Origin of the sequence: Capillibacterium thermochitinicola (assembly GCF_013664685.1) — a bacterium.
In the GTDB taxonomy this organism is placed as follows: domain Bacteria; phylum Bacillota; class UBA4882; order UBA10575; family UBA10575; genus Capillibacterium; species Capillibacterium thermochitinicola.
Map to the genome: position 1 here is coordinate 1 of NZ_JAAKDE010000001.1, position 57,671 is coordinate 57,671.

The 57,671-nt window shown below is 51.7% G+C and carries 54 protein-coding genes and 2 tRNA genes (1 of these 56 running past the window's edge); 50 read left to right on the forward strand and 6 right to left on the reverse strand.

The window, feature by feature from the left end; genetic code table 11:
- The 4 genes from G5B42_RS00005 to tagD form a co-directional block, all read left to right on the forward strand.
- On the forward strand, positions 1 to 414 hold a 414-nt coding region (locus tag G5B42_RS00005; protein ID WP_181338395.1), incomplete at its 5' end, for a transposase.
- Positions 415 to 457: 43 nt separating this feature from the next.
- Entirely contained in the window at positions 458 to 1,642 is a 1,185-nt protein-coding gene (gene wecB, locus G5B42_RS00010; RefSeq protein ID WP_181338396.1) for a non-hydrolyzing UDP-N-acetylglucosamine 2-epimerase, read from the forward strand.
- Entirely contained in the window at positions 1,642 to 2,610 is a 969-nt protein-coding gene (locus G5B42_RS00015) for a Wzz/FepE/Etk N-terminal domain-containing protein (protein ID WP_181338397.1), read from the forward strand. Before wecB ends, G5B42_RS00015 begins: the two co-directional genes overlap by 1 nt.
- A gap of 64 nt (positions 2,611 to 2,674) precedes the next feature.
- Positions 2,675 to 3,076: a glycerol-3-phosphate cytidylyltransferase gene (tagD, locus tag G5B42_RS00020; protein ID WP_181338398.1), complete on the forward strand. Its 402-nt coding sequence runs from the start codon at positions 2,675 to 2,677 to the stop codon at positions 3,074 to 3,076.
- Positions 3,077 to 3,162: 86 nt separating this feature from the next.
- On the opposite strand, the gene G5B42_RS00025 is transcribed toward tagD, so the two are convergent.
- A complete protein-coding gene (locus G5B42_RS00025; protein ID WP_181338399.1) occupies positions 3,163 to 4,434 on the reverse strand; it encodes a hypothetical protein in 1,272 nt (423 codons plus the stop codon).
- A gap of 214 nt (positions 4,435 to 4,648) precedes the next feature.
- Here G5B42_RS00025 and G5B42_RS00030 point away from each other — a divergent pair, with 214 nt between their 5' ends.
- The 17 genes from G5B42_RS00030 (at position 4,649) to G5B42_RS00105 (ending at position 19,466) form a co-directional block, all read left to right on the forward strand.
- Positions 4,649 to 5,116, forward strand: a complete 468-nt coding sequence (locus G5B42_RS00030) for a dTDP-4-dehydrorhamnose 3,5-epimerase family protein (RefSeq protein WP_181338400.1) — start codon at positions 4,649 to 4,651, stop codon at positions 5,114 to 5,116.
- On the forward strand, positions 5,109 to 6,155 hold the full coding sequence (rfbB, locus tag G5B42_RS00035; RefSeq protein ID WP_187350901.1) for a dTDP-glucose 4,6-dehydratase: 1,047 nt from the start codon (positions 5,109 to 5,111) through the stop codon (positions 6,153 to 6,155). Before G5B42_RS00030 ends, rfbB begins: the two co-directional genes overlap by 8 nt.
- A gap of 130 nt (positions 6,156 to 6,285) precedes the next feature.
- Positions 6,286 to 7,080 (forward strand): RNA polymerase sporulation sigma factor SigG, encoded by a 795-nt coding sequence (gene sigG / locus G5B42_RS00040; RefSeq protein ID WP_181338401.1) that lies wholly within the window; start codon positions 6,286 to 6,288, stop codon positions 7,078 to 7,080.
- A 5-nt stretch (positions 7,081 to 7,085) separates the two neighbouring features.
- On the forward strand, positions 7,086 to 7,724 hold the full coding sequence (spoIIR, locus tag G5B42_RS00045) for a stage II sporulation protein R (RefSeq protein WP_181338402.1): 639 nt from the start codon (positions 7,086 to 7,088) through the stop codon (positions 7,722 to 7,724).
- A 132-nt stretch (positions 7,725 to 7,856) separates the two neighbouring features.
- A complete protein-coding gene (locus G5B42_RS00050) occupies positions 7,857 to 8,561 on the forward strand; it encodes a winged helix-turn-helix domain-containing protein (protein ID WP_181338403.1) in 705 nt (234 codons plus the stop codon).
- Positions 8,562 to 8,563: 2 nt separating this feature from the next.
- Positions 8,564 to 9,892 carry a two-component system histidine kinase PnpS gene (pnpS, locus tag G5B42_RS00055; RefSeq protein ID WP_181338404.1) on the forward strand — a complete coding sequence of 443 codons (1,329 nt, stop codon included), beginning with the start codon at positions 8,564 to 8,566 and terminating at the stop codon, positions 9,890 to 9,892.
- A gap of 11 nt (positions 9,893 to 9,903) precedes the next feature.
- A complete protein-coding gene (locus G5B42_RS00060) occupies positions 9,904 to 10,680 on the forward strand; it encodes a pseudouridine synthase (RefSeq protein ID WP_181338405.1) in 777 nt (258 codons plus the stop codon).
- A gap of 24 nt (positions 10,681 to 10,704) precedes the next feature.
- Positions 10,705 to 11,754: a rod shape-determining protein gene (gene mreB / locus G5B42_RS00065; protein WP_187350902.1), complete on the forward strand. Its 1,050-nt coding sequence runs from the start codon at positions 10,705 to 10,707 to the stop codon at positions 11,752 to 11,754.
- A gap of 131 nt (positions 11,755 to 11,885) precedes the next feature.
- Positions 11,886 to 12,668 carry a DUF881 domain-containing protein gene (locus G5B42_RS00070; protein WP_181338406.1) on the forward strand — a complete coding sequence of 261 codons (783 nt, stop codon included), beginning with the start codon at positions 11,886 to 11,888 and terminating at the stop codon, positions 12,666 to 12,668.
- The gene (locus tag G5B42_RS00075) at positions 12,669 to 13,025 is read left to right on the forward strand and encodes a small basic family protein (RefSeq protein ID WP_231133090.1); all 357 of its coding nucleotides are present in this window, start codon (positions 12,669 to 12,671) and stop codon (positions 13,023 to 13,025) included. It begins immediately after the preceding gene.
- A 122-nt stretch (positions 13,026 to 13,147) separates the two neighbouring features.
- Entirely contained in the window at positions 13,148 to 13,951 is an 804-nt protein-coding gene (locus tag G5B42_RS00080) for a hypothetical protein (RefSeq protein ID WP_181338407.1), read from the forward strand.
- Between the two features lie 17 nt (positions 13,952 to 13,968).
- Complete coding sequence (locus G5B42_RS00085) at positions 13,969 to 14,133, forward strand: hypothetical protein (protein ID WP_181338408.1); 165 nt, start codon at positions 13,969 to 13,971, stop codon at positions 14,131 to 14,133.
- Between the two features lie 407 nt (positions 14,134 to 14,540).
- Positions 14,541 to 14,617: transfer RNA gene (locus G5B42_RS00090), tRNA-Arg, on the forward strand.
- Positions 14,618 to 14,772: 155 nt separating this feature from the next.
- Positions 14,773 to 15,921 carry a tyrosine-type recombinase/integrase gene (locus tag G5B42_RS00095; RefSeq protein ID WP_181338409.1) on the forward strand — a complete coding sequence of 383 codons (1,149 nt, stop codon included), beginning with the start codon at positions 14,773 to 14,775 and terminating at the stop codon, positions 15,919 to 15,921.
- Positions 15,922 to 16,458: 537 nt separating this feature from the next.
- A complete protein-coding gene (locus G5B42_RS00100; RefSeq protein WP_181338410.1) occupies positions 16,459 to 16,854 on the forward strand; it encodes a hypothetical protein in 396 nt (131 codons plus the stop codon).
- Between the two features lie 236 nt (positions 16,855 to 17,090).
- Positions 17,091 to 17,225: a hypothetical protein gene (locus G5B42_RS12030; protein ID WP_269206116.1), complete on the forward strand. Its 135-nt coding sequence runs from the start codon at positions 17,091 to 17,093 to the stop codon at positions 17,223 to 17,225.
- A gap of 405 nt (positions 17,226 to 17,630) precedes the next feature.
- The gene (locus tag G5B42_RS00105; protein WP_181338411.1) at positions 17,631 to 19,466 is read left to right on the forward strand and encodes a hypothetical protein; all 1,836 of its coding nucleotides are present in this window, start codon (positions 17,631 to 17,633) and stop codon (positions 19,464 to 19,466) included.
- A gap of 517 nt (positions 19,467 to 19,983) precedes the next feature.
- Here the strand turns inward: G5B42_RS00105 and G5B42_RS00110 are convergent.
- Positions 19,984 to 20,865: a tyrosine-type recombinase/integrase gene (locus tag G5B42_RS00110; protein WP_181338412.1), complete on the reverse strand. Its 882-nt coding sequence runs from the start codon at positions 20,863 to 20,865 to the stop codon at positions 19,984 to 19,986.
- An 815-nt stretch (positions 20,866 to 21,680) separates the two neighbouring features.
- Between G5B42_RS00110 and G5B42_RS00115 the strand changes: the two genes are divergently transcribed.
- Positions 21,681 to 21,757, forward strand: a tRNA-Arg gene (locus tag G5B42_RS00115).
- A gap of 200 nt (positions 21,758 to 21,957) precedes the next feature.
- Here G5B42_RS00115 and ymfI read toward each other — a convergent pair.
- Complete coding sequence (gene ymfI / locus G5B42_RS00120) at positions 21,958 to 22,698, reverse strand: elongation factor P 5-aminopentanone reductase (RefSeq protein ID WP_331273988.1); 741 nt, start codon at positions 22,696 to 22,698, stop codon at positions 21,958 to 21,960.
- A gap of 326 nt (positions 22,699 to 23,024) precedes the next feature.
- Here ymfI and G5B42_RS00125 point away from each other — a divergent pair, with 326 nt between their 5' ends.
- Positions 23,025 to 23,885 carry an NAD(P)/FAD-dependent oxidoreductase gene (locus tag G5B42_RS00125; protein WP_181338414.1) on the forward strand — a complete coding sequence of 287 codons (861 nt, stop codon included), beginning with the start codon at positions 23,025 to 23,027 and terminating at the stop codon, positions 23,883 to 23,885.
- A gap of 201 nt (positions 23,886 to 24,086) precedes the next feature.
- Positions 24,087 to 24,893 carry a TlyA family RNA methyltransferase gene (locus G5B42_RS00130; protein WP_181338415.1) on the forward strand — a complete coding sequence of 269 codons (807 nt, stop codon included), beginning with the start codon at positions 24,087 to 24,089 and terminating at the stop codon, positions 24,891 to 24,893.
- Between the two features lie 141 nt (positions 24,894 to 25,034).
- On the opposite strand, the gene G5B42_RS00135 is transcribed toward G5B42_RS00130, so the two are convergent.
- A complete protein-coding gene (locus G5B42_RS00135) occupies positions 25,035 to 26,198 on the reverse strand; it encodes a GNAT family N-acetyltransferase (RefSeq protein ID WP_181338416.1) in 1,164 nt (387 codons plus the stop codon).
- Positions 26,199 to 26,502: 304 nt separating this feature from the next.
- Here G5B42_RS00135 and G5B42_RS00140 point away from each other — a divergent pair, with 304 nt between their 5' ends.
- From G5B42_RS00140 to G5B42_RS00210, 15 genes are all read left to right on the forward strand, one after another.
- Entirely contained in the window at positions 26,503 to 26,868 is a 366-nt protein-coding gene (locus G5B42_RS00140; RefSeq protein ID WP_181338417.1) for an OadG family transporter subunit, read from the forward strand.
- A 69-nt stretch (positions 26,869 to 26,937) separates the two neighbouring features.
- Complete coding sequence (locus tag G5B42_RS00145; RefSeq protein ID WP_181338418.1) at positions 26,938 to 27,330, forward strand: biotin/lipoyl-containing protein; 393 nt, start codon at positions 26,938 to 26,940, stop codon at positions 27,328 to 27,330.
- Positions 27,331 to 27,345: 15 nt separating this feature from the next.
- Entirely contained in the window at positions 27,346 to 28,488 is a 1,143-nt protein-coding gene (locus tag G5B42_RS00150) for a sodium ion-translocating decarboxylase subunit beta (protein WP_181338419.1), read from the forward strand.
- 81 nt (positions 28,489 to 28,569) lie between these two features.
- On the forward strand, positions 28,570 to 29,913 hold the full coding sequence (locus G5B42_RS00155; RefSeq protein WP_181338420.1) for a pyruvate/oxaloacetate carboxyltransferase: 1,344 nt from the start codon (positions 28,570 to 28,572) through the stop codon (positions 29,911 to 29,913).
- A gap of 189 nt (positions 29,914 to 30,102) precedes the next feature.
- Entirely contained in the window at positions 30,103 to 32,739 is a 2,637-nt protein-coding gene (alaS, locus tag G5B42_RS00160) for an alanine--tRNA ligase (RefSeq protein ID WP_181338421.1), read from the forward strand.
- Positions 32,740 to 32,910: 171 nt separating this feature from the next.
- The gene (locus G5B42_RS11685; protein WP_407926889.1) at positions 32,911 to 33,231 is read left to right on the forward strand and encodes a spore coat protein; all 321 of its coding nucleotides are present in this window, start codon (positions 32,911 to 32,913) and stop codon (positions 33,229 to 33,231) included.
- Positions 33,232 to 33,327: 96 nt separating this feature from the next.
- Positions 33,328 to 34,026 carry a hypothetical protein gene (locus tag G5B42_RS00170; protein WP_181338422.1) on the forward strand — a complete coding sequence of 233 codons (699 nt, stop codon included), beginning with the start codon at positions 33,328 to 33,330 and terminating at the stop codon, positions 34,024 to 34,026.
- An 11-nt stretch (positions 34,027 to 34,037) separates the two neighbouring features.
- Complete coding sequence (locus G5B42_RS00175) at positions 34,038 to 34,649, forward strand: GerMN domain-containing protein (RefSeq protein ID WP_181338423.1); 612 nt, start codon at positions 34,038 to 34,040, stop codon at positions 34,647 to 34,649.
- Positions 34,650 to 34,735: 86 nt separating this feature from the next.
- On the forward strand, positions 34,736 to 35,947 hold the full coding sequence (locus G5B42_RS00180; RefSeq protein WP_181338424.1) for a D-alanyl-D-alanine carboxypeptidase family protein: 1,212 nt from the start codon (positions 34,736 to 34,738) through the stop codon (positions 35,945 to 35,947).
- 1 nt (position 35,948) lies between these two features.
- Positions 35,949 to 37,043 carry a YkvI family membrane protein gene (locus G5B42_RS00185; RefSeq protein WP_181338425.1) on the forward strand — a complete coding sequence of 365 codons (1,095 nt, stop codon included), beginning with the start codon at positions 35,949 to 35,951 and terminating at the stop codon, positions 37,041 to 37,043.
- A 48-nt stretch (positions 37,044 to 37,091) separates the two neighbouring features.
- Positions 37,092 to 38,990, forward strand: coding sequence for a SpoIIE family protein phosphatase (locus G5B42_RS00190; protein ID WP_181338426.1), 1,899 nt, complete (start codon positions 37,092 to 37,094; stop codon positions 38,988 to 38,990).
- Positions 38,991 to 39,171: 181 nt separating this feature from the next.
- On the forward strand, positions 39,172 to 40,617 hold the full coding sequence (gene tilS, locus G5B42_RS00195; RefSeq protein ID WP_181338427.1) for a tRNA lysidine(34) synthetase TilS: 1,446 nt from the start codon (positions 39,172 to 39,174) through the stop codon (positions 40,615 to 40,617).
- A gap of 38 nt (positions 40,618 to 40,655) precedes the next feature.
- The gene (ftsH, locus tag G5B42_RS00200; protein ID WP_181338428.1) at positions 40,656 to 42,668 is read left to right on the forward strand and encodes an ATP-dependent zinc metalloprotease FtsH; all 2,013 of its coding nucleotides are present in this window, start codon (positions 40,656 to 40,658) and stop codon (positions 42,666 to 42,668) included.
- Between the two features lie 41 nt (positions 42,669 to 42,709).
- Entirely contained in the window at positions 42,710 to 43,603 is an 894-nt protein-coding gene (locus G5B42_RS00205; protein ID WP_181338429.1) for an LCP family protein, read from the forward strand.
- 110 nt (positions 43,604 to 43,713) lie between these two features.
- On the forward strand, positions 43,714 to 44,466 hold the full coding sequence (locus G5B42_RS00210) for a 2-phosphosulfolactate phosphatase (RefSeq protein WP_181338430.1): 753 nt from the start codon (positions 43,714 to 43,716) through the stop codon (positions 44,464 to 44,466).
- An 81-nt stretch (positions 44,467 to 44,547) separates the two neighbouring features.
- Here G5B42_RS00210 and G5B42_RS00215 read toward each other — a convergent pair whose 3' ends face one another.
- Positions 44,548 to 46,182: a sensor domain-containing diguanylate cyclase gene (locus tag G5B42_RS00215; RefSeq protein ID WP_181338431.1), complete on the reverse strand. Its 1,635-nt coding sequence runs from the start codon at positions 46,180 to 46,182 to the stop codon at positions 44,548 to 44,550.
- A 268-nt stretch (positions 46,183 to 46,450) separates the two neighbouring features.
- Here G5B42_RS00215 and G5B42_RS00220 point away from each other — a divergent pair, with 268 nt between their 5' ends.
- The 8 genes from G5B42_RS00220 (at position 46,451) to G5B42_RS00255 (ending at position 53,590) form a co-directional block, all read left to right on the forward strand.
- Complete coding sequence (locus G5B42_RS00220) at positions 46,451 to 47,875, forward strand: serine/threonine-protein kinase (protein ID WP_181338432.1); 1,425 nt, start codon at positions 46,451 to 46,453, stop codon at positions 47,873 to 47,875.
- A 37-nt stretch (positions 47,876 to 47,912) separates the two neighbouring features.
- On the forward strand, positions 47,913 to 48,473 hold the full coding sequence (gene hpt / locus G5B42_RS00225; RefSeq protein WP_181338433.1) for a hypoxanthine phosphoribosyltransferase: 561 nt from the start codon (positions 47,913 to 47,915) through the stop codon (positions 48,471 to 48,473).
- A gap of 78 nt (positions 48,474 to 48,551) precedes the next feature.
- Positions 48,552 to 48,887: a carbohydrate-binding protein gene (locus tag G5B42_RS00230; RefSeq protein ID WP_331273990.1), complete on the forward strand. Its 336-nt coding sequence runs from the start codon at positions 48,552 to 48,554 to the stop codon at positions 48,885 to 48,887.
- 130 nt (positions 48,888 to 49,017) lie between these two features.
- Complete coding sequence (locus G5B42_RS00235; protein WP_181338434.1) at positions 49,018 to 49,377, forward strand: response regulator; 360 nt, start codon at positions 49,018 to 49,020, stop codon at positions 49,375 to 49,377.
- A gap of 147 nt (positions 49,378 to 49,524) precedes the next feature.
- On the forward strand, positions 49,525 to 50,196 hold the full coding sequence (locus G5B42_RS00240) for a hypothetical protein (protein ID WP_181338435.1): 672 nt from the start codon (positions 49,525 to 49,527) through the stop codon (positions 50,194 to 50,196).
- Positions 50,197 to 50,412: 216 nt separating this feature from the next.
- Positions 50,413 to 51,738, forward strand: a complete 1,326-nt coding sequence (locus tag G5B42_RS00245) for a replication-associated recombination protein A (RefSeq protein ID WP_181338436.1) — start codon at positions 50,413 to 50,415, stop codon at positions 51,736 to 51,738.
- Positions 51,739 to 51,876: 138 nt separating this feature from the next.
- Complete coding sequence (locus G5B42_RS00250) at positions 51,877 to 52,146, forward strand: Veg family protein (RefSeq protein ID WP_231133092.1); 270 nt, start codon at positions 51,877 to 51,879, stop codon at positions 52,144 to 52,146.
- A 193-nt stretch (positions 52,147 to 52,339) separates the two neighbouring features.
- A complete protein-coding gene (locus G5B42_RS00255; RefSeq protein WP_181338437.1) occupies positions 52,340 to 53,590 on the forward strand; it encodes a SpoIID/LytB domain-containing protein in 1,251 nt (416 codons plus the stop codon).
- Between the two features lie 9 nt (positions 53,591 to 53,599).
- On the opposite strand, the gene splB is transcribed toward G5B42_RS00255, so the two are convergent.
- Complete coding sequence (gene splB / locus G5B42_RS00260; RefSeq protein ID WP_181338438.1) at positions 53,600 to 54,625, reverse strand: spore photoproduct lyase; 1,026 nt, start codon at positions 54,623 to 54,625, stop codon at positions 53,600 to 53,602.
- A gap of 215 nt (positions 54,626 to 54,840) precedes the next feature.
- Here splB and murB point away from each other — a divergent pair, with 215 nt between their 5' ends.
- The 3 genes from murB to pdxR all read left to right on the forward strand — a co-directional run.
- Positions 54,841 to 55,725 (forward strand): UDP-N-acetylmuramate dehydrogenase, encoded by an 885-nt coding sequence (gene murB, locus G5B42_RS00265; RefSeq protein ID WP_181338544.1) that lies wholly within the window; start codon positions 54,841 to 54,843, stop codon positions 55,723 to 55,725.
- Between the two features lie 57 nt (positions 55,726 to 55,782).
- The gene (locus G5B42_RS00270; protein ID WP_181338439.1) at positions 55,783 to 56,811 is read left to right on the forward strand and encodes a TolB-like translocation protein; all 1,029 of its coding nucleotides are present in this window, start codon (positions 55,783 to 55,785) and stop codon (positions 56,809 to 56,811) included.
- Between the two features lie 111 nt (positions 56,812 to 56,922).
- Positions 56,923 to 57,671, forward strand: the 5' portion of a protein-coding gene (gene pdxR / locus G5B42_RS00275; RefSeq protein WP_181338440.1) for a MocR-like pyridoxine biosynthesis transcription factor PdxR. Its footprint extends 715 nt past the window's final position; only the first 749 of its 1,464 coding nucleotides appear in the window; its start codon is at positions 56,923 to 56,925; the stop codon falls past the right edge of the window.

The following is a 57,671-nucleotide window of genomic DNA, read 5'->3' on the forward strand; positions in this document are numbered from 1 at the left end:
GAAGCTATTGAAACCTTTCGTTGGCGTACAGGGCACTATCCCAGAGTCGTTCATGCTGATGCCATCTTTCGAACCCGGGCTAATCTTGAATATTGCAAACAAAGAGGCATTCGGTTAAGTGGACCGCGGCTGGGACGCCCTAAGATCAAGCAACTAAAAGCCCAGAAAAGACTGGAACGAATGGATAGTCGAATCCGTAACGCTATTGAAGGTAGATTTGGTGTAGGAAAACGCCGGTATGGGTTGGGCCGTATTATGGCTAGGCTTCAGGTAACCAGCGAAACTGTGATCCATCTACAATTCTTGGTAATGAACTTAGAACGAAAGCTCCGGCTTCTTTTTACCCATTTTTGGCGGTCGCCTTTTCGGTTGTCAAAGTTCTTCTTTTCTGTTCCTGCTTGCGTTTTTCAGTAAGCCCTAATTAAGTTCGCAGTTTCTAAAATGAGGGTGCTAGGTTATGGAAAAAATAAAAGTATTAAGTATCTTTGGAACGAGGCCGGAAGCAATAAAAATGGCGCCACTGGTCAAGGAAATGGAAAAAGAAGATAAGATTGAGAGTTATGTTTGTATTACTGCTCAGCATAGGGAAATGCTGGACCAGGTTCTAGAGATCTTTGAGATAAAACCGGATTATGACTTAAATATTATGGAACAAAGGCAAGATTTAGTTACCATCATCACCAAGGCTTTGGAAGGTTTGTACCAAGTGATCAATGGATTAAAACCTGATTTGGTGCTGGTTCATGGCGATACTTCGACGACTTTTGCCGGGGCTTTGGCGGCCTTTTATAATAAAATACCGGTCGGACATGTAGAGGCAGGACTGCGTACGTACGATAAATATTCTCCATATCCGGAGGAGATTAATAGAGTTCTTACCGGTAAGATAGCTGAAATCCACTTTGCCCCGACGCTTCGAAATAAAGAAAACCTCATCAAAGAAAATGTAAAAGAAGGTATTTATGTAACTGGGAATACAGTAATCGACGCCTTAAAGTATACGGTTGACACAAATTATGTTTTTAAAGATCCGCAGCTGAAGGAGATTGATTTTGGTAATGGAAAACATATCTTACTGACTGCTCATCGAAGGGAGAATTTAGGAGAGCGCCTCGGGAATATTTGTAGAGCAGTAAAAAGGCTGGTCGAGAATTTTGAAGATCTGGTTGTTATTTACCCTGTACATTTGAATCCGGCGGTTAGGGAAACAGTGAATTCCATTCTCGGAGGAATAAAGCGGGTGCTTTTAATTGACCCCATTGATGTGCAGGATATGCACAATCTGATGTATAAAAGTTATTTGGTTATGACCGATTCCGGAGGATTACAGGAGGAAGCCCCGTCTTTAGGCAAGCCTGTCCTAGTACTACGGACCGAAACGGAAAGACCGGAGGCCGTAGAGGCTGGGACGGTAAAATTGGCCGGAGTCAACGAGGATGATATTTATAATATGGCTTATCAACTTTTGACTGATAAAAATACGTATGAAACCATGGCGCAAGCGGTAAATCCGTATGGCGATGGTAATGCTTCAAGAAGAATAGTGCAGGCAATTTTGCATAAATTTGGCTTTGGGGCTCGGCCGGAAGATTTTCGAGTAGAAACTCACCAAAAAATGGGAATAATTAAGAAAGGGAAGTGATGAAAAACATGAGTCAGATAGTTCAACCCCAATTTCACTATGAGTATGAAGATGAAATTAGTTTGATGGATATCTTGCTTATTTTAAAGGAATCTTGGAAGTTAATTGCCGTTATCTTTCTGATTACGGTTATTGTTGCTGGTAGTGTTACATATTTCTTTATCCCGAAGAAATACCGGTGTTATACCTTATTCACCCTCGAGGCCGAAGGAATGTTTGCTACTAATTTTGGCCAAGTTCAAATGGTCAGAGATGTGATTCTTTCAAATCATTTTTTAAAAGGCATTTTGGAAAAGGCGGGAATGGAGACGGACCAAGGAAAAATTGATGAATTGCGGAGTGCATTAACGATCAGCGCTACAGAGGCGAAAAACATCCGGATGCAAATCATCTGGGATGATCCCGAAACATCTTATGAACTTCTAAGTCTGGTTAAAAATACATACCATGATCAAGTTGCAGAACGGATTAAGGTTTATACCATGAACAGGCTAAGGGTCGCGGAGGGAAATTTCAATCGAAATAAAGAAGTGTTTGAGCAGATAAATAAGGCGCTGGCTGATTTCCAAAAGCGAAATAACCTGGTTACCCTTCCCCAAAATTTAGCCATTTCGGATCAATATTATCTTGATTACAAAGGACAATTGACAGTTTCCCCCGAAAGTATAGCCGAATATGAAAAACTGGTGGCTGAACATGCTGCGGCGAAAGTTAATTATACCAAGGCATACGGGATTTTGGATGATATTCGCCGGGAAGTTGAAATCGAGCGAAATTTTACATTTGTCACAATTGAACCGCCGGTCTTCCCGGAACACAAGTATTCTCCTTCCGTAGCCAAGAACACGGCTATTGCCGGAGTTTTGGGGCTCTTTGCCGGTGTCATGTTCGCCTTTTTCCGGGAATATATTAAGCAATACCAAAAGCGTGAACTGGTTGAAAGCACTAGCCACCTTGTCGATAAATAAACGGTCAGGCATCAACGAAAGATGTCGAGGATATTTTAAATAATTTGAGCGGGAGCAAATTTTCATGAAAAGAGTGATCACCTACGGAACTTTTGATCTATTACATTATGGACATATAAATCTATTGAAGAGGGCCAAAGAATTGGGCGATTATTTGGTTGTGGCATTATCAACCGATGAATTTAACTGGAAGGAAAAACATAAAAAGTCATACTTTACTTATGAACAAAGAAAGCAGTTATTGGAGGCCATTCGCTATGTAGACCTGGTTATCCCTGAGGAATCATGGGAACAGAAAATCTCGGATATTCAGAAGTACAATATTGATGTTTTTGTAATTGGTGATGATTGGGAGGGTAAATTTGATTATCTGAAAGAATATTGCGAAGTTATCTATTTGCCAAGAACCCCGGAGATATCAACAACGCAAATAAAAATGGATATATTGCGGGAACAAAAGAGTTAAATCACCTTTTAACCTTTAAACTGTGCAGTCCGGTAAACAAAAAAGAGTCTTTTCCAATGTTGGAAGAAGACTCTTTATTTTTCCCACTACCAGCTGATTTGTGCCGTGAAGGTAATCTCCGGCCGGAGGGCCACGGCCCCCGGTTGATGGTCGTTATTGGTGATCCGGGCTAAACTCATGGTCAGTGTGACCTGGTCGGCAAGGCCCATCCGTTTGGTGGCGGTGAGGGCAAGTTGGTCCGTGGTCTCGACGGTACCGGTCAAAAAGACTTCGGCCTGACCGGGCTGGCCGGACCACTGGTCGCCGATGCGGCCTTCCCCCTGGCGTTTGCGGTTGTATGCTAAGGCGAAGGTCCAGATCTCATTGCCGGTAGTGACCAGTTCCAGATTGAGCAAGTCGCTGTCGGGACCCAAGGGGCCGCCCAGGAGGTGTCCTTTATAGGTATAGGTGAAAAAGGGATCTTCGGTCGTGTAGGTGTACTGGTTGATGCGGGTGTATTCGGTGTAAAACTTCAGCCCATTAATCCCGAGCGGGCGGTTCCATTCGCCCCCCGCTTGGTAGCCGACCTTCCAGGGTTTGTGGTTGCCGGTTTGAGCGTCCCCCTTCGTAAAGGCCGTACCATCCAGCCAAGCGGGCAGGGGGCGCTCGTCGATCAGGTAACCACCGTAAAGCTTAAAGTTTGGCCCCAGATGGAGAGTCAAATCGACTTCGGCCCTGATTTTCAGGGCTTTTTCGCCGGCCGCTGCGTCAAGATAGTGGTCGTCGAACAGTTGATAGACGGCGACTGGGACCAGGGGGATGGGCAGGTAATAATAGTCCGGCACCCCCTTCTTGACGAGGGCGGTTTCGCCAAAACCAAAGGTAAAAGGACCCAAATCATAGGTGGCCCTTTGGCCCAGTAAAATACGGAATTCATCGTGCAATGGGACCCAGGCATAGAGTTTTTTGTAGGTCAACCGTTTGGTGGAAAAAGCATAGGCAATCTGGTCGAGGCCTTCGGCGGTCAGCCCATCCCCCAAGGGGGCAAGGAGCGGAAAGGCGTAGCGCCCCGGCCCGAAGGAGTTCAATTGGCGCCCTATGGTCAGGTGAAGACTTCCGATCCCAAGGTCAAGACCGCCTTCTTTCAATCCAAAGCTGGTTTCGTTCTGTTCCAGTTCCAGTTGGGTATAGAGCCAGGGGTGGAAAAAGAGGGTTACCGGGCCAAGTTGAAACTGGTTGTTGCTCAATATGGTAAGGCCTTCGTTATTGAGCTGAAAAACGAGGTCATTGGCCTGGCTGACTTCGGAAATGCTCAATAATAAAAAAAGGGCCAGTAGAAAAACGGAAAAATTATGAATACGAAGGAAGCGGCGACGCATAAAAAAATCCCTCCGTAGAATAGTGCTGAAGTGACTTTTGTGTTCAATAGTACATTGTAAAAACTGGGGAAGAAAAATTAAAAAACAAGTTTATGCTGGACTTTATTATAATTCTTGATGGAGGCGTAAACTCCTCCCGCTGTTAATGGAAATTTGTCTTTTGTTCTGATGGACACTCCCTTAGGCATAGCATTGAACAGGGGGGTGTGTTTTTGTGATTGAAGGGGTGGTCGTCAAAGAGTTAAAGGTAATTCCGGATGAAAGAGGCCGGTTGATGGAGATATTACGCTGTGATGACCCAATTTTCCGGGGGTTTGGGCAGGTCTACATCACCACTGCCTACCCAGGAGTGGTTAAAGCCTGGCATTACCACAAGAAGCAATACGATAATTTTGCGGTTCTTACGGGAATGATGAAAGTAGCCTTGTTTGACGACCGGGAAGACTCGCCAACCCGGGGAAAAGTGGAAGAGTTTTTTCTAGGGGTGCATAATCCCAAGCTGCTCCAGATCCCGCCTGGAGTCTACCACGGGTTTAAGTGTATCAGTGAACATGAGGCGTTGGTCTTAAACTGTCCGACCGAACCCTATAATTATGCCGAACCGGATGAGTACCGGCTGCCGCCGCATGCGCCGACGACGCGGATGAAAATTCCCTACGACTGGGGACGAAAAGATGGATAAGCCGGTGCGTATTTTGGTGACGGGCGGGGCCGGTTTTATCGGTAGTAATTTTATCCGTCATTACCTCCACCGTTACCCGGAGACGAACCTGATCAACGTGGATCTATTGACCTATGCCGGTAATTTGGCCAATACGGAAGGGTTTACAGCGTACCCCGGTTACCGGTTCCTCCACGCTGATATCAATGACCGGGATAAGTTGGAACCCTACTTTGCGGCGGGGCTCGATGCAGTAATTAACTTTGCGGCCGAATCCCATGTCGACCGGAGTATTGATGCGCCGCAGGTCTTTGCCCGGACCAATATCAACGGGACCCTTAATCTTTTATGTTTGGCCCGGCATTATGAGGTAAAGCGTTTTCTCCAGATCTCAACCGATGAGGTTTATGGTGCTCTGGGTCCGGAGGGATTATTTACCGAGGAGTCGCCTTTGGCTCCGAACAGTCCCTATGCGGCCAGCAAAGCTGGGGCTGATTTACTGGCGATGGCTTTCTATAAAACGTATGGCCTACCGGTTATAATTACCCGGTGTTCCAATAACTACGGGCCTTACCAGTTTCCGGAGAAACTGATCCCGTTGACGATCATCAACGCGGTCCGGGGGGAACCGGTTCCCATCTACGGCGATGGGCAACAAGTACGGGACTGGATCCATGTGGCCGACCATTGCCAAGCTCTCGAGCGGGTCCTACTGGCGGGACAGCCGGGTACGGTTTATAACATTGGTGCCCGGTGTGAACGGACCAATCTGGAAGTGGTGCGGCTCATTCTTAAACTCCTCGGGAAACCGGAGGATCTGATCCGGTTTGTTGCCGACCGGCCGGGACATGACCGGCGCTATGGTGTTGCGGTTGGTAAGATCCGGTCGGAGCTGGGGTGGGAAGCCCGGATCGGTTTTGAAGATGGTTTGGCGCAGACCGTCAAATGGTATCTAAAGCAGCAGGCATGGTGGGAAGCGATTCTTTCCGGCGAGTATAAGGACTATTACCAGCGTAATTATGGTTTTCGCCTGGCCGGAAAGGAGGACAGGGACCGGTAAAGGCCGGTCTTTTTTTATTGGCGTCAATTACCTTTTTTTTCTAATAAACCGGGGATACGAAGTATATCCGGCAAAAATAATGGCAATAATCCTAGTAAGGAACGGCCGAAAGCTTGTGGAGGGAGAGCAAATGATCCCAAACAAGGTTGAGATTTGTGGGGTTAACACTTCGAAACTTCCGGTTTTGACCAACTCGAAGATGCGAGAACTGTTGAGTAAGATTAAGTCCGGCGAGAAACAAGCCCGCGAGGAAATGATCCAGGGCAACCTCCGCCTGGTACTAAGTGTGATCCAACGGTTTAATAATCGGGGAGAGAATGTGGACGATCTTTTTCAAGTCGGTTGTATCGGCTTAATGAAGGCAATTGATAATTTTGATCTGTCACAAAATGTTAAGTTTTCCACTTACGCAGTACCAATGATCATCGGTGAGATCCGCCGGTACTTGCGGGATAATAATCCGATCCGGGTCAGCCGTTCACTGCGGGACATTGCCTATAAAGCGCTCCAGGTCAGGGATGCGCTGACCAGTAAAAACGGGCAAGAGCCGACGATCGCCGAGATCGCGTCTGTTTTGAACATCGACCGGGAGGAGATCGTATTTGCGCTGGATGCGATCCAGGAACCGATCTCTTTGTTCGAACCCATCTACCATGACGGGGGCGACCCCATCTTTGTGATGGACCAGATCAGTGACGACAAGGATCTGGACAACCAGTGGCTGGAAGGGATCTCGATTCGTGAAGCCATGTCCCGCTTAAACGACCGGGAGAAGGAGATCCTGAAGATGCGCTTCTTTGATGGACGGACCCAGATGGAAGTTGCTGAGGAAATTGGGATCTCCCAGGCTCAGGTTTCCCGTTTGGAGAAAACGGCATTAAAAAACATCCGGCGGTACATCGGTGAGGAACGGACAAAGGAGTGAATGGGATGAAGGCACGAATCATAACCGTCTTTATACTTTGCTTAATTGGTGGTCTGCTTTTAAGTTTGACGGGAAGTCCGCCGTGGGTGACCGACGAGACGGTTGTCGCCTTCAGTCCGGAGAATCTGATCCGCCTCCATGTCCTGGCCAACAGCGACCAACCGGCGGACCAAGAGGTTAAACTATTAGTTCGGGACCGGATCCTAAAGGAAACGGCGGTGCTTTTGGCGGAAGCGGAGGACCGGGCCACGGCCTTGTCTATCTTGAAAAAAAACCAGGAAGTGCTGGTCCAAGCGGCCGAAGAGGAACTGGCCAGGCACGGTTTTTCCTACCCGGTGACAGTGATGATCGGAACTTTTGGTTTTCCCGCCCGGCAGTATGAGTTCGGAGTGTTACCGCCGGGGGAATACCAGGCCCTGCGGGTAGTTTTGGGTAAGGGGGAAGGCCGGAACTGGTGGTGTGTGCTCTTTCCTCCCGTTTGCCACCTGGTGATGGCCGAGGAAAAACCGGCCGACACCGGGGAAACCATTCGTCTCCGCTGGAAAGCCTTGGAGGAGTTACAGGCGAACAAGGATGAACTGCTGAAAAAAGCATGGGCGGAGTGGGGCAAGTGGTTCCAACTGGCCACGACGGCGATTCAATAAGGGGGAACACCCCTTTTTTTATTGCCTATGGCCAGGCGGCCCAGGTGCAATAAAGGTTGACAGTAAAAGTTAGGTGTTATAAACTGGACTTAAGCATATCTTGTATTTTTTATTGAAGCGGAGGGAAGTAGCGTGTCAAAAGAACGTGTTCTGATCATTGAAGATGAGCCGAATATTATTGAATTAGTTGCCTATAATCTGGAAAAGGAAGGCTGGCTGGTTTCAAAGGCCCAGACTGGAGAAGAGGGTTGGGAAAAGATTCAAGCTGAACATCCCGATATTATTCTGCTCGATCTGATGTTGCCGGGGATTGACGGGATGGAGATCTGTCGTCGGACCCGTCAGAATAAATTAACCCGCGATATTCCGATCATCATCTTGACCGCAAAAGCGGAAGAAGCCGATCGTGTTTTGGGGTTGGAGTCGGGGGCTGATGATTATGTAACCAAGCCTTTCTCGCCGCGGGAGTTGATCGCACGGATCCGGGCGGTCTTACGGCGGGCCGACAAGAACTTCTCGGAAGTAGAAGAGAAGGAAATGTTGGTTCTCGGGCCGATCAAGATGGATCTTCGGCAACATAAAGTGTTGGTCCATGATAACGAGATCGAGCTTACGCCGAAAGAATTCGATCTGCTCCATTTGTTGTTGTCACACCCGGGACGAGCTTTCTCCCGCGAGTATCTTTTGGAGAACCTTTGGGGTTATGAATTTTTTGGTGACACCAGAACGGTGGATGTGCACGTACGCCGTTTGCGCCAGAAGATCGAGGATAATCCGGCGCAACCGTACTGGCTGGAGACGGTCCGCGGTGTTGGCTATCGGATCCGGGAGGAGTAAGCATGCGCCGCTTACGTCTCCAATTTATTGTCAGCATAAGCTTGCTCTTCCTGCCCGCCATGATGGTGCTGATGGGTTTTGACCGCCCCGGTGTTTCCACCTTTGCCTTATTGTGGTTTGTGATCGGCGGATATTGGTTTGTGCGTTCCTTTCTGAATCCGCTGGAAAAACTATGGAAGACCATGCGGGCACTGGATCCCGAGGTCCAGTATGCGACCTACCAGAAGTTTCTCAAGAAGACTTATCACCATCTGAACGAGCAGGAACAAAGGATTGCCCGGGAGAAGAAGGGGCGGGAAGAGATGGAGTCCCTCCTCTTCAGCATGGTGGAAGGGGTGGTGGCCACCGACTCCAGTGGCCGGATCTCCTTCTTGAATCCGGCGGCGGAAAAGATCTTCCAGATTGAACACGGTTCAGCATTGGGTAAGTACCCGCGGGAGGTCTGGCGCGAATTCGAACTGGTGGAAATGTTCCACCAGGTTTTTGTTACTGGGCAACCCCAGAGCCGTGAGTTTCAGATGGATACGCCCCAGAAAACCTACGTAAAAGTGGAGATCATCCCGATCCGTTGGGGTGAGGAAGAAGAAGGCCAGGGTGTTCTGGCGATTGTCCGTGACTTTACGCGGATGCGCCGTCTGGAGACAATGCGGACTGATTTTGTGGCCAACGTCTCCCATGAACTGCGGACGCCGCTGACATCAATCAAAGGGTTTATCGAAACCCTCCTGGACGGGGGCCTGGAGAGTAAAGAGACGACGAAGCGGTTCCTGACCATCATGTACCAGGAGACGGACCGCTTTAGTCGTTTGATCTCCGACCTGCTTGATCTTTCGCGGATTGAATCGGGCCAGACGGAATTGAACCGGAGTAAACTTTACCTTGCTCCCTTGGTGGAGGAGGTCCGGCTGACGCTTCAGGACCGGTTGGCGGAGAAGAATATCACCCTATCGGTGGAATTGGGACCGACCGCCGTTTGGGCCGACGAAGATCTGATCCGGGAGGTATTGGTTAATCTGATTGATAACGCCATCAAGTATTCCCCGCCGGGTGGGCATATTAGGGTCATGGAGATCAACCGCGGCGATGAACAGGAATTCATCGTCTGTGACACCGGGATTGGGATTCCGAAGGACAGTATCCCCCGGATCTTTGAGCGCTTTTACCGGGTGGACAAGGCCCGTTCCCGCGAGATGGGCGGAACCGGACTGGGCTTGTCCATCGTGAAGCATATCATCGAACGGCATGACGGTAAGGTTTGGGTCGAGAGCGAACTGGGGAAAGGCAGCTGTTTCCATTTTACGCTCACCAAGTACCAGGAAGGCAAGGAGTAAGGGGTGAACCGATGGAACGACTCCAAAAGTATCTGGCCCGTTGTGGCGTGGCTTCCCGCCGGAAAGCCGAGGAGATGATCGTCAGCGGTCTGGTGGCGGTCAACGGGCAAGTGGTCAGGGAATTGGGGGTCAAGGTGGATCCGGAACGGGACCGGGTTACGGTGGCCGGGCGGCCGGTCCGCCCGGACGAGGAGCGGATTTATCTTATGTTAAACAAACCACCGGGGTATATTACCGGCAACCGGGATCCGCGGGGCCGGAAGACGGTCCTCGCGCTCTTGCCGGAGGGGTTTCCCCGGGTGTTTCCAGTTGGCCGGTTGGATTATAACACCACCGGCCTTTTACTTTTGACCAACGATGGTGCGCTGGCCTATGCGCTGACCCACCCGAAGTACGAGATCCAAAAGGTTTATCGGGCTTTGGTCCGGGGCGTGCCCGATGCCCGCGCCTTAAACATGCTCCGCCAAGGAGTGGTCCTGGAAGACGGGCCGACCCTTCCGGCCAGCGTGGATATAATCAAGGTCAAAGCGGGGAATGCTATCCTTAAAATCGGTTTGCGTGAGGGACGGAACCGGCAAGTCCGTCGCATGTGCGCGGCCGTGGGACACCCCGTTTTAAAGCTGGAACGGCTCGCCATTGGCCCGTTGCAGTTGGGTGATTTACCCTTAGGCCGGTACCGGCGGCTGACGGCAGCGGAGCTGAAAGCCTTACAGAAACTGATTGACCGAGCCCGGCTGGCGGTGGCAGAGGAGAAAGGGGAAGACGATGCTCCGGACCAAAAAAGGTAATGGTTGGGAAAAGGATGTGACCCGATGAGCCCGATTCTCGATCGCTTTTTCACGAAAGAACTCGGCTTGGATCTAGGAACAGCCAACAGTTTGGTTTACGAGAAGGGAAAAGGGATTATCTTCCGGGAACCTTCGGTGGTGGCAATTAAAAAAGACAACAGTAATGAGATACTGGCCTTTGGTCAAGAAGCCGAGCAGATGATCGGGCGGACCCCCGGGCATCTGGTTGCGATCCGGCCTTTACGGGAGGGCGTAATTGCCAATTATGAGTTGACGAAAGAGCTGATCCGTTACCTCCTGCAAAAAGCGGTCAAAAGGCGGTTAGGGCGGAGACCCCGGGTGGTCGTCAGTATTCCGACCGGAATTACCAGTGTCGAGCGGCGGGCGGTCCTGGAGGCAACCCTTGGGGCCGGCGCGAAGGAAGCCTATCTCATTGAGGAGCCGGTGGCGGCGGCGATCGGGGCCGGAATGCCGGTACAGGAAGCTATCGGCAACATGGTGATCAACATTGGTGGGGGGACTACCGATGTGGCGGTCATTTCCCTTGGCGGTGTGGTGGCAGGGACGTCGATCCGGGTTGGTGGCGATGCAATGGACGAAGGGATCATCCGCTACATCCGGCGACAGTACCATCTTTCCATTGGTAAACGCAGCGCCGAACAGCTTAAGATCGAGTTGGGTTCGGCTTTTCCCTTCCCCGGCGAAGAAGAACGGCGCGGCGAAGCCCGTGGCCGGGACCAAGTGACCGGACTTCCCAAGAACGTGGTAGTGACGGCAGAAGAGATCCGCGGCGCCCTTAAAGAACCGATTACCTTGATCATCAACGCCATCCGGCAGGTGGTGGAGAAGACCCCGGCCGAACTGGTGGCCGACATTATGAACCAGGAGATCGTGATGACCGGCGGGGGGGCTTTGCTCAACGGCCTTGACCGGCTAATCGCGGAGGAACTGGGGATGAAAGTACGGTTGGCTGATGACCCCATGGCCTGTGTGGTGCTGGGGGCCGGAAAAACCTTGGAGCATCTGGACACCTTAAAACGGGTTTTAGTTGGCCGCAAAAAAGCCACCCGCTAGAAAAAGGCTATTACGTTTTTAACCAGAATCCCCCGGGATTCTTTTTTTCTTCTCCACCGTCGGTAAAGAGGATTTTAAGAACTTACGGTGAATAATTATGGTAAAGTTATTGTGTTAGAAGGCGAAGGCTAATGTCGAAACATAGCTGGAAAATCGGTGTCGGCCTGGCGTCGATGTTGTTGGGAATGTTGCTGGTTTTTCAATTCCGGACGGAGACCAATATCAAAACCTATCTTCCGCAGTTTACAACTGCGAGTGAGCTCGGGATTAAATGGAACCGGTTGCAGACCGACCTGAACAAAAAGGAAGAGGAATTAAAGCAGCTCCGGCAACAACTGCAGGAATACAACCGGGACGAGGAGCTGAAAAGCCTGCGCATGGCGGCGGGCGTAACGCCGCTGCGCGGCCCGGGGGTGGAGATTACCCTCACTGATGTGCAGCGTCCACTAAAGAGTTACGAAGATCCCAACTTATTTATTGTCCACTATGACCAATTGGAGTTGCTGGTTAATGAGCTGTGGGCGGCCGGGGCCGAAGCGATCGCCGTGAACGGGGTACGGTTGGTCGCCCAGACCGGGTTTAGTTGCGCCGGGACCACCATCCTGGTGGGAACGCGGAAACTGGCCCCACCTTATATTATCCGGGCGATTGGTGATGCGGCCACCTTAAAAGCGGCGCTTACGATTCCAGGGGGCTTTATCGATTCCCAAATTCGCCCCTTTGAACTGGGGATCAAGATTGAGATAAAAGACAGCCTCTACCTTCCGCCCTATAAAGGCAGTTCGGTCTTTAATTATGCCGAGGTGGTGCCGGAGGAAACGGAAGAAACCACAGTTGCCGACGGGGTAGAGGAAGCGGAGACGGAGGATGCCGTCGAAGATTGGGAAGGAACGGGCGAAGGGGAGGTCCTGTAAATGTTGCTGATCCCTTTAATCGGTATTGCCCTTGGGGTCGGGATTGGGCTCCTTTTACCCTGGGAAGTGCCTCTCATCTATAAAAGTTACACCGCTTTGGCCATCCTGGCCACTGTGGATGCGATCTTTGGCGGTATGCGGGCTGAGTTGGAGGGGACTTTTATCTTTTCCAAGTTCATTGTCAGTTTCTTTGCCAATGCCCTCCTGGCCGTTGGGCTTGCTTATTTCGGTTATAGCATCGGCATCGATATTTATTTGGGGGCCGTAGTGGCCTTCAGCATCCGGATCTTTAATAATCTTTCTTTGATCCGGGAATTTCTGCTCATCCGGTATCGGCAGCGCGGAAATGAACAGTGACCCGTTGACGCTTCTTCCCCTTTAAGCCCTTGACGAGGGCTTTTTTTATGTAATTTTTCAGGTGATTGTGGCATAAAGCGGAGCGCCGGTTTCATATTTTAAAAATTAAAGGGGGGAGGGGGATGAAGCGGTCGCTCGCTTATTTCCACCGGTGGGTCCGGAAAAATCCGCTGATTTTGTGGTGGCTGATTTTTCTCCCCCTCCTGCTGATGATTCTTTATACTTCCTGGGAACATCTGACGGCACCGTTGGCTGTGGAGAACAACCTGCCGGGATTCTGGCTTAATCTCTTCCACTCCTTTCCCCTGGTTGTCCTGGCCCGGATTGTCCTGGTGGCGGTAGGCCTGGTGCTAATTATGATCTGCTTGTTCTTTCCGTTATTCCGGGTCAGCAAGGAAGGAGTGCAGTGGAGCAGGGAGCAAGAAGAGGAGATTGCCCGGGTAACCGGGGAGATTACCGGTGCGGAAGTGGAAGAGTTGATCCAACAGGAAACTTTCCGTTGGTCCATCATCCTTCGTTGGCTCCGCTTTTGCGGCTCGAAAGAAGTGGCGTCGGCGGTTGGTCTCCGGGAGCTGGTGGCGACCATTGGTGAAGCCTTCCCCGTGGAACGGTTCAGTATTCTTTTGGAACACAGGAAAAAAGTTTTCGCGCTGCAGCATCGACTGCTTCCGAGGCTGGTCCTCCCCGACCAAGAAGACATGGCGGAGGCCTTTGGGGTAAAACTTAGTTTCGGGACTGATTACGCCCTTTATCTTTATTTATATGCGGCGGATCCGGCTGGATTTTCGCCCATTGACGAACAGTTTATGCTGGTTCTCTGTGAGATCTTCGGACGGGGTGTACAACAGATGAATGTTGACCCAACCGAGCTGGCTGCCTATTTTGAACTGATTGATAACCCCGCCGCTGGCATTGGTATAAAATAATATGGGGGGTGAAACGGATGGCGGAAAAAAGAGAAGGAGAGAGCTCATTCACCCAAACCGTGCATATTGTCAACACGGTGAAAACATTAACGGCGAAGAGCAAAGATCCTTATGTTATAAAAGCGGTGGAGAGGGCGAAAAACCAGCTCCGTAACCACCTGCTTGAATTAAACGAAAATTGATCCAATTTCGGTTGTGTAAGAAAGCACCTTTAGCCTAAATCAAGTCGGAAACGACATGCATAGTTTATAGTGAGAATTTAGGTGGGAGGTGCAATAAATGTTCGATTTCTTAAAGAATGTGGATGATTCTTTGGCATTTATCCTTTTCTTGATTTTAATTCTCTTACTGTTAGGTGTAATGTACTAGGTAAAATTAGGCGATAACCCCGCATAAAGCGCAAGCGTAAACCAGCGGTGGCAAATGGTTAATTCGGACCTGTGGGCCCTGGCTGTTCCAGTCAGGGCTTTTATCTTTACCGGGCCGGGTTACGGGAAGGGGAATGGGTTTGCACGTTTTGGGACTGGCAGTAGCGGGATGAGTATGGTACAATAAATTGGGCAAAGTTAGATAAAAGATAGGTTCAAAGGCGCCCGTAGCTCAGTTGGATAGAGTGGCAGACTTCGAATCTGTAGGTCGGGGGTTCGAGCCCCTCCGGGCGCGCCAGTGGGATTGTTGAGAAAGCTCCTGCTAAAAGGGGCTTTTATTTTTTGGCGGTTGTGCAAATGGGTGGTTGATCTAATACTAGTACTACCATTTGTACTACCATTTAGGGTTTAAGACCTCTTCTACTTGCAAAAAAGGTAGAGGGGGTTTTATTTATGGGGAAAAGGATGAATTCTTCGTCTAACAGTAGGCGTCCAAACAAGGAAGGCAGTATTTACTACAGGGAGGACAAAAAGTTATGGTGTGCCAGCGTACAGGTCGGGGTAGACGTCCATGGTAAAAGGAAGAGGAAGGTCATCTATGCCAAAAGTAAAGATGAGCTAATAGAAAAAAAGAAAAAGCTTGACGCTTCTATTGTGACCGGGACTTATAGAGAACCAAGTAAAATGACAGTTGAGTACTTTTTAGACAAATGGCTTAATGAGATCTGTGTATCGTCTTTAAGGCCTTCGACATTTAACCTTTACCAAGGGATACTGAGAAAGCATATATATCCGGCTATTGGCAAGATATTATTGTGTAAGTTGACTCCGATGCAGTTACAGACCCTATATAACTCAAAGATAAAAGCCGGACTATCGGTCTCAAGGGTAAAGCATATGCATGCCATAATACACAAGGCGCTTTCTCATGCTTTAAAGTGGGGATATGTATCTTATAATGTTTCTGACTTGGTGGAGAAACCTAAGCAGAGGAAGAAGGAGATGACTGTTTGGAATAAGGAGCAGGTGGATAAGTTCCTTGAGGCTGCCAAAGGCGATAAGTTTTATCCCCTATATGTTTTGGCCTTGACGACTGGATTAAGGCAAGGAGAACTTTTAGGCCTCCGGTGGGACGATATTGATTTAAGGCAGGGGACTGTCTCTGTCAAACGTACAGTCAAAGAGGTGAGAGGTAAGTTAGTAGTCGGAGAACCAAAGACAAAAAGCGCGAGGAGGACAGTGACTCTGCCTAAACTGGCAATAGAGGTCTTAAAGGAGTATAGGAAACAGCAACTTCAGAAAAGGTTTCTTTCTTCGGGATATGTTTTCACTAATACACAGGGAGGCTTAGTCCGGGCCTTAAATATGGTTAAACGCTCTTTTAAGCCTCTGATTAAGAAGGCATGTGTCCCAGAGATCCGTTTCCATGACCTACGACATACGCATGCCACATTACTTCTTCAACAAGGGGTTAACCCAAAACTAGTCCAAGAAAGGCTGGGTCATTCTAGTATCGGCTTGACATTGGATACGTACAGTCATGTGCTACCGAATATGCAGAAACAGGTTGCTAAGGAGTTGGATATTGTATTTAGTATGTAAGGAAATTCTTTTTGTTTATATTTTGTAGTATAAGTATTTTTATAGTGTCGCGAATCGTCTTTGCTATTTATTTTATAGTATTATTGAATTTAGGATAAAGCATATATAACCTTTTATAATACCTATCCATTTGGGAGTCTAGTATACTAAGTCTGATATTTCCTTTTATTACTCCAAAAACTTTTACTTATCTTCCTTCTGAATTTGATGGAACAGTTAGATAACTTGGCAAAATCCACCAAGGTGCTTATCCTCTACTGTAATATAATTAATATAAAGACAAAAATAAATCAATCTACCAACATGTTAACATCTGTGAATACTAGGTGATAGATATTGTAGGCGTAATAGGCAAAGTATTAGATATACTACAAAAGGTGGAAGAGGATATATAATAACTGAAATAACAAAAATAATTATAATATGACTACATATAAGCCACATTAAGAGACATTGGGAAATGATGGGTTGACACGGAAACGATTATTGGTTATAATGTAGGTGTGGGAATAGACTAAAAAACGGGAGGGCGGCGAGGTGGAATTTAACTTTGTGTGGACGACTCCGTCAGGGGGAGCACCAGTAGTGTCGATTGCATCATACGGAATAACTTTTAATAATGTTGTAATTGAAATGATGCATAGACCAAAAAAAATCATGATAGGGTACGATGATAAGAAAAAAGTTGTAGGATTTAAAGCTATATATACAAGCGAAGAAGAAAATGAGAAATGTTTTCCTTTCACGGAAAGAGAACGAAACGGCTATGTTAGGATTGGAATTAAAGATTTTGTCAAATATATTTCTAATCGTACAGGGTTGGATTTTAAGAACTCTACACGGTATATTGGTGTGTGGGATGAAGAACAAAAACTTTTAACAATAAATCTGAAGGAGCCAATGGATCAACTAAAAGAAATAGAAGAAGAATAGAAAAGTTTATAAAGAAGGGGATGGAAGTGGAAAGAAGTATCTTTTTTATAAAAAAACCACCAGGCGGTTAATAAAGCCTGGCAGTATTGCCCCTCGAGGTGTTCCACGACTCGAAGGACAGCCCCTAATTATGTGGGCCGGTATTATAAATATATAGTTGCCTAATTTATAATAACATAATTGGGGTGTTCTGGGCAATCTGTTTTTACATTTTTGGAACAAAATCTGGAGGACCCATGCGAATAAAACGCAAAAAAATAATTTATCGTGCATGGAGACGTAATCCTAAGACTGGTGAAATCGAATGGGCTAAACATCGTGGTTTTAAAGCTTGGCGTTTCGAGATAGAAGAAGAAGTTGAAGTAGAGTAGAATGATTTGATTTAACTTTGATGAAACCCAAATAAGTACCGGCCACTTATTTGGGTTTTTTATTGATATAATATTTAAGAAGCTGTATGTATTTGTAATATATGTATTATGAGTTTTAATATCTGCGATACGGAAGGCTGGCTTTTGTATTACAAATCTGATTACAAAGTTATATAATACCTACGTACCATAAGGATAGAACAGTGAAAAACCTCTTGGCTAAACCAAGGGGTTTTTTTCACTTGTTCTAAACTCCTCCCCCTCATTCTTTGTTTTGCCGTATTACTTTCTTTTCGAGGTAATACGGCTTTTTTATGTCTAGGGCTTATAAAAATTCTTGATTGAGGGGGGGAGCAAGTAGAAAAGATGTTTCAGTAAAAAAACAAAGGATAGGGGGAACAACAAATGATTTATGAACAAGCTATGACGAAGAATTGCCATATGGATGAATGTGAACTAAACACTAAAGCTTTTTCTAACATAATTAGCCTTTTTAATGAGTATGACCATAAGCCTTCTAGAGAAATGCTAAAGGCACTCAAAGAGATTATAGAGACATTAACCGCTATGGCTTTCGGAAAAGCCGATAATAAGTATTTTCTAAGCTCAATAGATCCAGGGGTGGGAAAATCAACTGCAATAATCCAGTGGCTAAGGGTATTTTTAGAATCAACTGACAGCGCTCTAGAAGGAGTAGGGGTCCTAATAGGCCTAGAACGATATGAAGAAATCCAAAGATTTGTTGATGAGTGTAAACTTGTCCCCGATCAATACGCTGTTTTTGTTAAGGAAGACCATCCACTCAATGACTTGGGTTGCGGAAAATACGGAGCTAACAAGGCAAAAGTTTTGTTTACAACAAAAGCGCAAATAAGAATTAAAAGCGCAGGTAAACATTTTAAGGATGTTAAGCAATTCTATTACAAGGACAAGTCTAGACAGGTAAGGATTTGGGATGAGTCACTGCTGGTGGGTAAAGCCCTGACAATAAATAGGACAGCTATCGGGAGTCTTCTCGAGACCGTTGAAAAATGGGAAAGAAGCACAGGGGAGAAAAAAGTCCTAGATATACTAGAAAAGCTATTAGTCGACTTAAAAAAATATAAAGACGGAGAGGTCTTTCAATTCCCTGATCTTCGGGTCTCCCTTAATGAAGCTTTAAGAATCTTTGAAAACTCCACTCCTGACAGGAAAGATTATGCTGAAACCTTATGGCTAATGTCTGGCAAAGCTGTTACTGTACGTAATCAAGACGGTTTTACTCTAGTAGATTGTACAGAGGATCTGCCGGAGGATTTTGCTCCTTGTCTTATCACCGACGCATCAGGAAGAGTGAGAGAGACTTACAGATTACAGGAAGCAGAGAGGAAAAACCTTGTTCGGCTTAAGACTGCTAATAAGGACTATTCTAACCTAACGATCCACGTCTGGAGACGTCCAAGAGGTAAATTCAGCTTCAATAATAGAGATTCATTTGATGAGATAGCTGAAGAAGTGGCAAAAGTAATTAATTCTAAACCAGAAGAAGAGTTTCTTGTCATAGGATTTAAACCAGTAGACAGATACGGCAGGGATAATATTGAAGTAGCTATTAAGAAAAGAATGACCACTAATCCGGAGAGGGTTAAGTTTACTCATTGGGGGAAACATACGGCAACAAATCAGTTTGCTAATATTCCTAATGTTATTCTTGCAGGAACTCTTTTTTATAGGACAGCAGATTATGAAGCAATAGGAAGGGCAGCAGCAGGAAGGACGACAACAAAAGGAATATTTAGCTCAAATGAGATAACCAGAGTGAAGCATGGGGAAAGCTGCCACCATATATTACAGGCTTCGTGCAGGGGAGCAATAAGAAAATGTATTGGGGACAGCTGTCCAAAAAGCGATCTTTGGCTAATAGCATCACCTATTACAGGAGTAGAAGCCCTATTACCGGTCATTTTCCCGGGTAGCCGGATCATATTATGGATGAAAGACAAGAATACCCTTAAGGGTAAAGCAAAGGAAGCTTTTGAATATATTATGGGACGCTTTAGGGAAGATGAAGATCTTGAAAAGATAACCGAAGTTGAAGTGAGAAAGGCTTTGGGCTTCAGAGATAATTACATGTTTAGACGGGATGTCCTCAATAAGAAGGAATTTATAGAGATGATTACAGAGAAAGGGATTGTAGTAAAAGAAGGAGGCCGACGAAGAAATGAGTTTGTTAAGGTTAACTTTAAGTATAGCCCTAATTAACGTCTCTTGCTGCTTCTCTTTGTATTAAATATTAAGTATATTCGGTAATTACGCAGAGTCCTTATAAAGGTATAAACGGACATTGCGTAGTTATTCATAATTCCCTACTGCCGGTAGCTTTTTAATTTTCTTCATATTTAGAGTACTTCAGTCCAACAGTTGGATTAAGTCCACTTAATAAATGGATAAAGGACGTGATCATATAATGTCAGCATTAATTATTGAGATAATCTACAGCCTCGTCCTGCTCGTCGAATTGTACAAGGTTTATAAACTTAACCGTGGCGTAAAGGTATGGATGGCAGAGCGAAACCAGTAAATATTTTCGGGCTGAATTTTGGAGTAAAAATCTGAGAAGCCATACGTAAAAAGCGGATCAAGGAATTCCCCCCCGTATCCCCCCATAAGAGAAAAAATGGAGGGAAAGAGAAGGAGGAGATCCCTTTTTTATCTATGGAATACTAGGTATTACTTTAACCTCTAGTATTCATTATTAATAGGAAGAAGACAAAGAAGGTCAACTCTTTGACAGCTTCTCGACGGCGTCGATCATGTCCTGTTCGTTTGGCTTTGTATAGATGGCAGTAGTTGATATATTGGAGTGACCCATAAGAGTAGCAGTGGTTACAATATCAACTCCATGCTTGCGGATTAGGTTAGTCCCAAAGGTATGCCGAAGGGAGTGGGGAGTAATGTCCGGCAGTCCTGCTTCCTTCGCATACTTTTTTATCACCTTCCAGATGGCATTGGAGGTTAACCTTCCTCCCTTCTGACTGATGAAAAGAGAAGGAGAGGCGTCCTGTGGCCGTTCTTCTTCCAAGTAGTCCAGGATGGCTTTTCTTACATCCTTGTTAAGAGGGACAATCCGGTATTTGCTTCCCTTTCCCTGCCGTATTTCCACAAAACCTTTTCTCTCGTTGATCTTTATAGCTTGTAGATTCAATGCTTCAACCTCTCCGATCCTTAACCCTGCCCCTACCATTAACTCCACAATGGCTATGTCTCTTTTCTTTCCTGCTTTGTAGACTGTACGTAGTAGTCTATTTAAGTCTTTATCTTCCAAGGCCTTGGGAGGGGCTTTGACCTGTTTGGCTTGTGGTACTCCATCGACAGGGTTTCCTGAAATATATCCTTGTTTTTGCGCCCAGGAGCAGAAAGCCGAAAGCGAAGAAAGCGCCCGGTTAATACCGGAAGGTTTTCTTTGAGCAACAGTAAGCAAGTATGAACGATAAGAAGTGATATCCAGCTTAGTTATAGAGGAAGGGGTGAATTTTTCTTCTCCGTATGTTTCCTCCAGCCATGTCTGGAATTGTTTGATATCGGACGCGTAGGCCTTAATAGTGTGCTTGCTCCTTCCTTCTTCTTCAAGACTGCTTATAAACTCCCTTAAATAGTCCATGAAAATCCCTCCCTTTAACGTTTTTAAGATTATCTTGCCTTTTTCTCAGGAGATAATAGTACATTATCTTTCCTTATTGTAGCAACAAAGGAGATAAAATGCAAGATAATGATAATTATCTTTTCTTAACAACTACATTTTTTCTTACTCATAAGGTTTAATAAGGTCGTTTTATTTTTTTATATGTGATTATCTGTTTTTTGTAAAAGCATAAAGATGATCTCTTATAGTTTTCTCCACTAGTGGGGAAAGCAGTTCCTTCCTTGTCCTCTTTTAGAAGGTTATTTGAAGATTTTAGATTTTCGTAGGAAGTTGCGAAAGACATTTCATCCTGGGAAACTCTTTTGTTAGAGGACTGAGGATTTACCGAAATTACCGTAAGTGGCAACGAAACAATCAGGTGTCGTAGAGTACGTAGTTATTTATATGATTGTGGGTTCATCACCACAAGTGGCGACAAGGATTCCCAACAAGTTGGGAAAGACCAGTTAAGAGGATTACCTAGAAAAAATCATTTATCGACTGCAGATTCAAGACGGAAAGCAATAATTAATTATTAATGTCGTGGCGGGAAAATTCAATTTGACTTGCTGAGGAAGCAATGAAATAATAATGAAATAAAATAAATACCGGATCTAATTAAGATAGTGGTTTTAGATATTTCTTTTGCAGACAAAGATATTTGTCTGTCATAGATAAGTTCTCCTTTTTTGTACTACCATTGTACTACCATTTTGCCCCGAAAAAGTGATTGTGGACAGGTTCCCCAAAATATGGTATTATAAAAATAGCAGGTAGAAGTGGTTTCAAATCCTGCGCCCGTAGCTCAGCTGGAGAGAGTGGCAGACTTCGAATCTGTAGGTCGGGGGTTCGAATCCCTCCGGGCGCGCCATGTTATTGTGCTTAAGACCCCAATGCAGCGGGGGTTTTTTTATTTTCAGGAAGTATTTTATGAATAATCCATGAATAAGTAAAACACCGTATCGACCTTCAGCAACTGGGGTGCTAACGCGGAAATTAGGTAGGCTCAGCAATTTTTACAGCAAAATTGAAAATCCATTAATGTCCGTTATCCAGCCGAAAATGGTTTATTCAGACCACGAACCCGCCGTTGACCCCGATAACCTGACCGGTGATGAAATTGGCCGCGTCGGAGGCGAGGAAGAGGGCACAAGCGGCCACTTCATCCGCGGTACCGAACCGTTCCAAAGGGGTCTGTCCTTTCAAGGCTGTCTTTTCCTCTGCGGTAAAGGGGGCCATCATGTCGGTTTCGATGATCCCCGGGGCGATGCAATTGACCTGAATATTGGCGGGGCCCACCTCTTTGGCCAGGGCTTTGGTGAGGCCGATTACCCCCGCTTTGGCCGCCGAGTAGTGGACTTCGCAGGAGGCGCCGACTTGTCCCCACATGGAAGCGATGTTGATGATCTTCCCTTGCCGGCGGGGGAGCATCGTCCGGAGGACGCTCTGGGTGCAGTGGAAGACGCCGGTGAGGTTGGTCCGGATCATATTCTCCCAGTCCTCGACGGCGAGATCGATGAACAAACGGGACTGGGCGATGCCGGCGTTATTGATCAAAAGATCGACCGGACCAAATACGGTTTGGCAGTATTCCACCATCCGGTCGACTTGTGGACGGGAGCAGACATCGGCCTGGAAAAGGGCGACGCGAAACCCGCGCTCCTGTAAAGAACGGCCCAGTTCTTCCGCGGCCGCCACTGAACGGTGGTAATTGATCAACACTTGGTAACCGTGGGCGGCAAAAAGTTCGGCGCAGGCCCGGCCAATGCCACGGGCGGCGCCGGTGATGATGACGGTTTTTTTCAAATTCACACCCCTTCCGGAAGTGATGCAAAAGAACATTTGCCCCTGATTTGTTTCGGCGGCTTGCCGTTATGCTGTTAAGGTTCCGGTCAAAGCATGTTACCCTCCGATTAAATTTATGCTTTTTAGAACAAAAACCCTGCCGGGGGGAGGATATCTTTGAAGTGAGAACAAAATAAATAATAGAAGAAATAGCGGTTTGTCTACCCCGGCCAACTGGTGCAGTAAGCAGTAAAAGGAATGGCTACCAACGGATGACGAGTAACGGGGGACAACGCGGGACGGAAAGGAAAGGGAGCAAAAAATAAGGAATGTACAGAAAGTGAGGAAGCGGGATGGAACAGTATGATCTTTTGGTGATCGGGGGCGGCCCGGCCGGGTTATCGGCGGCGGTGAACGGCCGCCGGAGAAACAAACGGGTTTTGCTGGTGGGAAAAGAGAAGGTCAGTAATAAATTGCGCCAGGCCCACCGCGTCGACAATTATCTGGGTTTTCCCGGGGTGAGCGGGGCGGAGTTGGCCGCCAGCTACCGGGGGCATGCCGTCGCCGAAGGGGTGGAACTGATCGAGGATGAAATTCGCAGTTTCTGGCCGGAAGAAGGTGGTTTTCAAGCCATGGGGAAAGAGCAGCTGTATGCGGCGAAGACGGTGATCATTGCCTCGGGGATGCCGCAGAAGGCGTCGATTCCGGGCGAGGAAAAACTGGTCGGCAAAGGGGTCAGCTACTGTGCCACCTGTGACGGGATGTTCTTCCGCGGGAAAAGGGTGTTTTTCCTTTCCGAACTGGAGGAGGGCGAGAAGGATGCCAATTTCCTGGCCGACATCTGCGCTCAGGTTTACTACCTGCCCCGCTACCAAGGGGACTACCGGGGTCTAGACCCGCGGATTAAAGTGGTTTCCGGACGGGTTCTCCGCCTGCATGGCGAAGAACGGCTGACCAAGGTCGAGACTTCCGCCGGGGAATACGAGGTGGAGGGGGCCTTTATCGAACGGGCCAGCCTGCCCCTGGACAGTTTAATGCCGGATTTAGCCTTGGAAAACGGGTTTATTAAGGTGGACCGCCAGATGCGGACCAATCTTCCCGGGGTCTTCGCTGCCGGTGACTGTACCGGTAGGCCGTGGCAGATTGCGAAGGCCGTGGGGGAAGGTCTGGTCGCGGCTTTAAGCGCCGTTGATTACCTGGCCACTTTGGCGTAGCGAATGTTGAGGTTGTTTACCGAATACAAGTTTCCAAAGCCCTGTCGGGCTTATTTATTATTTATTTGCTAACCCTCTTTGGATAATTAAGAACAAAGAGGAAGGCCGAAACAATTAATTCCGCGGGGATGGGCGGGATAATAAACTAAACGCTGGTGGTAAGACCAACAGGCGAGAGCGGGAAAGGATGGAGCCGGGAAGATGGAACGGGAGCGGATCGATGTTTTACTGGTCGGGCGCGGACTGGCGGAAAGCCGGAGCAAGGCCCAGGCGTTGATCATGGCGGGCCAGGTGCGGGTGGATGGAAAAGTGGTGGATAAACCGGGAATCCGTGTGGCGGCCGATGCGGTGATCGAGGTCGACGCGACGCTGCCATACGTGAGCCGTGGCGGTTTTAAACTCCGGCGTGCTTTGGACCTCTTTCCGGTGACGGTGGCCGGCCGGGTCTGTTTGGATGCGGGGGCCTCAACCGGCGGTTTTACCGATTGTCTTTTACAAGCCGGGGCCAAATTAGTGATTGCGGTTGATGTGGGTTACGGGCAATTGGCCTGGAAACTGCGGCAGGATCCGCGGGTGGTGGTGATGGAGAAGACCAACGTCCGCTATTTGACCGTTGAACAGTTGCCGGCCCGCCCCAGTCTCTTGACGGCCGACCTTTCTTTTATCTCCATCGGAAAAGTGCTTTCTGTTTTTACGACCCTCCTTACGACGGACGGGGAGATTATCGCTTTGGTCAAGCCCCAGTTTGAAGCGGGCCGCACCCAGGTGGGGAAGAAGGGGGTTGTGCGCTCACCCGCCATCCATGAAGAAGTTCTCCGGCGGGTGCTGCTAATGGGACCGGAAACGGGCCTCGGTTGCCTGGGGCTTACTTATTCACCGGTTTTAGGCCCGGAAGGAAATATTGAGTTTTTGGTCTACTGGAAAAAAGGCGTCCCGGACCGGGGGGACCTCGACCCGGAAGCAGTTGTGGCGGAGGCGTGGGAGAATTTCAAGCCAAAGAAAGACTAAAAAGCCCCTGCGGCGTGCAGAGGCTAAAAAGGAGGAAAAAGGAGGGGTAACAACTTAATGCTCCCAATTGATATTCTACATGATAGATATGAAGAAAAAGTTACTAAAGGCCGAACAATTAATAAATTTGGTTATCACTCATTATAAGTCCTTTTTGTAAATCCGGTAGATCTTGTAGAGAACACCGCCCGCCCGGATGGCGTCGTTGACCATTTTCGTGTTGAATTCGTGGATGGTTGAACCTTCCCCATACCGATAGCCCTTTTGCAAGGCGCTTTCAAACATATGCAGATACATGGCAGCGGAAACGCCTTTTTTGTGGTAAGCCGGATCGACCATCAAAATCAGGCTGCGTCCACCGTCGATCTTCCTTCGGTACCAAAGGAATTTGATAAAGCCGAGGGGGAAAAGCCGTCCGTTTAGCCGTTTGAACACCTGGTTATAGTCGGGAAGGGCAATGGCCAGACCGATAATTTCGCCCTGTTCGTCCACGGCAACCACCAGTAAGTCCTTGTCGGCAACCGGAAGCAATTTGTCCACCTCGTCCTGGATCTCGGGTAAGCTGGGCGGAACCATATCGGGCCAGTTCTCCGGCCAGGAACGGACCAGCAGTTTTTGGATGCCGACCAATTCACGGTCCAGGTTTTTCAGGTCCAAGTTACGGGTGGTAAAGCGGTACCGTTTCTTGAGGGCGGCGACGGATTCTTCGAACCGTTTGGTGACCGGTTTTGAGAGATCGTAGTAAAAGGCGAAGCGGTCAAAGAATTTGGTAAAACCGTAACGTTCAAAGAAGTCCACATAGTAGGGGGGGTTATAGGAATTCAATAAGACCGGTTCCGAATCGAAACCTTTAATCAGTAACCCCCGGTAGTCGTCGCCGTTGGACGGGGACTGGGGGCCGGTGACGGCGGTCATTCCCCGTTCTTTCAACCAGGCTGTAGCGTGATCGAACAATTCTTTGGCGACGCGATAATCATTGATCGATTCAAAGAGGGTAATGTATCCTTCTTTTTTATTTTTCTCCCGGTTGAGCTTCTCATCGATGCCGGTCCCAATCCGACCAGCCGGTTGCCCGTTCACCCAGGCAATGAAGTACTGATAAGGACCCAACTTCATAAGGGGGTTTTTTTTCGGATTGACGGTGTCCCACATTTCGGCTTTCAGTGGCGGCACCCAGTAGGGATCGTTCTTATAAAGAAGCCAAGGAAGGTTGATAAAGACACGCCAGTCCCGTTTGGTCTGGACTTTGGTGACGGTGACCTGGCAATCGGCGGGGGATGTTTTTTTCAGGCTTAACAGTGGCATAAATCACGAGACACCTCCTTCAGATTAAAAATCCAAAATATCTTTCGCGGAAAATCGATAAAAACCTGCAAAAGTGGAAACTTAAATTTCGAAATAGAAATTAAAACCAAATTGTAACAGAGAATTCATTGATTTTCGCCTTGACATCTAGTAGTATTTAGGGCAAGTGGGGGAATATGGCTTTTGACCATTCAGGCATAAAAATAACCAAAAAAAGTTCTGAAGGGATCCGGTTTTTACCGGTTTTTTTACCGGTTTTTTCTTTGTTGGCCGTGCGGAAAGAAGATAGAAGGAGGAAACAATCATGAATAATCTCGCGGTTGGCATCGAGCTACTCTTTACCGGTATGTTGACTACCTTTCTGGTTTTGGTCTTTTTGCTGTTTCTGATGAAGGCGACTTCGGCGCTGATTAACAAGCAGTCCGCACTGGATGGGGAACCGGCTGCACCGGAGATGAAACCGGCCACACCCGCCCCCCGGGCGGAGACCGTGGCGGCTGTGCCTTCGGAAGATCTGGCCACTGACGAACTGGTTGCCATTATGACAGCCCTTGGCATGGTTTTACCCGCCAACCATAAGGCGGTGGTCCGGGTTGCGCCGCCGTCCACCACTGGCGTGGGGGAGGAAGAGCTGGTGGCGGCCATCGTTGGTGCCATGGCCGCGCGCTAATCCAGTTTTTAAGTAAGTGGGCGAACTCAGTTCAGTTCAAATAAAAAAAACGGGGAGGATTTTAAGAAGATGCAGTATTTTAAAGTAACGGTTAACGGGAAGGTCTACGAAGTTAGTGTGGAAGAGGTTGTGCAAGGGAATGCGGGAGCCACTGCAGCGCCTTCGGCAAGCCCGATTGCGCCGACACCATCCGCTCCAACCCCCGCACCAGCCGCAGCTCCGGCAAGCCCGGCGATGGGTGCTGGTGAAAAACCATTACCGGCACCGCTGGGTGGGACGATCTTGCAGATTAATGTGCAACCAGGAGAGAAGGTGAAAAAAGGACAGGTCCTCTTGACGCTGGAAGCGTTAAAGATGGAAAACGAGATTGTTGCCCCTGAGGACGCAACGATCGGCCAGATCTTTGTCAAGCCGAAGGATGCGGTCAATACTGGTGATCCATTATTGTCCCTCCGGTCGTAGAGGGGGTTGCGCGCCATGCTGAAAAATTTAGAAGCGCTCTTAATGACCAGCGGCTTGGCGGGAATGACCCTGGGGCAAGGTTTGATGATTCTGGTCTCTTTCTACTTAATGTACTTGGCAATTGTCAAAAAGTACGAACCTTTATTGTTATTACCGATTGCTTTTGGGGCGTTACTGACGAATCTCCCATTGGCGGGCTTGATGGATGGGCCATCCGTGGTCAACGGGAAATTTCAGCCCGGGGGTTTACTCTACTATCTGTACCAGGGTGTTGAGCTTGGGATCTACCCGCCCCTTATCTTCCTTGGGATTGGGGCGATGACCGATTTTGGTCCTTTACTCGCCAACCCCAAGAGTATTCTGTTGGGCGCTGCTGCCCAGTTGGGGATCTTTGCCGCTTTGCTCGGGGCGATCATTTTGGGCTTTGACCTGAAAGCGGCGGCCTCGATCGGGATTATCGGGGGAGCGGACGGACCGACGGCGATCTACCTGACCAGCCGGTTGAAGCCGGAATTGTTGGGGCCGATTGCCATCTCCGCCTATTCCTATATGGCTTTGATCCCCTTTATCCAACCGCCTTTAATGCGGTTGATAGTCCCGAAGAAAGAACGGCAGATTGTCATGGAACAGCTCCGTCCCGTTTCGCAGAAGGAGAAGATTCTCTTCCCGATTATTGTGACGGTTGCGGGCTCCTTATTGCTGCCGTCGGCAGCCCCTCTGCTTGGGGCCTTGATGTTCGGCAACCTCCTCCGGGTTTCCGGGGTGGCGGACCGCTTGGCCAAGACCGCGGAGAATGAGCTGATCAATATTGTCACCATTTTCCTGGGTTTATCGGTAGGGGCGAAGACCAGTGCCGACCAGTTTTTAACCGCCCAAACCATTGGCATTCTCCTTTTAGGATTAGCGGCGTTTACTTTTAGTACCATCGGCGGTTTGTTGTTTGGACGGCTTATGTGCAAACTGAGCGGCGGGAAAGTCAACCCGTTGATTGGTGCGGCTGGGGTTTCGGCCGTGCCGATGGCCGCCCGGGTGGTGCATAAGGTTGGGGCCGAGGAAAATCCCGGGAATTATCTGCTTATGCACGCCATGGGGCCGAATGTGGCCGGGGTGATCGGTTCGGCGGTGGCGGCGGGGATCCTGTTATCCCGTCTGGGTTAAACTGGCCCGGCTTTGATTTAGACCGCTTCCGTCTGTATCGGGAACCTGGTCTGATTCTAAAATTAAGAGGTGGAATATTCAATGGCACATAAAGTGGGAATCACCGAAACTATTTTCCGCGATGCTCACCAGTCCCTCTGGGCGACGCGGATGAAAACCGATGACATGATGAAAGTTGCGGCCGCCATTGATGAAATCGGCTTCCATTCGTTGGAGGCCTGGGGGGGCGCGACCTTTGATACTTGCCTTCGTTTCTTGAACGAAGATCCTTGGGTCCGGTTGAAGCTTTTACGCGGGACGATTCGGAAGACCCCCCTCCAGATGTTGCTGCGGGGGCAGAACCTGCTCGGTTACCGCCATTATCCCGATGATGTGGTCCGGGCCTTCTGCCTGAAGGCGAAGGAGAACGGGATTCAAATCTTCCGGATCTTTGACGCCTTGAACGATCCGCGGAACATGGAGACTGCGATTCGCGTCTGTAAAGAGACGGGGGCCCACGTTCAGGGGACGATCTGCTATACGATCAGTCCGGTTCATGATATCGACTCCTATGTGGCACTGGCTCTGAAACTGAAAGAGATGGGTTGCGACTCAATCTGTATTAAGGATATGGCCGGGCTGTTGATGCCTTATATCGCGGAGGAGCTTGTTAAACGGCTCAAGACCGAAGTGGGGCTTCCGGTTCAACTCCATTGCCACTACACCAGCGGGATGGCCTCGATGACCTACTTAAAGGCGATCGAGGCAGGGGCTGATGTGGTGGATACCGCCCTCTCCGCGTTGGCGATGGGGACCTCCCAACCGCCGACCGAATCGTTGGTGGCGGCGCTGCAGGGAACACCCTACGATACGGGTCTTGATTTGACGAAGATTGCCCCGATCAATCAGCACTTTAAAGAGCTGAGGGAGGAGTACAAGGCTTTGGAGTCGCCCCGCACCGTTGATACGGCGGTCCTCTCCTACCAGATTCCGGGCGGGATGATTTCCAATCTGGTGAACCAACTGAAGAGCCAAAATGCGCTGCACCGTTACGAAGAAGTGCTGGCCGAGGTACCGCGGACCCGGGCTGAACTGGGCTATCCGCCTTTGGTGACTCCCACCAGTCAGATGGTAGGTACCCAGGCGGTACTGAATGTACTGACCGGAAAACGCTACAGCGTGGTACCGAAGGAGATCAAAGACTATGTCCGGGGTTACTATGGGCGTCCTCCGGCACCGATTGATCCGGAAGTCAAAGCGCTGATCATTGGTGATGAAGAACCGATCACTTGCCGCCCGGCCGATCTGCTGGAACCGCGGCTGGAGGCCGCCCGCCAAGAGTTGGCGGAGAAAGGCTTCGGCCAGCTCAGCGAAGAAGATGTCCTCTCCTATATTCTCTTTCCCGAGGTGGCGTTGGGGTTTTTCCAACGCCGGGCGGGGCAATAAACCGGGTCGGACGAGAAATCCCTTGGGCCTACCCCTTGCAGGGGAGGCCCTTTTTTTGTAGAATTAATCATAAATGATTTGGTAGTAAAGACTACCATTGGAAGGGTGCCCTGGCGAAGCACAATCCGGGGAAGACGATGCCGGTGCACCGGTTACCGATGGTTGACCAGAAATAAGGAGCGATTAAGAATGAAAAAAGCCAACGCGATCCGTAGTGAGTTTATCCAGTTTTTTGTGGACCGGGGACACACCTTTGTCCGTAGTTCATCGCTACTTCCGATTGGCGATCCGACGCTGCTGTTTACCAACGCCGGGATGAACCAGTTTAAAGATGTTTTTCTCGGCACCGGGACCCGGCCCTATAAACGGGCGACCAACTCCCAGAAGGTCCTGCGGGTGAGCGGGAAACATAATGACCTGGATGAAGTGGGCCGCGATACCTACCACCATACTTTCTTTGAAATGCTCGGGAACTGGTCCTTTGGGGACTATTATAAAAGAGAAGCGATCCAGTGGGCCTGGGAACTGCTGACGGAGGTCTGGGGTCTGCCCATCGACCGCTTGTACGCCACCGTGCACCATACCGACGACGAAGCCGCCGCCCTGTGGCGCGAACTGACACCTTTGCCGGCCGAACGGATTATGCGTTTTGGTGATAAGGAAAATTTCTGGGAGATGGGTGAGACCGGCCCGTGCGGGCCCTGCTCGGAGATCCATTATGACCTGGGGCCGGAGGCCTGTGATAAGGGCCACGTGCCCGGACACCGGTGCGGAGTTAACGGCGGTTGCGGGCGTTACGTCGAGCTGTGGAATTTGGTGTTCATCCAGTACAACCGGAAAGCCGACGGGACACTGGAGGAATTGCCGGCGAAACACGTGGATACCGGCATGGGGTTTGAACGGATCGTTGCCATCTTACAAGGGAAAAAATCCAACTATGACACGGATCTGTTTACCCCGATCATCGAGGAGATCCTGACCTTGACCGGTGCCGGTTTGGAAAGGGAAGAGGAGCGGGTGGCGGTCCGGGTGGTGGCCGACCATATCCGTGCGTTGACCTTTGCCATCTCCGACGGGGTACTCCCGGCCAACGAAGGGCGGGGTTATGTCCTGCGCCGGATCCTGCGCCGGGCGGCCCGTTTTGCCCGGAATTTGGGGGCGAAGGAGCCCCTCCTCCACCGTTTGGTCCCGGTGGTGGTCCGCGAGATGGGCGAGGCTTACCCGGAAATAAAAGAGCAGGCCGAACATTGTTCCCGGGTGATCCTGGCCGAGGAGGAAGCCTTCGGCCGGACGTTGGACAAGGGTTTGGCGTTGTTTGCCGACCTCAGCCGGAACCTGCGGGCAGAAGGGAAAAAAATTATCCCCGGGGCTGAGGCCTTCAAACTCTATGATACATATGGATTTCCCCTGGATTTGACGGAATTAATGGCGGCGGAAGAAGGACTCGTGGTAGAACGGGACGAGTTTAACCGTTTGATGGAAGCCCAACGAGCGCGGGCGCGGGCGGGCAGCCAGTTCGGCGGCGACGAAACGAATGTTCATTGGGAGATTGTTTCGTCCGGCACCCATTCCCAGTTCGTTGGTTATGAGCAATTGCAAACAACCACCGAGTTAAGGATGATCGGGACCGATGATGAGTATTTCCGGCTGGTCTTTGCGGTGACCCCGTTTTATGCGGCCGGGGGCGGACAAGTGGGCGACACCGGACTGATCCGGGTGGAGGTGACCCCCGGTTCGTTCGTAGAGTTTCCGGTGGTCGACACCCAGCGGGAACAGGATAAGATCGTCCATTTGGTGGCAAAGAGGGCGGACTTCCCCCGCCGGGCGGTCAGCTACACCCTGCTGGTGGATGAAGCGAGGCGCAAAATGACGGCGGCCAACCATACTGCGACCCATCTGTTACAGGCCGCGCTCCGGCGTTTACTGGGAGCCCATGTCCAGCAGGCCGGTTCCTTGGTGGCCCCGGACCGGTTACGGTTTGACTTCAATCATTACCAACGGGTTGATGAGGACCAGCTGCGCCAGGTGGAAAGGGAAGTGAACCAGCAGATCTTTGCTGCCTTGCCGGTCCGGGCCGAAGAGACCGACTACCAGACGGCTCTGAACCGGGGAGCCCTGGCGTTCTTTGGCGAAAAATACGGGGACCGGGTGCGAACGCTGGCGGTGGGCGACTACAGTTTTGAACTCTGCGGCGGGACCCATGTGCGTAATACCGCCGAGATCATGGCTTTCCGGATCATAACGGAAGGCAGTGTGGCCACGGGGGTGCGCCGGATCGAAGCGGTTACCGGCTGGGGTGCTCTGCAGATGGCTGCGGAAGAGCGGGAGCTGCTCAAGGAGCTCTCCGCCCTCCTGCAGACCGAACCGGCCCAGCTAACCGAGAAAGTCCGTGCCTTGCTGGCGACGGAGGCCAAATTGAAGAAGGATCTGGACGCGATCGCCCGGAAAGCCGCCTTGGCGGAAGGGGAGGAGCTCTTTGCGGCGGTCCAGGAGATTGGCGGCCACTATTATCTGGTGGCGAAGATGACGACGGCGTCGATGGACCTCATGCGGGAGACTGTTGACCGGTTTAAGGACAAGTACCGTTCCGGCGTGATCCTGCTGGGTGCCGCCCAGGATGATAAGGTCAACTTTGTCGCCGGGGTAACCAAGGATTTAACGGCGAAGCTTCAGGCCGGGAACTTGGTCAAGCAGGTGGCGGCCATTACCGGCGGCGGCGGGGGCGGTCGACCGGAACTGGCCCAGGCCGGCGGCAAGAATGTGGACAAATTGGACGAGGCGCTGCGCGAGGGAGAACGCTTGATCCGGACGGGCTTGGAAGGGTAACCTAGGCGGCGTGGAAAGCAGGGCATTCCGGCGTTGCCCGATCTACATTAATGAAGAGAAGACCGGACGGAAACCAGGTTTTACCTGATGGATTTCCGCATGGTCTTCTTTTTTTGCGGAAAGATATGGAGGGATTTTCGGAAAAGTCAGTAAAGGAAAGGAGACGCCAGTATGGACCGACAAATGAATATGGGAACATCAGGGCAACAAGCCCAGCTCGGGAACGTAACTGTCGGGGTGATGACAAGTCCGCCGGACATTATTACGGATAAGGATCTTTCGTACCTGAAAGATGCTTTGTCCTGGGAATTATTAGCGATGAAAAAGTGCAGTCATTGGGCTCTCAACGATATTCTGTCCACGCAGAAATACTTAACCGATAATTATAATATCTTTGTGCGGGAGGCCAGTCATGAAAAATTACACCAGACGGTGATGGGTGTATTTACCAGAACCAACAACTGCAATAGACCGGCCTGCCTGGTTTTTTAAACAAAATTAACCAGCGATCCCATCAATTAAACAGGGTCGGGAAAAGGAATTAAGGCCTTTCCCCCGAAATAGAAGAGATGATTAGGAGGGATCGCTGTGAGAAAACTAGGCAGACTTCGGGTTGCACTTGTTGGTTTGTTAATTTGGGGAGCGGTCTTTGTCCTTGGTGTGCCGGTGTTGGCTGTTGAACCGTGGTCAGGGACGGTTTCCTATTCTTGGCGGGACCAAGCCCAGCTCCAGGTTGGTTACCGAGTGAATGAGCTTTTTGGTTTTGAGTTGGCCTACCGGGATCTGGGACTCCAGGAATTGGCAGGGAACCGGTGGCAAACACGGCTTTTGCTTACGCCGGGGGACCGGTACAAGTTCCAGACCGGATACGATCTGACCGGGGAACATTATTTTGTCGGAGGCCAAGCGAATATACCTTTAAACCAAAACCTCCGTTTTGTCTCGGAGGTAAACACCATTCTGCCGGTAAGTAACGGCGCTAAATACCTGGATTATCTTATGGGGCTCCAGATTGGCATCGGGTACAACCACTACCTCCTCGCGGGGGCGCAGGCTGAATACAATTTAGAGGAGGACCATGAACCCGAACTCTTTGTGGAGTTGGATTTGAACTGGCGGTTGCCCAAGGGTTTCGGGATCCGCGTCCAACCCCACATTGGCGTGGAAGGGAATTTTCACCACCAAACCACCATCTTTAAAACATGGCCCAATAAACTTGAGACGGGGTTGGTCGTGGGCCAGGAACCCGGTGGCCGGTGGGATGTAGGTCTTTTCCTCCGGTACTAAGGGGCGTCGCCATGAAGAAGTTAACGTTCAGGATCAAACCGGAATGGAAAACCCCCTTCCTTGCTTTTGCCGGCGGCGTGGTTTTAACACTTCTGCTCGGTGCTTACGGGTTCTTTACCCAACGGGCCCAACTGCAGCGAGTCCAAAATGAGCTTGCGACTGTACAGGCGCAGACCGCGGGTCTTGCCGAGAATACGCCGTGGAAAGTGGCCCTTTATTTTATCGGGGATGAGGAAGGGCAGAGTCTGCTGGTTCCGGAAGTGCGGACGATCAGCCCGACCGCGGAACCGGAAATGGCGGCGCTGCGCGAGTTGATCAAAGGTCCGGTGACGGAGGGGTTGCAACCGGTTTTGCCCGCGAAGACCGCCGTTCGTCATCTGGAGATTGAAAACGGCCTTGCCGTGGTGGACCTTTCCCGAGAAGCGGTCCGGATTGACCGGGGTTCGTGGGGCGAGGCGCTCGTCGTTTGGTCCCTGGTGAATACGTTGACCAAGTTTCCAGAGGTGGAAGCGGTCCGGATTCTGATTGAAGGCCAACCGGTGGAGACCTTGGCGGGCCATTTCGATCTGTCCCGACCTTTACGCCGAAACGAACAAGTAATTAGAGACTACTGGACCCGTTAGGGTCCATTTTTTTTGCTCCTCATCCGAAACAGCCAGCATTTTAACGGGGTAGGCCGCATAAAAATTGAGGGTAAAGAGGTGTTCCCATGGGTAAAGGTCTTTTCCGGGTACGGATGAAACCTTGGTGCTGGTTGCTTTGGGGTGGAGGACTCCTCCTTTTGCTGTTGGTCGGCGGGCGGCTGGGGGTGGAATTGCCCGTCGGTGGCGGTTACCGCCGGGTGGAACGCTATCCACCCCTTGTTTATCTGCCGCCGGTTGTGCCACCGCCCCGGATTAATGCCGGGGCGGCGATCCTGGTCGAAGCGGTCAGCGGGATGATTCTGTACGCCAAGAACGAGCACGAGCGGAAAGCTCCGGCCAGTACCACGAAGATTATGACCGCCATTGTTGCTCTGGAGAAAGGAAACCTCCAGGATGTGGTGACAGTGAGCCCCCGGGCGGCGCGGACCGGCGGATCCAGCCTCGGGCTGAGAGCGGGGGAGAGGATCGTCTTAGGGGAGCTCCTGGAAGGGGTGATGTTACGTTCGGCCAATGACGGGAGCGTGGCACTGGCTGAACATATCGGCGGTTCGGAACAGAATTTTGCCAGGCTCATGAATATGAAAGCCAAGGAGATTGGGGCGTTAAACACTAATTTCTGCAATGCCCATGGCTTGACCGCACCCAACCATTATAGTACCGCTTTTGATTTGGCGCTAATGACCAGGTATGGTTTTAGCCTCCCGGAGTTTGTCCGGCTGGTTGGAACCAGGGAAGAAGCGGTCGAATGGTATCAGGGGACCAAGACCAGGCAGGTGCGGAATACCAACCGCTTGCTGTGGTCCTTTGCCGGCGCGGATGGGGTGAAAACCGGGACGACCAACCGGGCCGGCTACTGTCTGGTGGCCTCGGCAACCCGTGACGGACGGCGGTTTATTGCCGTGGTTTTAAACAGTCCGGACCGCTGGGGAGAGGCCGCCCGGTTACTGGAATACGGCTTTAACAATTTCTCCCTTAAGCTTCTGGCGAAGGCGGAAACGCCGGCGGTAAAGGTTGCTGTCCCGCAGGGGTATCCGCCGGAGGTCGCGCTTTATCCCCGCCGGGACCTGATGGTGGTGCTTCCCAAGGGGAAAGAGGGAGAAGGCCAGTGCCGCGTCCACTTGGATCCGGCTGCGTTGCGCTTGCCGGTCAAAGCCGGGGCCACCATCGGGCGGCTTAGTTTTTACTTCCAAGGCCAAGAGGTGGACTGGGTTGAGTTGTACCCGCGGGAGCGGATCCGGCGCGATTTCTGGTGGCGACGTTTATGGAGGAGGCAATAGGATGGAACGGCTCGGACGGATGCTGGTGATCGCCTTTATTTACATTGGGACCGTCGTGGGGGCCGGTTTTGCCTCCGGGCAGGAGATCTGGTTTTTTTTCTCCCGTTACCAGGAATACGGCACCTGGGGACTGCTCCTGTCCGGGGTCATCTTCGCTGTTTTGGGCGTGAAAGCCATGGAGTGGGGGAGAAGGATCGGCGCCGGATCCTACCGGGATTTCTTCGCCGGGGTTGTCGGACGGCAATACGCCTTCTTCTGTGACCTGATGCTGACGGTTTTTTTGTTTCTCCTGATCGGGATTATGTTGGCGGGCGCCGGGGCGGTGACGGCCGCTTTTGGTTGGGGTAGGGCGTTGGGGACTTGGGTCGCCGTATTTGGCGCCATGGTGGCGCTCATTAAACCCCTGACTGGTCTCAAAGGAGTAAATAGCCTGGTGGTACCCCTGCTGTGCCTGACGGGATGGGTGCTTAATCTGGGTGGGGTGGGGGTAGCCGCGCCACCGGCACCGGTCAAACTGCCGGGAGGCTGGTTTTGGGCTGCGCTGCAGTACAGCGCCTACAATTTAATCTTGGCCCTGCCGGTTTTGGTTACCCTTTACCGTCTGGAGCCGGACCCAAGGTTGCTCATGGGCGGAGGGTTGCTGGGCGGGTTCGGCCTCGGAATTCTGGCCTGTCTGTTTCATCTGGTGTTGAAAAGATTCGATTTTGCGGCCATCGATCTCCCCATCCTTTTCCTGACCAGAAAATGGCGGTGGGGGTGGCCGTTTTTTTATTCCCTTGTTCTCTGGGGTGAACTCTTTACCAGTCTGGTGGCAAATGCCTACGGACTGGTTTCCCGGTTCCGTCTGGAGGAAGACCGGGCCTATCTCTGGAAACTGGCCTTTATCCTGCTCTTGGCGGTCGTGATCAGCCGCTTTGGTTTTGCCCGGCTCCTGCAAAAAGTGTATCCGTTTTACGGCTGCTTTGCTTTGACCATCCTGCTTCCTTTGGCGTTTCGCCGACTGCCCCGGCCCAAGGAAGAGGCGGAGAAAACCCGAAAAAGACGGTTTTTTGATCGAAGAGAAGTCGACATAAATAAAAGGGAAAGACTGTTATAATGAAAGGGTTGATTAAGCGGTAAAACTCGTCGGATAGGAGTGGGGTCGATGAAAAGGGCAAAGCAAAGCAAAGAAGAAAAGGCGTTGACCTTCTGGCTGTTGGCTTTACTCCTTTATTTGGCTCTCGCCCAATTCGTCCTCGGCAGCGGGGTGGGGGGTCCAATCCGTCTTAATTATCTGTTTTTGTTTATTGTGGTGATGCTGGCCAGCCCCAGGCCGGCTGTGCTGACCGGTGTCACGCTGAGCTTGCTCTTCCTCCTGGCCGATTACGCCTTGGGACAAGCCAAGCCGTGGCACCTCCCCTGGATCGGGGGGAGTAGTTTATTAATGGCCTTCCTTCCGATTTACGGCAAAGGGCGGATGGTACCGGCTGTGGTGTTGCCGACGGCGGTCTGCGCCGTTCTGTGGCGGCAGGCACCCGAACTGTGGGCCGATTTGGGCCAAGGGCTTTTGGCCCTTGTGGCTTTCTTGGTCATTCCCACTACGACCATCGGGCGTTGGGAGAAACGCTTCACGGCTGGACTGGCGGGCGTGGCGGCCGACAATAAAAAGCGTGTCCTTTGGGCGGAAACAGCGGCCCGCCTGCGGGGACTGGGCGCCTTCTTCCGGGAGCTGGGCCGGACCTTCAAGCCGGTACCGTCCGAGGAAGCCGGTGCCGGGAAGGAAGAAGCCTTCGCCGTCTTTCAGGAGATTGCCGACCAGAACTGTCACTCTTGTTCTAAATATGATTTCTGCTGGAAGGAGCGGTTTTACCAAACCTACCGGGAGCTCTTCACCTTGCTTGGTTGGGTGGAGATGGGAGTTAAAGTCAATCTTTCGCACCTGAAGGGGCATTTGGCGGAGGAATGCGTGAAGAAAGAAACCCTCCTGACCACGGTCAATCTGGTAATGGAGCAGGAACGGACCGGCCATTATTGGCGCCGCCGTTATGCCGAGGCCCAATTCTTCCTGGCGGAACGTTTAACCGGGGTGGCCGGGATTTTGAACCAGATGGCGGAAACAGCCGCCATCAATCTGGATTATGCTCCGGAAAGCGAACAAAAACTGAGCCGTGCTTTACGGAAAGCGGGAGTGGCCGGGGCCCAAATCAGCATCGTGCCCGGGGGAAATTACGGGCGGACCCGCCTGCTGGTGGAGAAGCGACCGTGTGGCGGGGCCCAGGAATGCCGTTTGGTGGTTGCTCCTCTGCTGGCGAAAACCTTGGGCTGGCGGTTGGCGGTTACCAGTGGTGAATGCGGCCGGGAGGGGGAGGGCCGCTGCCACTTTTGTCTGGCTCCGGAGCCGGAGTATGAAGTACATTCCGCAGTGGTGCAAGTGCCGAAGAAAGGAAACCAGGTGTCCGGTGATTCGCAACGGATGCGGATAATCCGGGAAGATCTCTTTTTAGCGATGCTCAGTGACGGGATGGGGGTGGGGACGGCCGCCGCCCGGATTAGCCGCGCGGCAATTAAGTTAATGGAGGAGATGTTGACGGCCGGGTTTGAAAAAAGTTTTGCCCTGCAAAGTTTGAACTCCCTATTGCTGTTGGCCACCCCCGAAGAGGAGTTTACCACGCTGGATCTTTTGTTGTTTGACCGGATCACGGGTGGAGTAGAGCTTTTTAAAGTCGGCTCGGCCCCGACTTATGTCAAAAAAGGCCGGGAGGTGCAGGTGATCCGTTCCGCTTCCTTGCCGATGGGGATTGTACCGCGGGTCGACCCCGAATATTACCGGGACTTTTTGGACGACGGCGATCTGGTGGTGATGGTGAGCGACGGGGCGGCTTCGCTGAGCGCATCCAAGGAAGACTGGATCCTGAAGGCCTTAAAACGGAGCAATGAAACCGCGGCGGAACCGCTCAGCCAGTATCTGCTGGAACTGGCCTGGATTGAAGCGAACGGAGAAATTGATGATGACCTGTCGATTATCGTTTTGCAAATTGCGGCCGGCGGGCGCCGGGCCAAATAATGCGAATTATCGGGATTTATGGCTTTTAGAGTGGTTTATCGCGAGTATATCGTCGGTTTATTGTTGATTTTATAATAAACGATTATAATAATCATCTTTTATACAAACTTTAACAGGATAATGCGGAGGCAATGCGAAACTTATTGGGGGAAAAGACGTTTCTTTAAATGAAGGTGAAGGAATGGACACCTTTGAAAAGCGAGTGTTGGCAACGATCCAACGCTACCGGATGTTTTCCGCCGGCGAAAAGATTCTGGTGGCGGTTTCCGGTGGTGTTGACTCGATGGTCCTCCTGACCGTGCTAATGCGCCTGCCGCTCCAGTTAAAGTTGGCGGTTTTCCATATGAACCACGGGCTGCGCCCGGAGGCTGCGGCGGAGGAGGCAATGGTGGCCCGTTACGCCGCCGCCCATGGTCTGCCTTGTTATACGGCCCGTCCGGCCTTTGACCTTTTAACCGCGAAAGGAGGCAATTCTTTGCAGGTGGCGGCCCGCCAGGAGCGCTACCGTTTGCTGGCGCTTGCCGCCGAACAGCACGGCTACGGAAAAATCGCCTTGGGCCACCATGCCGATGACCAGGTGGAAACGGTTTTGATGCGGTTTTTGGCCGGGGCGGGGCCGGAGGGATTGGCCGGAATCCCGCCGGTGCGGGACCGTTATGTCCGGCCATTGATCGAAGTCGGGCGGGAAGAGATATTGGCTTATGCGCGGGGGCTAAACCTGCCTTGGGCGGAAGATGCTTCCAACCAAAAGCCGGTTTATCTCCGTAACCGTCTGCGCCATCAATTGCTTCCTTATCTTGAAGAGGAATATCAGCCGGGCCTCCGAGGAAGGTTAAGAGAGACCGCCGTAATTTGCCGCGAATGGGTTGAAGTCGGCACCGCCCTTGGGAGGGAGGCCTTGGTGCGCTGGGGGCTAATCCAACCGGACGGACGGTTAACCCCCAATCACAACGGGGGTTATTTGGTACCGGCCGCGGCCTGGCGGGAGTTGTTCCCCGCCGTCCGAAGGTTCCTCTTTCGTTGGCTTTTTTTTTCATTGGCCAAGACCGATTCTTACTTGGAGTTTGTCCATTCCGAAGCTTTTGTCGGGCTCATTGACGCGCCGGAGGGGAAGCGGATTGACCTGCCCGGCGGGTTAATGGCGTTTAAAGAGAACCAGGCGATCTGGCTTGGACCGGCCAACGCAATTGTGTCCGTCCGTGGTGAAGAAGACGGGCGGGCGCAATGGGAACCGCTGGCGTTGGCGGTTCCCGGTGTAACGGTTTTACCGGCCCACACTGGTGAGGTTGAATGCCGGTTGCTGACGGTGGAAGCGCTCCCGGCCGACTGGAATGCGGTGGTACCGAACGAATTTTATTTCGATGCCGACCAGCTGGTTTTCCCCCTTTACGTGCGGCCGCGGAAGCCGGGGGACCGTTTCCAACCCTTTGGTCTGGCCGGGAGCAAGAAAGTGAAAGACCTGCTGATCAATGCGAAGATCCCCCGGCATGAGCGGTGGGCTTATCCAATTTTGGTTGACGGAAAAGACCGGATTTTAGGGGTAATGGGGCTGCGCCCGGCGGAGTGGGGGAGGATCACCGCCGCGAGCCGGCGGGTGCTTTATCTCCGCTACCGCCCGTACCGGTAGTGTTGTCGAAAAGAAACGGCTATGGTATAATTTAACCTATGACATTTTTCACCTCGAGAGGGGGCTTATCTTTGCGATTTGCTAGGGAGTTAGTCTTTTATCTAGTCTTAGTCTCAATTTCCTTATTTGTTTTGTGGACTTTTTTCGGCGCAAATAACAACGTGGAAACTTGGACATGGGATCAATTCCTGGCCCGGGTTGAACAGGGAGTTGTCCTCAAGGTTACTGTTTATACCGACGGCCAGATTGAAGGTAAATATTCGGCCAATGGGAAAGAAGTCAGGGATTTTGTAGCGCAAGGGCCCAGTCCTACCTTGGCTCCGGAGGTTTATGAAGTTCCGCTGAGCCGGGCGGGGGTGGAACGGACCTACCGGCAAAAGACCGAACCATGGTGGTCCATGATCGTTCCCAACCTGTTACCGATCCTAATCTTTGTCGGTTTGTGGTTTTTCCTGATCAACCAGATGCAAAGTTCCGGGAATAAGGCAATCTCGTTTGGGAAAAACCGGGCCCGTCTTTATACGGCGGAGAATAAAACCAAGGTTACTTTCGAAGATGTGGCCGGCGCCGATGAGGCCAAAGAAGAATTGGCTGAGATTGTTGAGTTTTTGAAACAACCCCGGCGTTTTACCGAACTGGGAGCGCGGATTCCCAAGGGGGTCCTTTTGGTCGGACCGCCGGGAACTGGTAAGACTTTGCTATCCAAGGCGGTGGCCGGGGAGGCCGGCGTACCTTTCTTCAGTATCAGCGGTTCCGACTTTGTGGAGATGTTTGTCGGCGTGGGGGCCTCCCGCGTCCGTGACCTTTTTGAAAGCGCGAAGAAGAATGCCCCTTGTATTGTCTTTATTGACGAGATCGACGCGGTCGGCCGTCAACGGGGAGCAGGGCTTGGCGGAGGCCACGACGAAAGGGAGCAGACCTTAAACCAACTCCTTGTGGAGATGGACGGGTTTGAACCGAACGAAGGCATTATCATTTTGGCGGCCACCAACCGTCCCGATGTTTTAGATCCGGCTTTGCTCCGGCCCGGGCGCTTCGACCGCCAGGTGGTTCTGGATATCCCCGATATCAGGGGCCGGGAAGAGATCTTGAAGGTCCACGCCAAGGGGAAGAAGCTGGATCCGTCCATTGATTATAAAGTCTTGGCCCGGCGGACACCCGGGTTTACCGGAGCCGATCTGGCCAATACGTTGAACGAAGCCGCGTTACTTGCGGCCCGCAAAAATCAGAAGATGATTACCATGGAAGATTGCGAGGAAGCGATCGAGCGCGTGATCGCGGGGCCGGAACGGAAAAGCCGGATTATGAGCGAAAAAGAACGGGAATTAACGGCTTACCATGAAGCGGGCCACGCGTTGGTCGGCCACTACCTGCCGACCGTCGACCCGATTCACAAAGTCTCCATTATTCCCCGGGGACAGGCCGGCGGTTATACCTTAGCCTTGCCTTTGGAAGATAAAAATTATGCGACGCGGACCGAACTAATGGAAAATATCGTGTTTTTACTTGGCGGCCGGGTCGCGGAGGCGATCGCACTGGGCGAGATCAGTACCGGTGCCCGCAATGACCTGGAACGGGCAACCAAGCTGGTGCGGAAGATGATTATGGAGTACGGGATGAGCGACGAGTTAGGCCCGATGACCTTTGGGCACGGCCACGAGGAACTGGTTTTTCTTGGGCGTGATATCTCCAGGGACAGAAACTACAGTGAAGAAGTGGCCGCCAGTATCGACCGGGAGATGCGTTTGCTGATCGACCAGGCCTATAAGCGGGCGGAAGAGATCATCACCACCCACCGGGAGGAGTTGGACCGGGTCGCCCGTGCGCTTCTGGAAAAAGAAACGCTGGAAGGGGCGGAGTTTGAAGCTTTGTTGCGCGGAGAGGAACTGCCGGCCGCAAAAAGCAAAGAGGAAAGTAACCTGGCTGACCAAGGGACGGGTGACTCCCGGGACGAAGCAGGCAGTTCCAGTCAGACCAAACCCGAACCCGATAAAACTACAGAAACTGAAGAAAGAGCTCAGTCCGGAGAAGGGGAAGAGCCCAGGGACTGAGGTTAGTTTTGGCGGGAAGCGTGTAAAAGGAGGGGGTTTGCATGCAACTTTTCTCTGACCCGAAAGCCCGGCCCGGACTGGCCCAAAAGCTGGTGGTGACGGCGGTGGCAGTTATTTTCTTCGGGCAGTTAACCCTTTACTTGACGTCGCGACGGTGGCTAAACGGGACGGAAAAGTTTCTCCGCACCCCGACCAACATTTTGTTGTTGGGCGTTGACGCGCCGAACTATAACGAGCAGGGTGAACTTGAACGGCCGCGGACCGACACCATGCTTTTTCTGGCCGTCCGTCCAGAGCAGGGACGGGCCGCGCTTTTCTCAATCCCCCGCGACAGTTTGATTGAGATTCCCGGGGTCGGGATGGAACGGCTTAACATGGCCCATGTTCATGGTGGTTATGAGCTCACCAAATCCTTGGTGGAAAAGATCATGGAGATGCCGGTGGACCGGTACTTGATGGTTGATTTCCAAAGCTTTGGGGAGATCGTGGATCTGGTGGGCGGGGTTGAGGTCACCGTGGATAAAAGAATGCTTTACGAGGACCGCAGTGCCGGTTTTAGAATTGATCTGCAGCCGGGCCGCCAAAAACTCACCGGGAACCAGGCCTTGGGGTTCGTGCGCTTCCGCCGCGATGCCCTGGGTGATATTACCAGGACCCGTCGTCAACAACAGTTCCTGGCGGCGCTGGCGCAAAAACTGCAAGAGAAGGAGACGTTCCTTCGGTTACTGGGGCGTCTCCCGGATCTAATTCGGATCGGCCGGGACTACGTCCAGACCGATCTACAGTTTTCCGAACTGCTTGGGTTGTATTTATTCTTTAAAGACTTGGATCTGGGGGAAAATTTGCAGACATGGACTCTGCCCGGGGAGTTTTCCGGGCCTTACTGGCGCTTGCACCCGCGGGAGATTGAACATATGACCCAGGCTTACCGTTAAGAGACCCTGGTGCCAGTTGGAAACGAATCTAGAATGTAATAGTTGCCTTGACAGAAGACTAGTAAAGACCAGAAAGCGATACAGCATCAATTGTGGAGTGGGATGACAGCATGAAAATCGATCTTATTTTTGCCGCCGGCAGTAGAGGGCGGCGGGACTTTCACGGGAAAACGGTGGTCGTGATTGATGTTTTACGGGCGACCAGTACGATTGTGACGGCGTTGACCAACGGGTGCCTCGCCCTTTATCCGGTGGCCGATCCGGGGACGGCCGCCCTGTTCCGGAGAAAACTGGGGTCCGATTGTTTGACCGGTGGTGAACGCCAAGGGCTGAAAATTCCCGGTTTTGATCTGGGAAACTCCCCACTGGAATACACGGCGGAAACCGTCGCCGGCCAAAGGATTATCTTGACAACCACCAACGGGACCCAAGCCATGCTTGAAGCGGAACACGCCGCGGAGATTTTGATCGCTTCCTTTCTTAATGCCGGACGAACCAGTACTTATTTGGCGGACAAAGCGGAAGTGGTCTTTTTTTGTGCTGGGACCAAAGGGGAACCGGGTTTGGAAGATTTGCTCTGTGCCGGGTTGATGACCGAACGGCTCTTGGCCAGTGGGGTAGAGGCGGAGCTGACCGACGCCGCCCGGATCGGTTTGGTGGCTTACCGGCATCTTATGGGCCGGCCCGAAGCGGACCCGGTTGCCGTTTTGCACCAGGCGCAGCACGCGAGAGGCTTAGTCGCACTGGGTTTTAGTGATGATATTACTTATTGTGCGCAGATTGATTCCCGTCCCTGTGTGGTTCGTTTCCGGGACGGGCGGATTACCTTGCTCCCGGAGGCCAACACCGCGTCCGAGGCATAGCAAAACCGCCGTCTGTCTTAGCGGCTTGGGAAAGGCACGCTGCACGGACGGCGGTTATTTTTTTAGGGTGGCATCGAATATTTAATTAACGGATGTTTCCATTGCCCTACTGCCATAGATGACCACTTGGTTGCGGCCTTGATTTTTGGCTTGGTAAAGGGCGGTATCGGCTTTGGCGAAGACCTTGTCAAAGCCGGTGTCGTCAAGGGCGATCCCGCAACTGATCGTGATGGAAAACTCCTCGCCCGTGGCGGTCCAGAATTTATAAGCGGCCACTTCCTTCCGGATTTGCTCGCCCAAGTTGTAAAGCTCTTCCATACTGGAATTCAAGTCGAGCATGATGAACTCTTCCCCGCCGTAACGAACGGCAATTCGGCCGGGGGAGGTATGTTTGGACAGGATCGTAGCCAGTTTTTTCAGGACCATGTCACCGGTGGTATGACCATAGGTATCATTGACCACTTTGAAATGGTCGAGATCAAAGATCAGGCAGCCCAGTCGATTGCTGGTGCTATCTTCGACAATAGAAAGGAAAATGTTGAGGTAGTTACGATTGTACAAGCCGGTGAGCGAATCGTGCCAGGCCATTAACTTTGTTTCTTTGTGCAGACGGGTGTTTTCCAAGGCTAAGCTGATCTGGTTGGCAATGATCATTAACTGTTCCTGTTGCTCCTGGTCAAAGGAGAAGGTTTGGGCGCTGGTGACCAGGATCACCCCTAATTTGTTGTTCTTGGTGGAAAGGGGGATTGTGATCAAAGAATGAATATTGTGCTCGGCCCAGAAATTGCGCTCGGCAAAGGAGGCGTCTTTTTCATTATGGATAGCCTGGCTTTTAATCGTCAACGCCACCAGACTGTCTTTCCTCTGGACAAACTCGGGCAGGTCCGGCGGAAGTTGTTTTCCGGAATAAGCGGCAAGCCGAATGGTATTGTCTTTATCCAGACTAAAAATAGCGCAGCTATAACTGCCCACGATCCCTTGGATAATATCGGTGATCCGGGTGAGCAGGTTGGTTTCGTCCATCTCTTCCAGCAGGAATTGCTGGATCAGGGTTAGGGTATAGGAAAAGGCGTATTTCTCCTCGAGATTGGCGTGGGTGAGGTAAGTCTCTTTTAAAGCGGCTTCTTTCTCCGCCAACATTTGCTCCAGATGCCGGGAGAGCCGAAAGTCGGATTTGGCATAGAAATAGGCAAAGACCCCGACGAAAACGAGCGAAAAGAAGGCGGAACCGACAATAAAACCGTAAAAGACCGGATCCATACCGTAGATGGGGGCCAGGATCCGGTAGTTCGGCCATAAGAGCGCTACATTGATGCCGAAACCGATCAGGGAAAGCAAGGTCAGGTAATGGGTTTCACCGGGAATAAACTCACGTACAGATAGAAAGATCAGGAAGAAATAAAGGACGATCAGATAGTTCACGGAGAAAAAACCCAGATAATAAATGAAAGAGGCCGTGGCCACATCAAGGAGGTCCATGAGCCAAAAAAAGCGGGGCAGGAGTTGGCGCTTGTAAAGGATCTCCTTTACCACCAAGGCCACAAAGGAAAAAAGAAGGACAAAAGTTAAATAAGGCCGGAGGGAGTAAGGATAAGGACTGGTTTGGCCGAAGGTAAGGAGGCACACCAACGCGAGAAATAGTAAGCTGGTTAGTTGGTGTAACTTTAGGTTAATTTTGAGCCGGAGTTGGGTCTTGCCGTTATTATGTTGTAACATTATTAATCATCCTTAAAGCGCTTATTAAGTCTTTCCGGAGCAATCGGCGCGATAATGATGGTCCGTCTTGATGGTTAAAATCGGTTTAATCGTAACGGTTTAAAATTACACAGGAGTTAATGCTGGGTAACATTTAAGTTAAAGATCGGACGGTTGAAATGGAAAAATGGCCTTGGCCTTTAATAATATCTTCAATATCAATTTCGGCACAGTACTAAATGTTCTTTAGGGTTATTCCGAAAGAAAGACAAGGAACGGAGGTGTTGGGATGGGTTTATCACAGAAAGCAACGAAAACCGCCGGAGACGGGGCCACGCTTTGGCTGGTCGTGGATGAACGAGGGGAAAAATATTTGTTTGAGCCCCTTGGCCTGACCCAACCACCGAAAGAGAAGATCTTCCTCGAAATTCTCCGCGAACTACGGCAGACCATCCAGACGCCGCTGCGTTTGGCCACTGCTTGGCCGGTCTTTACCTACCGGGGAATTGAAAAGTGTGGGGACGAGACGGGGCTTGTATTGGTCTATGATGAGGAACTGTGGGCCAATTGGGAAGCGAAGGGGCAGGTCCTGCCGCCGTCCGCGGTCGCCGCGGTCGCCCAGGAGCTGCTATCCATGGTGCCGACCTCCGACGAAGGGACTCCGGAGTTTATCCCGTTCTATCCAGGGGATCTGGTTCCGTTGGGGGACGGACGTTGGGGGCTTTTGGACCCCCGGGTGCAGTATTTGCTGGCCCCGTACCGGGCCGGCGGTGAACAGCGTTCCTTTTATGAGGCGCCGGAGGTTATTGCCGGGGGGCCCCGGACGCCCGCGGCCTACCTTTACACTTTAGGGCTGACCCTTTTTTACCTGGCGACGGGGGAATTTCCTTTTCCCGTTCATGACCGGCGGGAGACGGTCACGGCGATGCTCCGGGAAGATCCCCCGGATCCCCGTTACTTTCAACCGCAGATCGGGGGCGGCTTAGCGGAGTTCCTTCTCAAATTGCTCAGCCGGAACCCGCAGGACCGGCCGGATGTGCCGGCCAGCCAGGCTGCGCTTCAACAAGCCATGGCTGCGGGGACCCTGGTGGCGAAACCGGAGGAAGCCACCCGCTTCCGAGCGGAAGCGGAAACAGTGAGGGCCAAAACGGCGCGGAAAAGACAGTGGTACTGGCGTTGGCAACATTACAAATGGCCGGTGGCGGCGGTCCTCGGTTTGGTCCTGATTGTATTTTTACTTCTCCGCGGGGGTGGTTATGAGGAGAAGATTACACCCGCCACCACGCCGGAGGAGGTGGTGGCGGTCTTTTACGACGGGTTGGCCCGGCTTGATCCGCTCCAAATGGAAGAGGCCTTGGCCAAAGGAGTGGGGCGCGAGTTTATCGACATGGTCTCCGTGCTGCATGTTACGGGTAAGATTCGTGAAGCCTATGAAAGGATCACCGACCCCTTCCTCGACCTGACGGCGCTGACCATTGTGGAAGCAGAGGCATCAACCGCTGAACGTCCCGTTTTTACCGCCGTTTACCGTCTGCGGATCCGGCAAGGCGATATCTGGATTAACCAGGAACGGCGCGACCGGTTGGTGCTGGAAAAGCATAAGATGAAGTGGCAGATTATCCTGCTCGACTCGGCGGTCCTGGCCGAAGAGCGTACGCCGGTACCCGGTTCCGTGCCGCCGGGTGTACTTGACATCTCCAATGAGGTAAGATAAAATCATAGAATCCAGCAAAATATGGGAAAACAAGTCTATGTTTGGCAGGAGGATAACAGTGAAAGAATTAGCCGAAATTTTACTGACCCCGGAAGATATTGCCCGGCGCGTCCAAGAGCTGGGCGCGGAGATTACCAGGGATTACCAAGGGAAAGAGTTGGTGGTGATTGGAATCTTAAAGGGGGCGCTTCCGTTTATGGCGGACCTGATCCGGCAGATCAAAGTCCCTTTAAGATATGATCTGATGGCGGTCTCCAGCTATGGGGATTCAACCCGGACTTCCGGTGCGGTTCAGATTTTGAAGGATATTGAAATGGGGCTGGAAGACCAACATGTTCTGGTGGTGGAGGATATTATCGACACCGGGCTGACCCTTAAGTATTTGGTCAGCAACCTCCAAGCGCGTTGTCCGGCCAGCCTAAAGATCTGTACGTTACTGGATAAGCCCAGCCGCCGTGAGGTCGACATCCACCCGGATTACAACGGGTTTGTCATCCCCGATCATTTTGTGGTGGGTTATGGCTTGGACTATGCGGAGCGTTTTCGGGAGCTGCCGATGATTGGGATCCTCAAACCGGAGGTCTATACGGGAAAATAAACCTCCGGCCCGACCAGTATGATCCCGGCGACGATGGGGAGAATACGAAGGGACATACTTTGGAAGGGAGGTTAAGCGGTGGCCAAATCCAAAATGCAAGAGGTTGTGGACGGAATTTACGTGGAACCGGTGCCAATTACCGTTGGTGATGAGGTTAAACTGAAATATAAGGGGATCCTGGCGACAGCCGGGGCGAAAAGCATTTACCTCCATACCGGCTATGGCTTCGACCAGTGGACCGACGTGCAGGATATTAAAATGAAAAAAGGGCGGGACGGCAGTTGGTCCGCCTCGCTGGTCGTCAACAACCCAACGCGATTGAATTTCTGTTTCCACGACGGAGCCGACCATTGGGATAATAACTACGGCCGGAATTGGAGTTATGACATCCATGACGGCGAATTAACCGACTGAAAGAAGGCCTGTAAAAGGCCTTTTTTTCATAATATTTGGTAGAAAGAAGGGAAGTCGTGCTGGGAAAGGCAGGATTTTATTTTTAACCGTAGAAATTTGATCAATTATAACATGTGGGAGGAGGGGGAAGGTGGCCAAAATTCTTGTGATCGACGATTCCCCACTCTTCAGGCTCTTATTGAAGGAAATTCTGATCCACGCCGGTAACGAGTGTTTTGACGCAGCAACGGTTACCGAAGGCTTGGCGCTTTTTTTTAAAGAAGAACCCGATTTGGTGATTAAAGATTTGATCATCGGCGATGCCGACCCCGTAGAAGTGATTAAAGAATTTAAGAAGTACAATCCCAAGGTGAAAATTGTGGTTTGCAGTACAGCGACGCAGAAAGGCCTGATCTACAAAGCGATTCGAGCCGGAGCTCAGGATTTTCTGATTAAACCCTTTCATACCGATGAAGTTACCAAAACAGTCCAGCGCTTACTGGCGAACTAACTACCAGATCTTTGCGGAAGGGAATTGGACGGTCAACCCGAAAATACTTAAATACGGTAGTGCGTGCAAGTAAAGACGGAGCAGGTTGATCTTAGCAATCTTTATAGCAACACCCATCCCGCGTGGGTAAACAAAGGAGTAATGGACATGGCAAAAAAACATCCCGGTTTTTATTTGGTATTACTGATTATTATCCAAATCCTGCTGGTATTTTCCTTGCACTTGCTCGCGAGGGGCGCGGCTCCGCCCGGAGAACCCCTTACTTTTTCCGGGCGTTTTACGCTGGTGGATGGGGACGGGAACGGGATCCCGGATCACCTCGGCTATTTCCTGCCCTTACCCGCGTCCCGGCCCGACGTGGTCTGGGTCTGCGGTGAACTCCAGGCCATGATTGACCAGCAATGGCGGACCATCGACTACACCGCCCGGTCCTTTACCCAAACCAGCGGCGAAGCGGCCCTGTATTTTTACGGCGGAGAGTTGCGCCGCCTGCGGGTGAATGGTCCTTTCCGTATTTTAATTGAGATTAGGGGGGTTAATCTGCACGCCTCGGGCGTGGGCGGTGTTTCCGCCGTATACCATTATGACCAATTTGAAGCCGCCGATGCCGTCCTGACCAACCAGGGGCCTTTTTCCACCGCCCAGATCAAAAAGGTCATTTACACATGGGCGAGCGAGAACGGAATCCAGTTGGGCCCCCTGCAGACGGTGACCTTCGCCTTTGACCGTTGGCGTTTTGATTTTGGCGGCGTTGACGGCGGGTACGGCAAACGGGTGTGGTACGCACCGACCGGTGAGATCAACTGGACAATTCAGTAGAACTGGTATTGCTTATTGCCTACAAAAAAGGATCCGGCTTGCCCGGATCTTTTGTCTTCCTGAACTGGGGATAATTAGGGTGAAAGACCGGTAAAAGCAGGGACAAAAGAAAGGCCAGGTAAGATTAAAGGTTGAGGAAAGTGGGGCAATGTGAGATAATGCGGGCAAGGAAAATTCGTTAGGAACGGTTCAGGGTTTGGAAAAGGAGGAGAGGCGATGGATCTATTCAGTGCGGCGCGGGAAACCCAACGGAAGAAGGAGGCTCCCTTGGCGACGCGGATGCGGCCGGAACGTTTTGAGGATTTCATCGGCCAGCAGGAGATTGTTGGCCCCAACCGTTTACTGCGCCGGGCGATCGAAGCCGACCGGATCACTTCGATGATCTTTTACGGGCCGCCGGGGACCGGCAAAACAACGCTGGCTTTTCTGATCGCCAAATATACGAAAGCCCATTTTGAGACGGTGAACGCCGTTTCGACCGGTGTCACGGAGCTGAGAAAGCTGATTAAGGAAGCGGAAGAGCGTTACGCCTTGCATGGGAAACGGACCATTGTCTTTATTGATGAGATCCACCGGTTCAATAAAGGACAACAGGATGCGCTGTTGCCGGCGGTGGAAGACGGGACCATTATTTTGCTGGGCGCGACCACCGAAAATCCCTACTATGAGGTGAATACTCCTCTCTTGTCCCGTTCCCGGATTTTTCGCCTGCGGCCGTTGACCGACGATGAGATGAAGCAAGTGATTGCCCGCGCCCTGCAGGACCGGGAGAAGGGATTGGGCGACCTCCAGGTGGAACTGGAACCTGCGGCTTTGGAACATCTGGTCCGGGTGGCCGAGGGTGATGCGCGGCTGGCTTTAAATGGTTTGGAGCTGGCGGCGCTGACGACCGAACCGGGTCCGGACGGAAAGCGGGTGCTCACGGCGGAGATTATTGCCGATTCGGTGCAACAGAAGGTGATCCGCTATGACAAGCAAGGCGATAACCATTACGATACGATCTCTGCTTTTATTAAATCGATCCGGGGTTCCGATCCGGACGCCGCCCTTTTTTACCTGGCACGGATGTTGAAAGCGGGGGAAGACCCGAAATTTATCGCCCGGCGAATGATTATCCTGGCCGCCGAGGATATCGGCAACGCCGACCCCCAAGGGTTATTGGTGGCGGTTGCCGCCGCGCAGGCCGTGGAGATGGTCGGGTTACCGGAAGCCCGGATTCCCATGGCCCAGGCGGCGGTCTATCTGGCGACCGCGCCCAAGTCCAATGCTTGTTATCTGGGGATTGACCGTGCTTCCGCTGATGTGGACACGGTCAGCCAGGGGACGATTCCGCTGCATCTTCGGGACGCCAGCCATCCCGGCTCCCGCCAGATGGGGCACGGCCAGGGCTATCTCTACCCCCATGCTTTTCCCGGACATTATGTCCGCCAAGAATACTTGCCCCCTGAGCTGAAAGGGCGTCGTTACTATGAGCCGACGACCGAAGGCTATGAGCGGGAGATTAAAGCCCGGATAGAAAAATGGCGCACTGGGGGAGAATAAGGGTGAGGAGCCAAAAATTTTTTTGAAGTTCAATCTTGACAAAGCCCGACTCTTTTTGCTATAATTTTCTTTCTTGACAATAATGGACAAACTGTGCTATACTTTATTTATGGTAAAGAAGAAGGATGGTGAACAGGTTTGTCCAGGCAAGAAACGAATGTTTTAGAAAAGATCCGGAAGGATATGGACAGCTTTGTTGGCCAAGAGGTCAGTATTAAAGCGAACACGGGACGCAAGAAGGTTTTCCAGGTCAATGGCATTCTGGAACAGACCTATCCCAAAGTTTTCGTAGTGAGGTTCCGGGAACGGCAGGTTGAACGGAGAGTATCTTATAGTTATGCCGATCTACTTACGGAGGCTGTGGAAATAACCATCGGAGATACCCGGATTGGCGTACAGACAAATTAAAGCCCGTTTTCACCCGTCTTCCTTATGGAAGGCGGGTTTTATTTTTTTTGGTTTAAAAACCGGGGACGGCGGAAAAGAAAAGGAGCCAAGATCGAAAAGGTTTCGCCGCTGCTGACAGGAGGTGGGCCCGGGGTGTCGAACTTACTTATACCTAGACTAAAGACAGGGGCAACCGACGGAGGATGAGCAAGCTATGAACAGGCGGATGGTTGGATTGGGGTTGATCCTTGGTGTTCTGCTCTTGTTGCCGCCAAGGCCGGTGGCCGGTGAGCCCTCGGCTCTGCTTGTCCTGACCGTTAAGTTAAGCTTGGCGCCACCCGTGACCCTCCGTTGCCGGGGACCGGTGACCCTTTACTCCCTGCCGGAGAAGGGCTTGGCCTTGGCCCCCCCGCTGTCGAACGCCCCTTGGCGAGAAGTGTACGGCGGTACCATCCGCCACCAACTGACTTGGCGGGTCGAGCTGGTCGGGGGACGGATTCTCCTTGCGTCGGAACAGGGCGATTTGTTGACCACTGATTTGCCTTTGCTGCTGTGGAGTAACGACGGGAGTGGCTTTGAGCTGGACGGAGCCGTCTATCCGGGAGCGCTGGTTATTTGGCCGGCGGATGGACTGCTGTTCTTTAATGAAGTCAGCTTGGAGGATTACGTCTGCGGTGTTTTGGGGAGCGAAGCCTATGCCGGTTGGCCTATGGAAGCATTGAAGGCAAACGCGGTGGCCATCCGGTCTTATACTTTATATAGTCTGGGGAAACACGAACATTATGACCTTTGCGATACCATCCATTGTCAGGTCTACCGGGGTCTGCCGCCGGAGACGGTTTACCGGACGGCGGTGCGGGAGACGGCCGGGGAGATCCTGTGTTGGCAAGGGGCGCCGATTAACGCCGTTTATCATTCGAGCAGCGGCGGGCGGACGAGGAACAACGAGGAGGTTTGGGCGGGAACGCCTCTGCCCTATTTGCGTTCGGTGGAAGATTTTGACCACGGCGGGAGAAACTACCAGTGGCCACAGGATTACCTTTTCAGTTGGGACGAGCTGACCCAGTCCCTTGGCGTGGCGAGGGATCAGGAATTACGCCTGGTTCCGTTCTTCAATCCGGCCGGGGAACGCCTGGGCTTCTGGTTTTACAGTCACCTGACGGGAAAACAGTTGCGGAACGAAGAGTTAAGACGCCTGTTGTCCCTACCCAGCGCCAATTTTCGCATTTTTATCGATCCGGGGGAAACCGAAATCACGCAGGCGGTTACCTTGCCGCCGGGGACGAATCTCCTCTTTACCGGGAAAGGGGCCGGCCACGGGGTCGGGCTCAGTCAGTGGGGAGCGGCGGACATGGCCAGCCGGGGCTATTCTTACCGCCAAATTCTCCGGCATTATTATGGGCCGGAGGTTGTTTTGAGTTCTGCTGGTGGTCAGCTGCGCAGACAAAAGTCTGCGACCCAATAAAAATATTTTCTAGGTAAAATACTCAATCTCCGCCTGGGGGAAATAGTCTTTAATCTCAGCAGTAAACCAATTTTTCAAAGTTTCCAATTGCTCCGGAGGATAGAGGTATTTCCCATAGCCGTATTTTCCCCACTTCAACTTGCGGTTTTTTTCGTCCATCTCCAACTTGGTCCGGGGAAACCGCTCTAAAATTACTTTTTTGGCCCGGGCGGTAAAACGGTGGGAGATCAATTCAAAGCTGAGGCTGGGCGGACGGTGGGGCCGGAGCCAATCGGCCAGGTCTTTCAGTAAGCGACGGTAGTCGGCCTGCCAGTTTTCGTAAAGGAACAAAGGGGCAATAATAAAACCCAAGGGGTAGCCGGCTGCGGCCATTTTACCGGCGGCGGTTAACCTTTCGTGCAGCGGAGCGGTCTTCGCTTCGAAGGTTTCAATGACATAGGCCGAGTTGATACTGAAGCGAAACTTGGTATGTCCTTGATGTTCGAGGTCGAGGAGGCTATCGACGTTGGCAAACTTGCTGACCACCCGGAGCCGGCCATAATCCTGGCGACCGAAGAAGGTGATGGTCTTACGCAGAGAGCCGGTTAAGTGCTCAACCGCAAGGGGGTCGGCGGTGCTGGCGGCTTCAAAACTTGTAATGTTTGGGCGGTTTTTGTCGATGTATGATTTGACGGCTGCCAAGATCTCATCGACATTGACATAGACCCGGATGTAAGGTTTACGCCCCAGCGTGGTGGCTAGATAGCAGTATTGGCACCCCCCCGGGCAACCGGTCCCGAGGGCGAATTCGTAATCAGCGGAGGGTCGGCAGGAATCGAGTTTAAGGGATTTTTTCACGCCCACCACCAGAGTCTGTTTGGCTTCGCGGTAGGCGATTTGGGGTGTTTCCCCGGGGATCCCGAGGACGCGGTTGTGGGAAGGGGTAATCCGGCAGGGAATCCCTCGCGCGACCATCAGTTCGTAAAGCTTCCGGCCTAAAGGATAGTCCAGGGCGCCCGGTTCAAAAAAAACCAGTTTTGGCATAAAAAGTTCCATCGTCGTTATTCCATCCTTATTTTTGTCTATAGTCTTTACGAATGGGCAAGGAACATACGGCCCTGTGCCTGGGAAACGGCCTAATCCTTGTTTAAGTTTTGCGCATACGTTCTGCTAAGGTTACATAGAGATCCAAACGAGAAAACTTAATTTAGGAAAGTAGCGAACCGATTGAGGTGATTCGATTGAGTGGTGCAAATTGGCGGGAGGCGTTAATTGCCGAGGTTAAACCGGAGCGTTACCGTTATGACGAGCCGCTGGCCGGTTATACTTCATTTCGGATTGGCGGACCGGCGGATCTGCTGGTTGAAGTAAACACCCGCGCGGAGCTGGCCAATTTAATCAGCTACTGCGAACGGGCGGGAATACCCTGGTTTTTTTTAGGGCGGGGGAGCAATGTTTTGGTCGATGATGCCGGTTTTCGCGGGGTGGTGCTGCGGTTCGGACCGGATTTTGCCCGGATTAAGGTGGAAGGCACTTGCCTGCGGGCCGGAGCGGCCGCTCCCCTGGCCCTGGTGGCGGAGGCGGCCGCCCGCCACAGCTTGAGCGGGCTTGAGTTTGCGTCGGGAATCCCCGGTTCCCTCGGGGGCGGGATTTACATGAATGCCGGGTCTTACGGAGGCGAGATGAAAGATGTGGTGATCTCCGCGGAAGTTTACCGGCCCCGCACCGGGTTTACCATTTTAAGCCGGGAAGAATTGAAGTTCGGTTACCGGAGCAGCGTTTTGCAAGAGTTGGGCGGAATTTTAGTGGAGGCGCTTTTACAGTTGACCCCGGGGGACGAGGCGGTGATCCGGAACCGGATGAAGGAGCTCAACGCGCAGCGACGGGCGAAGCAACCTTTGGAGTACCCAAGTGCCGGGAGTGTCTTTAAAAGACCGGAAGGGGCTTTTGCCGGGAAGTTGATCGAAGAGGCCGGACTCAAAGGATACCGGATCGGCCAGGCTCAGGTCTCGCCGAAACACGCCGGTTTCATTGTCAATTTGGGTGGGGCCACCGCCCGGGATGTCTTGGCCCTGATCAAGGAGGTCCAAACCGTTGTTTTTGAGCGGACCGGTTACCGGTTGGAACCGGAGATTCGGATCCTTTGCCGGGAATAAATCCCAGCAGGAGAGGGTTGAACGGGGCACGAAGTAAGGGGGACGGAGGGATCGAACGTGAAACGAAGCAAGCTATCTCTATTCTTGCTCCTATTGCTCGTGATTGCCGTGCTGGCCAGTCCCGCTTTGCAGGGTAAGACCGGAAAACCCGAACCGGACCGGGTCATCCCCGGTGATTATGATGTGTGGAGTGTGGATTGGGCCCCGGACGGCCGGATCGCGTTCTCCGGGAAACAGGAGGGGGAGTCGGGTACCGCGACGCGGATCTGGCTCTACCGGCCCGAGCAGGCAAAACCGGTCCTATGGACGGGAACGGGAAGTCTGGTTGATTCGTCGCCCAAATGGGCCCCGGACGGCAGCGGAGTCGTGATGGTGCGGAAAACGGTCCCGACGCCGGAGCGGCGGGAATTTACCACCGGGATCTGGTGGAAAGAGTACCCTTCCGGTGCCGGCTTGCGCCTTACTTCCGGTCCCCAGGACCGCGACCCGGACTGGGCACCGTCAGGGGAGACCCTTGTGTTTGTCCGGGGGGATGGTCTGTATAACTCTTCCCTCTTGACGATCCAAAAAAACGGGCTGGGCCTTACGACCTTGGTGGCCAATGTGCAAGGTTTTATCGCCACCCCCCACTGGGGGAAGGACGACAAGATTTACTATACACTGCTTCGGCAACGGAAAACCGTGGTGGAAGTGGCCGGCCAGCGGTTCGAATGTTGGGGTCTTGACCGCGGGAGCATTTGGGTTTATGATTTAAGGACGGGCGAGAACCGGCCTTTTTTGGATAATGGGGATGATAACCGGCATCCGGTGTTGTCTCCTGATGGCCGTTACCTGGCTTACATTTCGAGCAACGGGCAACCGCCGGTGGAAGAACGGGTGGTGCGGGACCGGGGGAGTCTGTTTGTCTATGATCTGGCCAGTGGGACCCGGTTCCGGGTTTGGGACGGCGTCAGTTTAAACGGCGGGCCGCCCTGCTGGAGCCCGGATGGGACGAAACTTGCCTTTTTCAGTTTCCGCGATAACCGGCCGGCGGTGTGGAGTCTTAAATGGAAGGAACACGCCCAAGCCGAGACCACCAGCCGGTAATGTTCCGTTACAAAAATAGGACTTGCGTAAACCACAGTTGAACCGAAATCGTTAACCTGTGGTTCTTTTCATATTTGGGGTTTCGTGTATAATAGGGGGTAACGGAAAGAGATGTTTACCGATTTTAAGTATACGGCAGACCGGCCGGCCTATCTTCAACTCAAAGAGTACCTGAAAGAACAGATCCTGAGCGGCCTCATCCAGGCCGGAGAGCGGCTTCCCGCCACCCGGGAACTGGCTTCCACCATTCGCTTGGGCCGGAACACCGTGATCCAGGCTTACCAGGATCTGGAGGAGGAAGGTTTTATTGAAACGGTTCCGGGGCAAGGTTCTTTCGTCAGTGCCGTCGTTGTTGAGGCGGGGACAACAACCCGGATCCCCTGGGACCAGCTGACCACCCCCTACGCCGCCAGTGCGGTCCAGTTGGACATTGAAAAGTCCGAGTTGAAATGGGAACGGGGGATGATCTCTTTTAAGAGTATCGCTCCCGACGGGAACTTGTTCCCCACCGAGGATTTTAAACGGGCTTTTCTCCACCGCTTTGCCTTGGAGGGGGAGAAGCTTCTCAACTACGGTTATGCCCAAGGTTACCGGCCGCTCTTGGAGTACTTGGCCAATTATCTGAAGCAAAAAGGGGTGGACCCGGAAGGGAAAGCGATTCTGGTCACCAACGGCTTCACCGAAGGTTTAAATGTGGTTCTGGCCGGAATCTGCGCCCCGGGGGACGGGATCGTCACGGAGAACCCCACCCATAATACGGCGCTTAAGATCTTTAAACTGCGCAACCTAAAGGTTTACGGGATACCCATGACTCCGGACGGCATCGACGTGGACGCCTTGGCCGCAACCCTGGCTGCCAA

Coding starts and splice junctions, on each gene's coding strand:
- alaS (WP_181338421.1), top strand. CDS start 30,103: ATGAAAAAAGCCAACGCGATCCGTAGTGAGTTTATCCAGTTTTTTGTG.
- splB (WP_181338438.1), bottom strand. CDS start 54,625: ATGGAACTTTTTATGCCAAAACTGGTTTTTTTTGAACCGGGCGCCCTG.
- G5B42_RS00070 (WP_181338406.1), top strand. CDS start 11,886: ATGTCGAAACATAGCTGGAAAATCGGTGTCGGCCTGGCGTCGATGTTG.
- G5B42_RS00105 (WP_181338411.1), top strand. CDS start 17,631: ATGATTTATGAACAAGCTATGACGAAGAATTGCCATATGGATGAATGT.
- G5B42_RS00130 (WP_181338415.1), top strand. CDS start 24,087: ATGGAACGGGAGCGGATCGATGTTTTACTGGTCGGGCGCGGACTGGCG.
- ftsH (WP_181338428.1), top strand. CDS start 40,656: ATGACATTTTTCACCTCGAGAGGGGGCTTATCTTTGCGATTTGCTAGG.
- G5B42_RS00015 (WP_181338397.1), top strand. CDS start 1,642: ATGAAAAACATGAGTCAGATAGTTCAACCCCAATTTCACTATGAGTAT.
- G5B42_RS00185 (WP_181338425.1), top strand. CDS start 35,949: ATGGAACGGCTCGGACGGATGCTGGTGATCGCCTTTATTTACATTGGG.
- G5B42_RS00220 (WP_181338432.1), top strand. CDS start 46,451: ATGGGTTTATCACAGAAAGCAACGAAAACCGCCGGAGACGGGGCCACG.
- G5B42_RS00085 (WP_181338408.1), top strand. CDS start 13,969: ATGGCGGAAAAAAGAGAAGGAGAGAGCTCATTCACCCAAACCGTGCAT.
- G5B42_RS00125 (WP_181338414.1), top strand. CDS start 23,025: ATGGAACAGTATGATCTTTTGGTGATCGGGGGCGGCCCGGCCGGGTTA.
- G5B42_RS00145 (WP_181338418.1), top strand. CDS start 26,938: ATGCAGTATTTTAAAGTAACGGTTAACGGGAAGGTCTACGAAGTTAGT.
- G5B42_RS00025 (WP_181338399.1), bottom strand. CDS start 4,434: ATGCGTCGCCGCTTCCTTCGTATTCATAATTTTTCCGTTTTTCTACTG.
- G5B42_RS11685 (WP_407926889.1), top strand. CDS start 32,911: ATGGACCGACAAATGAATATGGGAACATCAGGGCAACAAGCCCAGCTC.
- G5B42_RS00215 (WP_181338431.1), bottom strand. CDS start 46,182: ATGTTACAACATAATAACGGCAAGACCCAACTCCGGCTCAAAATTAAC.
- G5B42_RS00075 (WP_231133090.1), top strand. CDS start 12,669: ATGTTGCTGATCCCTTTAATCGGTATTGCCCTTGGGGTCGGGATTGGG.
- tagD (WP_181338398.1), top strand. CDS start 2,675: ATGAAAAGAGTGATCACCTACGGAACTTTTGATCTATTACATTATGGA.
- G5B42_RS00175 (WP_181338423.1), top strand. CDS start 34,038: ATGAAGAAGTTAACGTTCAGGATCAAACCGGAATGGAAAACCCCCTTC.
- tilS (WP_181338427.1), top strand. CDS start 39,172: ATGGACACCTTTGAAAAGCGAGTGTTGGCAACGATCCAACGCTACCGG.
- G5B42_RS00190 (WP_181338426.1), top strand. CDS start 37,092: ATGAAAAGGGCAAAGCAAAGCAAAGAAGAAAAGGCGTTGACCTTCTGG.
- G5B42_RS00095 (WP_181338409.1), top strand. CDS start 14,773: ATGGGGAAAAGGATGAATTCTTCGTCTAACAGTAGGCGTCCAAACAAG.
- mreB (WP_187350902.1), top strand. CDS start 10,705: ATGAGCCCGATTCTCGATCGCTTTTTCACGAAAGAACTCGGCTTGGAT.
- G5B42_RS00205 (WP_181338429.1), top strand. CDS start 42,710: ATGCAACTTTTCTCTGACCCGAAAGCCCGGCCCGGACTGGCCCAAAAG.
- sigG (WP_181338401.1), top strand. CDS start 6,286: ATGATCCCAAACAAGGTTGAGATTTGTGGGGTTAACACTTCGAAACTT.
- pnpS (WP_181338404.1), top strand. CDS start 8,564: ATGCGCCGCTTACGTCTCCAATTTATTGTCAGCATAAGCTTGCTCTTC.
- G5B42_RS00155 (WP_181338420.1), top strand. CDS start 28,570: ATGGCACATAAAGTGGGAATCACCGAAACTATTTTCCGCGATGCTCAC.
- G5B42_RS00240 (WP_181338435.1), top strand. CDS start 49,525: ATGGCAAAAAAACATCCCGGTTTTTATTTGGTATTACTGATTATTATC.
- G5B42_RS00080 (WP_181338407.1), top strand. CDS start 13,148: ATGAAGCGGTCGCTCGCTTATTTCCACCGGTGGGTCCGGAAAAATCCG.
- G5B42_RS00180 (WP_181338424.1), top strand. CDS start 34,736: ATGGGTAAAGGTCTTTTCCGGGTACGGATGAAACCTTGGTGCTGGTTG.
- G5B42_RS00140 (WP_181338417.1), top strand. CDS start 26,503: ATGAATAATCTCGCGGTTGGCATCGAGCTACTCTTTACCGGTATGTTG.
- G5B42_RS00135 (WP_181338416.1), bottom strand. CDS start 26,198: ATGCCACTGTTAAGCCTGAAAAAAACATCCCCCGCCGATTGCCAGGTC.
- G5B42_RS00150 (WP_181338419.1), top strand. CDS start 27,346: ATGCTGAAAAATTTAGAAGCGCTCTTAATGACCAGCGGCTTGGCGGGA.
- spoIIR (WP_181338402.1), top strand. CDS start 7,086: ATGAAGGCACGAATCATAACCGTCTTTATACTTTGCTTAATTGGTGGT.
- G5B42_RS00110 (WP_181338412.1), bottom strand. CDS start 20,865: ATGGACTATTTAAGGGAGTTTATAAGCAGTCTTGAAGAAGAAGGAAGG.
- hpt (WP_181338433.1), top strand. CDS start 47,913: ATGTTTGGCAGGAGGATAACAGTGAAAGAATTAGCCGAAATTTTACTG.
- G5B42_RS00060 (WP_181338405.1), top strand. CDS start 9,904: ATGGAACGACTCCAAAAGTATCTGGCCCGTTGTGGCGTGGCTTCCCGC.
- G5B42_RS12030 (WP_269206116.1), top strand. CDS start 17,091: ATGCGAATAAAACGCAAAAAAATAATTTATCGTGCATGGAGACGTAAT.
- G5B42_RS00245 (WP_181338436.1), top strand. CDS start 50,413: ATGGATCTATTCAGTGCGGCGCGGGAAACCCAACGGAAGAAGGAGGCT.
- wecB (WP_181338396.1), top strand. CDS start 458: ATGGAAAAAATAAAAGTATTAAGTATCTTTGGAACGAGGCCGGAAGCA.
- G5B42_RS00210 (WP_181338430.1), top strand. CDS start 43,714: ATGAAAATCGATCTTATTTTTGCCGCCGGCAGTAGAGGGCGGCGGGAC.
- rfbB (WP_187350901.1), top strand. CDS start 5,109: ATGGATAAGCCGGTGCGTATTTTGGTGACGGGCGGGGCCGGTTTTATC.
- G5B42_RS00255 (WP_181338437.1), top strand. CDS start 52,340: ATGAACAGGCGGATGGTTGGATTGGGGTTGATCCTTGGTGTTCTGCTC.